The sequence below is a fragment of the Rhodococcus sp. NBC_00297 genome (assembly GCF_036173065.1).
Lineage (GTDB): Bacteria > Actinomycetota > Actinomycetes > Mycobacteriales > Mycobacteriaceae > Rhodococcoides.
Genome location: NZ_CP108041.1, coordinates 807,403 through 865,073 on the forward strand (window position 1 = coordinate 807,403; position 57,671 = coordinate 865,073).

Annotated in this window: 50 protein-coding genes and 1 pseudogene (2 of these 51 only partly in view); 31 read left to right on the plus strand and 20 right to left on the minus strand. The window is 69.9% G+C overall.

Going from position 1 to position 57,671, the window contains the following annotated elements:
- Positions 1-172, minus strand: partial view of a glycosyltransferase family 2 protein gene (locus OG947_RS03775; protein ID WP_222638217.1) — the 5' end (the start) only. It extends 779 nt beyond the left edge of the window; the window shows 172 of its 951 coding nt (coding positions 1-172); it begins with the start codon at positions 170-172; its stop codon lies beyond the left edge, outside the window.
- A gap of 71 nt (positions 173-243) precedes the next feature.
- Between OG947_RS03775 and OG947_RS03780 the strand changes: the two genes are divergently transcribed.
- From OG947_RS03780 to OG947_RS03815, 8 genes are read left to right on the plus strand one after another with little or no spacing between them, the layout of a single operon-like run.
- Positions 244-1,275, plus strand: coding sequence for a GDP-mannose 4,6-dehydratase (locus OG947_RS03780; protein WP_328813136.1), 1,032 nt, complete (start codon positions 244-246; stop codon positions 1,273-1,275).
- Positions 1,276-1,329: 54 nt separating this feature from the next.
- On the plus strand, positions 1,330-2,976 hold the full coding sequence (locus tag OG947_RS03785; RefSeq protein ID WP_328813137.1) for a carbamoyltransferase family protein: 1,647 nt from the start codon (positions 1,330-1,332) through the stop codon (positions 2,974-2,976).
- Entirely contained in the window at positions 2,973-4,502 is a 1,530-nt protein-coding gene (locus OG947_RS03790) for an HAD-IIIA family hydrolase (RefSeq protein ID WP_328813138.1), read from the plus strand. Before OG947_RS03785 ends, OG947_RS03790 begins: the two co-directional genes overlap by 4 nt.
- Before the next feature lie 32 nt (positions 4,503-4,534).
- Positions 4,535-5,575: a glycosyltransferase family 9 protein gene (locus OG947_RS03795; protein WP_328813139.1), complete on the plus strand. Its 1,041-nt coding sequence runs from the start codon at positions 4,535-4,537 to the stop codon at positions 5,573-5,575.
- Positions 5,572-6,135 carry a D-sedoheptulose-7-phosphate isomerase gene (locus tag OG947_RS03800; RefSeq protein WP_328813140.1) on the plus strand — a complete coding sequence of 188 codons (564 nt, stop codon included), beginning with the start codon at positions 5,572-5,574 and terminating at the stop codon, positions 6,133-6,135. The genes OG947_RS03795 and OG947_RS03800 overlap by 4 nt, the downstream gene beginning before the upstream one ends.
- On the plus strand, positions 6,132-7,526 hold the full coding sequence (locus OG947_RS03805; RefSeq protein ID WP_328813141.1) for a PfkB family carbohydrate kinase: 1,395 nt from the start codon (positions 6,132-6,134) through the stop codon (positions 7,524-7,526). The genes OG947_RS03800 and OG947_RS03805 overlap by 4 nt, the downstream gene beginning before the upstream one ends.
- Positions 7,527-7,560: 34 nt before the next feature.
- On the plus strand, positions 7,561-8,250 hold the full coding sequence (locus tag OG947_RS03810; RefSeq protein WP_222638222.1) for an SDR family oxidoreductase: 690 nt from the start codon (positions 7,561-7,563) through the stop codon (positions 8,248-8,250).
- 56 nt (positions 8,251-8,306) lie between these two features.
- A complete protein-coding gene (locus OG947_RS03815) occupies positions 8,307-9,179 on the plus strand; it encodes a glycosyltransferase family 9 protein (RefSeq protein ID WP_328813142.1) in 873 nt (290 codons plus the stop codon).
- Positions 9,180-9,191: 12 nt separating this feature from the next.
- On the opposite strand, the gene OG947_RS03820 is transcribed toward OG947_RS03815, so the two are convergent.
- Positions 9,192-10,010, minus strand: coding sequence for an SDR family NAD(P)-dependent oxidoreductase (locus tag OG947_RS03820; protein ID WP_328813143.1), 819 nt, complete (start codon positions 10,008-10,010; stop codon positions 9,192-9,194).
- Positions 10,011-10,038: 28 nt separating this feature from the next.
- Positions 10,039-11,004, minus strand: coding sequence for a polysaccharide pyruvyl transferase family protein (locus OG947_RS03825; RefSeq protein WP_328810110.1), 966 nt, complete (start codon positions 11,002-11,004; stop codon positions 10,039-10,041).
- A gap of 127 nt (positions 11,005-11,131) precedes the next feature.
- Between OG947_RS03825 and OG947_RS03830 the strand changes: the two genes are divergently transcribed.
- From OG947_RS03830 to OG947_RS03840, 3 genes are all read left to right on the plus strand, one after another.
- Positions 11,132-11,524 carry an STAS domain-containing protein gene (locus OG947_RS03830; RefSeq protein WP_051612937.1) on the plus strand — a complete coding sequence of 131 codons (393 nt, stop codon included), beginning with the start codon at positions 11,132-11,134 and terminating at the stop codon, positions 11,522-11,524.
- Positions 11,521-12,030, plus strand: coding sequence for an ATP-binding protein (locus tag OG947_RS03835; protein ID WP_204866650.1), 510 nt, complete (start codon positions 11,521-11,523; stop codon positions 12,028-12,030). Before OG947_RS03830 ends, OG947_RS03835 begins: the two co-directional genes overlap by 4 nt.
- A gap of 89 nt (positions 12,031-12,119) precedes the next feature.
- Positions 12,120-13,469 (plus strand): PP2C family protein-serine/threonine phosphatase, encoded by a 1,350-nt coding sequence (locus tag OG947_RS03840; RefSeq protein WP_308014295.1) that lies wholly within the window; start codon positions 12,120-12,122, stop codon positions 13,467-13,469.
- Here the strand turns inward: OG947_RS03840 and OG947_RS03845 are convergent.
- On the minus strand, positions 13,449-14,000 hold the full coding sequence (locus OG947_RS03845) for a CinA family protein (protein ID WP_081821031.1): 552 nt from the start codon (positions 13,998-14,000) through the stop codon (positions 13,449-13,451). The two genes, OG947_RS03840 and OG947_RS03845, sit on opposite strands and share 21 nt — an antisense overlap.
- Before the next feature lie 108 nt (positions 14,001-14,108).
- Between OG947_RS03845 and nadE the strand changes: the two genes are divergently transcribed.
- A complete protein-coding gene (gene nadE, locus OG947_RS03850; protein ID WP_027503969.1) occupies positions 14,109-14,933 on the plus strand; it encodes an ammonia-dependent NAD(+) synthetase in 825 nt (274 codons plus the stop codon).
- 342 nt (positions 14,934-15,275) lie between these two features.
- On the opposite strand, the gene OG947_RS03855 is transcribed toward nadE, so the two are convergent.
- A complete protein-coding gene (locus tag OG947_RS03855) occupies positions 15,276-16,250 on the minus strand; it encodes a ferritin-like domain-containing protein (RefSeq protein WP_328813144.1) in 975 nt (324 codons plus the stop codon).
- 154 nt (positions 16,251-16,404) lie between these two features.
- Between OG947_RS03855 and OG947_RS03860 the strand changes: the two genes are divergently transcribed.
- Entirely contained in the window at positions 16,405-16,659 is a 255-nt protein-coding gene (locus tag OG947_RS03860; protein ID WP_027503971.1) for a hypothetical protein, read from the plus strand.
- A gap of 130 nt (positions 16,660-16,789) precedes the next feature.
- On the opposite strand, the gene OG947_RS03865 is transcribed toward OG947_RS03860, so the two are convergent.
- Positions 16,790-17,257, minus strand: coding sequence for an NUDIX domain-containing protein (locus OG947_RS03865; protein WP_328813145.1), 468 nt, complete (start codon positions 17,255-17,257; stop codon positions 16,790-16,792).
- A 98-nt stretch (positions 17,258-17,355) separates the two neighbouring features.
- On the opposite strand from OG947_RS03865, the gene OG947_RS03870 reads away from it, so the two are divergent.
- On the plus strand, positions 17,356-19,014 hold the full coding sequence (locus OG947_RS03870) for a catalase (protein WP_328813146.1): 1,659 nt from the start codon (positions 17,356-17,358) through the stop codon (positions 19,012-19,014).
- Between the two features lie 254 nt (positions 19,015-19,268).
- On the opposite strand, the gene OG947_RS03875 is transcribed toward OG947_RS03870, so the two are convergent.
- The gene (locus tag OG947_RS03875) at positions 19,269-20,180 is read right to left on the minus strand and encodes a manganese catalase family protein (RefSeq protein ID WP_222627491.1); all 912 of its coding nucleotides are present in this window, start codon (positions 20,178-20,180) and stop codon (positions 19,269-19,271) included.
- A gap of 131 nt (positions 20,181-20,311) precedes the next feature.
- Between OG947_RS03875 and OG947_RS03880 the strand changes: the two genes are divergently transcribed.
- The 10 genes from OG947_RS03880 to OG947_RS03925 all read left to right on the plus strand — a co-directional run bounded on the left by OG947_RS03880 (position 20,312) and on the right by OG947_RS03925 (position 30,760).
- Positions 20,312-21,658, plus strand: a complete 1,347-nt coding sequence (locus tag OG947_RS03880; RefSeq protein ID WP_328813147.1) for an APC family permease — start codon at positions 20,312-20,314, stop codon at positions 21,656-21,658.
- A gap of 84 nt (positions 21,659-21,742) precedes the next feature.
- A complete protein-coding gene (locus OG947_RS03885; protein ID WP_027503975.1) occupies positions 21,743-22,000 on the plus strand; it encodes a hypothetical protein in 258 nt (85 codons plus the stop codon).
- Positions 21,997-23,256 (plus strand): cupin domain-containing protein, encoded by a 1,260-nt coding sequence (locus tag OG947_RS03890; RefSeq protein WP_328813148.1) that lies wholly within the window; start codon positions 21,997-21,999, stop codon positions 23,254-23,256. Before OG947_RS03885 ends, OG947_RS03890 begins: the two co-directional genes overlap by 4 nt.
- On the plus strand, positions 23,253-24,167 hold the full coding sequence (locus tag OG947_RS03895; RefSeq protein WP_328813149.1) for a sucrase ferredoxin: 915 nt from the start codon (positions 23,253-23,255) through the stop codon (positions 24,165-24,167). Before OG947_RS03890 ends, OG947_RS03895 begins: the two co-directional genes overlap by 4 nt.
- Positions 24,168-24,217: 50 nt before the next feature.
- Positions 24,218-24,799, plus strand: coding sequence for an isopentenyl-diphosphate Delta-isomerase (gene idi, locus OG947_RS03900; RefSeq protein WP_027503978.1), 582 nt, complete (start codon positions 24,218-24,220; stop codon positions 24,797-24,799).
- 59 nt (positions 24,800-24,858) lie between these two features.
- On the plus strand, positions 24,859-26,517 hold the full coding sequence (locus tag OG947_RS03905; RefSeq protein WP_328813963.1) for a phospholipase D family protein: 1,659 nt from the start codon (positions 24,859-24,861) through the stop codon (positions 26,515-26,517).
- A gap of 51 nt (positions 26,518-26,568) precedes the next feature.
- On the plus strand, positions 26,569-28,302 hold the full coding sequence (locus tag OG947_RS03910; RefSeq protein ID WP_328813150.1) for a RecQ family ATP-dependent DNA helicase: 1,734 nt from the start codon (positions 26,569-26,571) through the stop codon (positions 28,300-28,302).
- Between the two features lie 221 nt (positions 28,303-28,523).
- Positions 28,524-29,384, plus strand: a complete 861-nt coding sequence (locus OG947_RS03915) for a cyclopropane mycolic acid synthase family methyltransferase (RefSeq protein ID WP_027503980.1) — start codon at positions 28,524-28,526, stop codon at positions 29,382-29,384.
- Between the two features lie 42 nt (positions 29,385-29,426).
- Positions 29,427-30,254 carry an MBL fold metallo-hydrolase gene (locus tag OG947_RS03920; RefSeq protein ID WP_328810120.1) on the plus strand — a complete coding sequence of 276 codons (828 nt, stop codon included), beginning with the start codon at positions 29,427-29,429 and terminating at the stop codon, positions 30,252-30,254.
- Between the two features lie 86 nt (positions 30,255-30,340).
- Entirely contained in the window at positions 30,341-30,760 is a 420-nt protein-coding gene (locus OG947_RS03925) for a ChaB family protein (RefSeq protein WP_222638235.1), read from the plus strand.
- A 4-nt stretch (positions 30,761-30,764) separates the two neighbouring features.
- Here OG947_RS03925 and OG947_RS03930 read toward each other — a convergent pair whose 3' ends face one another.
- The 3 genes from OG947_RS03930 to OG947_RS03940 form a co-directional block, all read right to left on the minus strand.
- Positions 30,765-31,958 carry an acyl-CoA dehydrogenase family protein gene (locus tag OG947_RS03930; RefSeq protein WP_307109094.1) on the minus strand — a complete coding sequence of 398 codons (1,194 nt, stop codon included), beginning with the start codon at positions 31,956-31,958 and terminating at the stop codon, positions 30,765-30,767.
- Between the two features lie 10 nt (positions 31,959-31,968).
- Positions 31,969-34,083: a heavy metal translocating P-type ATPase gene (locus OG947_RS03935; protein ID WP_328813964.1), complete on the minus strand. Its 2,115-nt coding sequence runs from the start codon at positions 34,081-34,083 to the stop codon at positions 31,969-31,971.
- Between the two features lie 101 nt (positions 34,084-34,184).
- Positions 34,185-34,466, minus strand: coding sequence for a DUF1490 family protein (locus OG947_RS03940; RefSeq protein WP_056447595.1), 282 nt, complete (start codon positions 34,464-34,466; stop codon positions 34,185-34,187).
- Positions 34,467-34,676: 210 nt separating this feature from the next.
- On the opposite strand from OG947_RS03940, the gene OG947_RS03945 reads away from it, so the two are divergent.
- Genes OG947_RS03945 through OG947_RS03965 form a run of 5 tightly spaced genes read left to right on the plus strand, consistent with a single transcriptional unit; the run spans position 34,677 to position 40,852 of the window.
- Positions 34,677-35,462 carry an ABC transporter ATP-binding protein gene (locus OG947_RS03945; protein WP_328813151.1) on the plus strand — a complete coding sequence of 262 codons (786 nt, stop codon included), beginning with the start codon at positions 34,677-34,679 and terminating at the stop codon, positions 35,460-35,462.
- A complete protein-coding gene (locus tag OG947_RS03950; RefSeq protein WP_328813152.1) occupies positions 35,459-36,235 on the plus strand; it encodes an ABC transporter ATP-binding protein in 777 nt (258 codons plus the stop codon). The genes OG947_RS03945 and OG947_RS03950 overlap by 4 nt, the downstream gene beginning before the upstream one ends.
- A 35-nt stretch (positions 36,236-36,270) precedes the next feature.
- The gene (locus tag OG947_RS03955; protein ID WP_328813153.1) at positions 36,271-37,764 is read left to right on the plus strand and encodes an ABC transporter substrate-binding protein; all 1,494 of its coding nucleotides are present in this window, start codon (positions 36,271-36,273) and stop codon (positions 37,762-37,764) included.
- The gene (locus OG947_RS03960) at positions 37,761-39,539 is read left to right on the plus strand and encodes an ABC transporter permease subunit (protein ID WP_328813154.1); all 1,779 of its coding nucleotides are present in this window, start codon (positions 37,761-37,763) and stop codon (positions 39,537-39,539) included. The genes OG947_RS03955 and OG947_RS03960 overlap by 4 nt, the downstream gene beginning before the upstream one ends.
- Positions 39,540-39,598: 59 nt before the next feature.
- Positions 39,599-40,852 carry an MDR family MFS transporter gene (locus OG947_RS03965; RefSeq protein ID WP_328813155.1) on the plus strand — a complete coding sequence of 418 codons (1,254 nt, stop codon included), beginning with the start codon at positions 39,599-39,601 and terminating at the stop codon, positions 40,850-40,852.
- Here OG947_RS03965 and OG947_RS03970 read toward each other — a convergent pair.
- The 9 genes and pseudogenes from OG947_RS03970 to OG947_RS04010 all read right to left on the minus strand — a co-directional run bounded on the left by OG947_RS03970 (position 40,800) and on the right by OG947_RS04010 (position 51,230).
- Positions 40,800-41,429, minus strand: a complete 630-nt coding sequence (locus OG947_RS03970) for a hypothetical protein (protein WP_328813156.1) — start codon at positions 41,427-41,429, stop codon at positions 40,800-40,802. The two genes, OG947_RS03965 and OG947_RS03970, sit on opposite strands and share 53 nt — an antisense overlap.
- Before the next feature lie 556 nt (positions 41,430-41,985).
- Positions 41,986-43,470 carry a 4Fe-4S binding protein gene (locus OG947_RS03975; RefSeq protein ID WP_328813157.1) on the minus strand — a complete coding sequence of 495 codons (1,485 nt, stop codon included), beginning with the start codon at positions 43,468-43,470 and terminating at the stop codon, positions 41,986-41,988.
- A gap of 7 nt (positions 43,471-43,477) precedes the next feature.
- Positions 43,478-44,386, minus strand: coding sequence for an AurF N-oxygenase family protein (locus OG947_RS03980; protein ID WP_328813158.1), 909 nt, complete (start codon positions 44,384-44,386; stop codon positions 43,478-43,480).
- 109 nt (positions 44,387-44,495) lie between these two features.
- Positions 44,496-45,128 carry a TetR/AcrR family transcriptional regulator gene (locus OG947_RS03985; protein WP_056447278.1) on the minus strand — a complete coding sequence of 211 codons (633 nt, stop codon included), beginning with the start codon at positions 45,126-45,128 and terminating at the stop codon, positions 44,496-44,498.
- A gap of 68 nt (positions 45,129-45,196) precedes the next feature.
- Entirely contained in the window at positions 45,197-45,850 is a 654-nt protein-coding gene (locus tag OG947_RS03990) for a TetR/AcrR family transcriptional regulator (protein WP_222638239.1), read from the minus strand.
- Positions 45,847-47,321, minus strand: a pseudogene (locus OG947_RS03995) (MFS transporter). Before OG947_RS03995 ends, OG947_RS03990 begins: the two are co-directional and overlap by 4 nt.
- 104 nt (positions 47,322-47,425) lie before the next feature.
- The gene (locus tag OG947_RS04000) at positions 47,426-49,153 is read right to left on the minus strand and encodes a cholesterol oxidase substrate-binding domain-containing protein (protein ID WP_328813159.1); all 1,728 of its coding nucleotides are present in this window, start codon (positions 49,151-49,153) and stop codon (positions 47,426-47,428) included.
- A 152-nt stretch (positions 49,154-49,305) separates the two neighbouring features.
- Positions 49,306-49,875: a TetR/AcrR family transcriptional regulator gene (locus tag OG947_RS04005; RefSeq protein WP_037183905.1), complete on the minus strand. Its 570-nt coding sequence runs from the start codon at positions 49,873-49,875 to the stop codon at positions 49,306-49,308.
- Positions 49,854-51,230 (minus strand): ABC1 kinase family protein, encoded by a 1,377-nt coding sequence (locus OG947_RS04010; protein WP_027503994.1) that lies wholly within the window; start codon positions 51,228-51,230, stop codon positions 49,854-49,856. The genes OG947_RS04005 and OG947_RS04010 overlap by 22 nt, the downstream gene beginning before the upstream one ends.
- 200 nt (positions 51,231-51,430) lie before the next feature.
- Between OG947_RS04010 and car the strand changes: the two genes are divergently transcribed.
- A complete protein-coding gene (car, locus tag OG947_RS04015) occupies positions 51,431-54,982 on the plus strand; it encodes a carboxylic acid reductase (protein WP_328813160.1) in 3,552 nt (1,183 codons plus the stop codon).
- A gap of 7 nt (positions 54,983-54,989) precedes the next feature.
- On the opposite strand, the gene OG947_RS04020 is transcribed toward car, so the two are convergent.
- Complete coding sequence (locus tag OG947_RS04020; protein WP_328813161.1) at positions 54,990-56,345, minus strand: NADH:flavin oxidoreductase/NADH oxidase family protein; 1,356 nt, start codon at positions 56,343-56,345, stop codon at positions 54,990-54,992.
- A gap of 126 nt (positions 56,346-56,471) precedes the next feature.
- Between OG947_RS04020 and OG947_RS04025 the strand changes: the two genes are divergently transcribed.
- Positions 56,472-57,671: the 5' portion of a flavin-containing monooxygenase gene (locus OG947_RS04025; RefSeq protein WP_328813162.1), read on the plus strand. The gene runs 285 nt beyond the window's last position; 1,200 of the gene's 1,485 nt are visible here — the first part of the coding sequence; the start codon lies at positions 56,472-56,474; its stop codon lies off the right edge, out of view.

Sequence of the window (57,671 nt, forward strand, 5' to 3'; positions counted from 1 at the left end):
CGTCCGCGGTGCCGTCCGAGGAGGCGTTGTCCACGACGATCACCGGCGGTCGCGGCCGCAGCCGCGTCAGGTGGTGCAGCGTGGTGGCCAGTTCGTCCGCACGGTTGCGTGTCGCCACCACCACCGTGGTGCGCGACCTCTCCCCGGAACCGCTCGTCTCACTGCCCGACACGCGCCCGGTCTACCCGGAACGGGTCCGGACAAACGCGTTTGCCGGGTGCACTCACGGGTATCTGCCGCGCCATGTCCAAGGGAGCTGGATCGAATCGAACTGGCAGGTCGTCGAGAAGCGCGGTCGTGTTCGGCGGCGCGGGATTCGTGGGATCACATCTCTGCGAGGCTCTTCTCGCCGACGGCACCGCGGTGGTCTGTGTGGACAACCTCGTCACGGGGTCGCTCGACAACATCGAGCACCTCCACCGCGAGGCGCGGTTCCGTGTCGTCGAGCACGACATCACGGAACCGCTGCCCCGGTCGATCACCCGTGCCGACCCGGGACAGGTCTTCCATCTCGCGTCCGCGGCCTCCCCCGACGACTATCACCGGCTGCCTCTCGAGACGTTGCACGCGGGTGCCGTCGGAACCGAGCGGGCTCTCGAGCTCGCCCGCGAGCACCGTGCCCGGTTCCTGCTGGCGTCGACGAGTGAGGTGTACGGCGATCCGCTGGTCAGCCCGCAGTCCGAGTCGTACCACGGGAACGTCAACCCCACCGGTCCGCGCAGCGTCTACGACGAGGCGAAGCGCTACGCCGAGGCGCTCACCGCGGCCTACCGGCGCACGCACGGCGTCGACACGGCGATCGCCCGCATCTTCAACACGTACGGCCCGCGCATGCGCCGCGACGACGGGCGGATGATTCCGAACTTCGTGTGCCAGGCCCTGGAGGGCCGCTCGCTGACCGTCACCGGCTCCGGTCTGCAGACCCGGTCGGTCTGCCACGTGGACGACACCGTTGCCGGGCTGCTCGCACTAATCCGGTCGGCGCATCCCGGGCCCGTCAACATCGGCAACCCGGACGAACGGACGGTGCTCGAGATCGCGCGCGCCGTGGCCGAGGTCGTGGGGTGCGACCTCACCGTGGCACCGTGCCCGCCGGTCGAGGACGACCCCCAGCGCCGCTGCCCCGACATCACCGTCGCGCGCACTGCTCTCGGATGGAGCCCGACCGTCGACCTGGCGGACGGTCTCACCCGCACGGTCCGGTGGTTCGCCGACACCGCTCCGTCATCACGACCGAATCCGAACACGGTGTTTACCGGCGCGGCCGGCGGGTAGATCGGGCCTCACCGGCGCGGCCGGAGGATCGATCGGACGAAGAGGAGGTGAGTCATGCGCGTGCTGGGGATCAACGCGGTGTTCCACGATTCGGCCGCCGTGGTCATGGTCGACGGCCGCACGGTGGCCGCGGCGGAGGAGGAGCGCTTCTCCCGACGCAAGCACGGGAAGCGGCCGGTTCCGTTCTCCGCGTGGGAGCTTCCCGAGGCGGCGATTCGCTGGTGCCTCGATCACGCCGGCCTCGACGCGTCGGACATCGATGCCGTCGCGTACTCGTACGACCCCGCCCTGGTGGACCACGACGCCGTGCACGGAGATCGCCACGGTGGCCTCGATCCACGGTGGGAGGAGCTGCGTACGACCTATGCCGAGCGCGCTCCGCACTTCCTGTCCACCGTTCTCGGCGGGGCACCCGTGGGGTCGTTCCACCATGTGCGGCACCACGTCGCGCACGCCGCGTCGGCGGGGCTGCTGGCTCCGTTCGGCGGCTCCTGCGCGGTACTGGTGTCCGACGGCCGGGGCGAGAGCACCTCGATGCTGTCCGGCCGCTACATCGACTCCAAGCTCGAAGTGCATGCCACGCAGAGCCTTCCGCACTCCCTCGGACTGCTGTACGAGGACCTCACCGAACACCTGGGGTTCGCTCGCTCGAGTGACGAGTACAAGGTGATGGCACTGGCCTCGTACGGACGGCCCCGGCACCTCCCTCTGCTGCGTCGGTTCGTCCACGTCACCGACGACGGCGGCTTCCGCACCGAGTGGATCGACTGGGAGCAGCTGGTGCCCCGCCGTGCCCCCGACGCGCGGTTCGACGAGCGCGACGCGGACCTGGCCTGCAGTGTGCAGGCCGTCGTGGAGGAGGTGCTGCTCGCCCTGACCCGCGAACTCGCCGACAGGACCGGCGAACACCGGTTGGCCATGGCCGGCGGAACCGCACTCAACTGTGTGGCCAACACCCGTGTGCTCGCCGAGGGTCCGTTCGACGACATCTGGGTCCAGCCGGCCGCCGGTGACAGCGGAACCGCGTGGGGCGCAGCAGCGACGGTGGCCGCCGAGGCCGGTGACACCATCGCGCCCATGACGACGGCGGCTCTCGGTCGCCGATGGAGCGACGACGAGATCGCCGCCCAGCTCACCGTGGCCAAGGTGCCGTTCGAGCGGCCCGTCGACCTCGCCTCCGCCGCGGCGGAGGTGTTGGCGGACAACGGAATCGTCGCGTGGTTCCAGGGCCCGTCCGAATTCGGTCCCCGCGCGCTCGGCCACCGCTCGCTGCTGGCCCATCCCGGTCATGCCGGAAACGTCGAGCGCCTCAACGACGTGAAGGGGCGCGAGCAGTTCCGGCCCGTGGCACCCATGGTGCTCGCGCATCGCGCTCCCGAACTGTTCTCCCGCGGTCCGATTCCCAGCCCCTACATGCTGTTCGTGCACGACGTCGACCCGGCGTGGCGCGATCGGCTCCCGGCCGTGACCCACGTCGACGGCACCGCGCGCATCCAGACCGTGGAGGACGGTTCGGGGCCGACCGCGGCGATGCTGCGCGAGTTCGATCGCCGGACCGGCATCCCGGTCGTCGTCAACACGAGCCTCAACACCGCGGGCCGACCCATGGTGGACAGCCCGCACGACGCCCTCGAGCTGTTCGGATCCTCTCCCGTCGACGCGTTGGCCATCGGACCGTTCCTCGTCCGGCGAAGCCGATGAGCGCGCCGGCCCACAGCGAGCCGACGTGGTCCGTCGTGATCCCGACGATCGGTCGGCCCGGCCTGGCCACACTGCTGCGTGCGCTCGACTCGGGAACGGGTCCGACACCGGACGTCGTGGTGGTGGTCGACGACAGGCCGCGCAGTGCGACCGAGCCCTTCGACCTCCCCGCACTCGATCTCACCGTCCGACCGGTCCGCTGCGGTGGGCGTGGACCAGCCGCTGCACGCAACGTCGGCTGGCGCCACACGAGCAGCGAGTGGGTCGCGTTCCTCGACGACGACGTGACGGTCGCGTCGACGTGGCGGGACCACCTCGTGCGCGACCTGCGCGGACTGCCGTCGTCCGTGGGGGCGTCGCAGGCCGTGATCGACGTGCCACTGCCGACGGACCGTCGGCCCACCGACGACGAACGCCGCACCGCGGCGCTGTCCACGGCGCGGTGGATCACTGCCGACATGGCGTATCGACGCACGGCGTTGCGCACGGTGGACGGCTTCGACGAGCGGTTCCCACGGGCGTACCGCGAGGACTCGGACCTGGCGGTCCGCGTTCGCCGCGCCGGGTACGAGATCGTCACCGGCACCAGGATCACCACACACCCGCCCGCCGTGAGCGCGGACCCGTGGGCGAGTCTGCGCGCGCAACGTGGCAACGAGGACAACGCGCTGATGCGCCTGAAGTACGGCCGCGACTGGCGCTCCGAGATCGGTGAGGGTCCGGGCATGATGCCCCGCCACGTCGTCACGACGCTGACGGCCGCCGTCGCCGTGCGATCCGTGTCGAGGGGCCGGCGAAGGATCGCCGCCGCCGCCGCGTCGGCCTGGGCGACACTCACCGCGGAGTTCGCGGCGCGCCGCATCGCCGCGGGACCTCGCTCGTCACGGGAGTGCGTCTCGATGGCCGTCACGTCGGCGCTGATCCCGCCACTCGCCGTGGCGTACCGGGCACGCGGGGAGCTGCGTCATCGTCTCGTCCGGTCGGACGCGTCCACGGGTCCGGCGCGTGCCGTGCTGTTCGACCGCGACGACACCATCATCGTGGACGTCCCCTATCTGGCCGATCCCGACGCGGTGACACCCGTCGACGGGGCGCGCGAGGCCCTGGACCTGTTGCGCAACAACGGTATCAAGGTCGGCGTGGTGAGCAATCAGTCCGGCGTGGCCCGCGGTCTGGTGGCACCCGAGCAACTGGACGCGGTGAATGCACGCGTCGAGACGTTGCTGGGTCCGTTCGACACATGGCAGGTGTGTCCCCACGGCGAGGCCGACGGGTGCGGGTGCCGCAAGCCCCGCCCCGGCATGGTCGATGCCGCCGCACGGGAACTGGGCCTGTCCCCAGCCGACTGCGTCCTCATCGGGGACATCGGCGCGGACATCGGCGCAGCACAGGCTGCGGGTGCACGCGCGATCCTCGTGCCCACGCCCCGCACCCGTGCGGACGAGGTGGACCATGCTCGCCGTCACGCCGCGGTGGCGCCCACCGTGGCGGCCGCCGTGTCGGCCGTGATCGCAGGTGCCGTGTGAGTGGGCGACGTTCGGAAGGCAGACGGGTGCTCGTGGCTCGCCTGGACAGCATGGGCGACGTCCTGCTGACCGGCCCCGCGGTGCGTGCGATCGCGCGGGAGGACTCGGTGACCATGCTCGTGGGTCCCAGCGGGCGCGCTGCGGCGGAACTCCTTCCGGGCGTGCAGGAGGTGATCACGTTCACCGCACCGTGGATCGTTCTCGATCCGCCGGCCGTCGACCGCGCCGAGATGGATGCGCTGGTCTCGAGACTCGCCGACGGAGCGTTCGACCGGCTGCTCGTCTTCGGCTCGTTCCACCAGTCGCCGCTCCCGCTCGCGCTGCTCGGCCGACTCGCCGGGATCCCGTGGATCGGCGCGCACTGCGAGGACTACCCCGGCTCGTTGCTCGATCTGCGTCACCGAGCACCCGACGAGGACGTTCCGGAAGCGGAGCGTGCCATGTCCCTGGTGCGCGCGGCCGGGTACGAGTTCGGTGGCAGCGCCCTGTCGGTGCGGCGCCCACTGCCGGACACCTCGCACCTGACCGGTCCCGAGAGCTACGTCGTCGTGCATCCCGGCGCCGCCGTGGCGGCCCGTCGGCCGGGACCGGACCACAGCCGGGCCATCGTGTCCGCGCTCGTCGCGGAGGGTCATCGCGTGGTGGTGACGGGAGCCGCGGAGGAGGCCCGGCTCGCAGCCCACGTGGCCGACGAGGACGCGGCGAATCTGGCCGGACGCGTCGACCTCGCCGAACTCGCGGACGTCCTCGATCGCGCCGACGTCGTGGTCGCCCCCAACACCGGGCCGGCCCATCTCGCGGCGGCCGTCGGCACCCCGGTGGTCTCTCTCTTCGCGCCCGTGGTGTCGTCCGTCCGGTGGGCGCCCCACGGGGTGCCTCGCGTCGTTCTCGGCGATCAGACTGCGGCGTGCCGGGGTACGCGAGCGCGGCGCTGTCCGGTGCCGGGGCACCCCTGCCTGGACGGCATCGACCCTGGCGACGTGGTCGAGGCCGTGCATCGCTTCACCACCCGGCGCACAGCCGTTCCCGCACCAGATCCCACACCCATTCCCACACCCGGAGGCGGACGATGATCGAGGAACACTTCGCAGCCCTGCAGACCGCGGCCCGGCAGGCGTCGGGCGCGGCCCCGGTCCTGTCCCGGTGGGCGGCCCACCTCACCACCGTGTTCGACGGCGGTGGTCGGCTCCTCGCGTGCGGCAACGGCGGGAGCGCCGCGGAGGCGCAGCACCTCACGGGCGAACTCGTCGGCCGCTTCCGGCACGATCGACACCCGCTGTCCGCCATCGCCCTGCACGCCGACACCTCGGCCACCACCGCCATCGTCAACGACTACGGCGAGGAGGAGGTCTTCGCGCGCCAGGTCCGTGCCCACGGCCGCCCGCGGGACGTCCTCGTCGCGCTGTCCACCAGTGGCTCGAGCCGGAACGTGCTCGCAGCGGCGAAGGCTGCGCAGGAGATCGGCGTCACCGTGTGGGCTCTGACGGGCCCTCCTCCCAACGAACTCGCCGCCACGGCGGACGACGCGATCGCCGTCGAGGCACCCACCGTCGCGACGATCCAGGAGATCCACCTGGCACTGGTGCACGGGCTGTGTCTGGCGCTCGACACGGCACTGGGAGTGCGGACGTGAGTGCGGCGCCTGATCCCGGTCCGCTGGTGATCGTGGGCGACACGTTGCTCGACGTCGACGTCGAGGGTGTCGCGGAGCGGCTCAGCCCCGAGGCGCCCGTTCCCGTCGTCGACGTCGCCCGGAGCTGGTGTCGCCCGGGTGGTGCCGGGCTCGCCGCGCTGATCTCGGCCCGCCACGGCGTGCCCACGGTGCTCGTCACCGCGGTGGGAGTCGACGCCGGTGCGGACACCGTGCTGGACCTGCTGGAGCGCGACGTCGAGGTGGTGACGATGCCGCTCGACGGCACGACGGTGCGCAAGACCCGTGTGCAGGCGTCCGGACAGCCCCTGCTGCGCCTGGATTCCGGCGACGGGCGGGCGTCCCGCGCCGACGTGCCGACCCGGGTGTCCGACGCGATCGCCTCCGCGGGAGCCGTTCTCGTGTCCGATTACGGCCGCGGCGTGGCGGCCAACCCGTCACTACGGGCATGTCTCGACGCAGCGGCCGAGCGCGTTCCCGTGGTGTGGGACCCCCATCCTCGAGGGCCCGCGCCGGTGCGCGGCACCATGCTCGCGACCCCCAACCTGGACGAGGCTCGGCGAGTCACGGGCGCGCAGGACCAGGAGGCGGTGCTGGACCGGGTGGCCGCGGCTCTGCACGCCGCCGGTGTCGCCGTCACCACCGGTTCACGTGGCGCAGTCCTCGTGGAGGGCGACGATCGCACCGAGGTACCCATCGGCGCGGACGTCGGCGCCGCAGGGCGGGGCGCCGACACGTGCGGCGCCGGTGACCGGTTCGCGACCGCGGCCGCGGCCGCGCTGCTGGGCGGTGCCACCCTGCTCGCCGCCACCCGGGCGGCCGTCGACGCGGCGGCCCGCTTCGTCGTGTCCGGCGGCGCCGTCGGCTTCTCCCGATGCGAGGGCGAGATCCCCGCTGCCGCGCTCACGACCGTTCCCGAGGACGCCGAGACGACGATCGACCGCGTCCGACGTGCCGGCGGTCGGATCGTCGCGACCGGCGGGTGCTTCGACCTCCTGCACACCGGCCATGTCTCGTTGCTGCGTCAGGCCCGACTGATGGGCGACGCCCTGGTGGTGTGCCTGAACTCCGATGCCTCCGTCGCCCGCGCCAAGGGACCTACGAGACCGGTGGTCTCGCAACGAGATCGAGCGCGCGTGCTGCTCGAACTCGGCAGCGTCGACGCCGTGGTGGTGTTCGACGACGACACCCCCACCGCCGTCCTCGACCGCCTACGACCCGACGTCTGGGTCAAGGGATCCGACTACGCGGAGGCGACGTTGCCGGAGGCGGAGACCGTCCGTCGTCACGGCGGCGACATCGTGCTCGTCCCCGTGGTCGGCGGGTACTCGACCACTCGGCTCGTCGACGCCGCACGCGCACGCCCTGCCTGACCCGTCCACACGATCGACCACGGAAGGAACTCTCATGACCCCCACTCTCGGAACCGTTCTCGTCACCGGTGGTGCATCCGGCCTCGGCGCCGCCGTCGTCGACGCCGTCCTCGACGCCGGTGGCACACCGCTGGTCATCGACCGCGTCGCACCGGAATCGGGTGTCGAGCACGTGGTCGCCGACCTCGCCGACTCGGCGGCCGCGGAAGCCGCCACCCTGGAGCTCGTCTCCCGCGCCGGCCGTCTCGACGGGGTGTTCACCGCCGCCGGCGTCGATTCGTGCGGTCCCCTGGGCTCGGTGTCCACGAAGGACTGGGAACGGGTGGTGCACGTCAATCTGCTCGGCACCGTCGCCGTCGTGCGCGCCGCCCTCCCCGCGCTGACCGAGTCGCACGGACGCGTCGTCACGTGCGCGTCCACGCTCGGCATCAAGGCCGTGGGTGACGCCACCGCCTACTGCGCCTCCAAGTTCGGCGTCGTGGGCTTCACCCGAGCCCTCGCCGCCGAGACCGCCGGCGAGATCGGCGTGACGCTGCTGATCCCCGGCGGGATGCACACCGCATTCTTCGACGGCCGCACCGAGCAGTACAAGCCGCCGGCCGACGCCAAGTTGAACCGGCCGGAGGACACCGCCGCGTCGGTGATCTTCGCTCTCTCACAGCCGGCGGGCTGCGAGATTCGCGAGCTGGTGGTCACCTGCTCCACCGAATCGTCCTGGCCCTGAACCTCTCCCGCATCCTCGTCCTGCGCGCGCTCGGTCTCGGCGATCTGCTCACCGCGGTGCCGGCGCTCCGAGCCGTGCGCGCGCAGTACCCGGACGCGCACCTCGCCCTGGCGATGCCGGACCGGTATGCCGACCTCGTCGCTCTGGCGCACGGCGCGGACGGTACCGCGTGCGTGGACGAGGTGATCGACACCCGCGGCCTCACGGGACCGCCTCCGGGTCCGACCCCGGACCTCGCGATCAACCTCCACGGGCGAGGACCGCAGAGTATCGACGTGTGCGTCGCCACCGGCGCACCGTCGATCCTGACCCACGCCCACCCCGATCGGGGACTCGCGGGCCCACCGTGGATGCAGGAGCTCCACGAGGTCGACCGATGGTGCCGCCTGACGGAGTACGGCGGCGCGTCGGCGGACCGGCGGGATCGACTGATCGCTCGGCCCGCCGACGTGCCCGTGACGCGGTCCGTGGTCGTGCACCCCGGCGCGGCGTCGCTCTCACGCCGATGGCCTCCCGACCGGTTCGCCCGCGTGGCAGCACGACTCGACCGACAGGGCCACCTGGTGGTGCTCACCGGAGTGGCCGAGGAGAGGGGTCTCTGTCGGGCGATCGCGGACCAGGCGGGACTGGGCGCGGACGCGGTCCTGGCCGGAGAGCTGGACCTCGTGCACCTGGCAGCGCTGGTGTGCGATGCCGACCTGGTGGTGTGCGGAGACACCGGTGTGGCGCATCTCGCGAGCGCCTACCGGACGCCGTCCGTCGTACTGTTCGGTCCCACCCCGCCGCGCTGGTGGGGGCCGCCGTCGGACGGGCCGCACACGGTGCTGTGGAGCGGACGCACCGGCGATCCGCACGCGGACACGGCGGATCCCGGCCTGCTCGACATCTCGGTGTCCGACGTGCTCACCGCCGTGCGCGACCGACTCTGACGGCTCGAAGCATCACCGGCGCAGGGCTTCTCGCGGCTTGGCCAGTACCTTGTGGCCGGTCGCCTTGACCACGTCGGGCAGGACCGCGTCGACCGCGGCCATCGCCTTCGACATCACCGACGCCGCCACCACCCTGCGCGAGCCGGCCTGCATGGCGTCGTATCCCGCACGCGCGACGTCCGCCGGGTCGTCCTTCCTCGACCGGCCCATGGCGGTGTCGTCCATGCACGCGCGGTGGAAGAAGTTGGTCTCGACGGGTCCGGGCATCAGCGACGTGACGGTCACGGGTGACTCACTGAGTTCGCCCTGGATCCCCTCCGCGAACGACTGCAGGAACGACTTGGACGCGTTGTAGACGGCCTGGTACGGGCCGGGCATGGTCGAGGCCACCGACGAGGTGATGAGCACACGGCCCTCACCGGCGCGAATCATGCCGTCCAGCACCACCTTCGCGAGATGCACCGTCGAACGGACGTTCAGGTCGACGACGGCGAGACTGTCGTCGAGCGGCACCTCGGTGAACGCGCCGCCGCGACCGATACCGGCGTTGAGAGCCGCGGCCACGAGGGGGCGGCCCTGCGCCCGCAGCGCGTCGGCGACGCGCGCCACACCGTCCGGCGTCGCCAGGTCCGCGGTCACGGGGGTCACCGACACGCCGGTCGCGCTCAGTTCGGTCGCGACCACGTCGAGGCCGTCGGATTCCGCCACGACGACGAGGTCGTGACCGTCGCGCGCGAAGAGTCGGGCCAGCTCGCGCCCGATGCCGCTGGAGGCACCGGTCACGAGCGCCAGAGGTCGGGTGTCGCCGGGGGTGGACGAGGTATCGGTCATGTCGGTCGACTACCCACCGACCACGCGACTATGCGAGTGCCCGCACGACATCGACGAGCAGATCCGCCACCACCGGGCGCACCCGCGCAGCCGCCTGCGCCGCCTCCGTGCGACCGGAGTCGGACAGACACCACGCCGTCCATCGGGACAGCGACGCTGCGTCCACGTCGTCGGCGGCGAGCACCGCCGGCCACCCCCACGCCGTGGCCTGCGCGGTCACCTTCGCTCCCCCGGCCACCGGGTCGATCGCGAGAGCGGGAATGCCGTCGGACAGCGCGAGCACCAGTCCGTGCAGGCGCATCGTGACGACGACGTCGAGGCGGCGCACCACCGACTCGACCGCAGCCGACGTCGACGGTGATCGCCACGACCGCGGATCGAGCCGGGTGTCGAGATCCAGCACCGCCAGATCGTGCCGGGAGGCGAGCCAGTCGTCGAGAACGGCAGCGACCGCCCCGTGTCGGCGACGCGTCCCGTACTCGCGCTGACCGGACGTCGTGAACACCCCGACGACGGGCACGGCTCCGGGTGCCGCCGCGGCAGCCAGGTCCGGAACGGGTGGGGCGTGGCACCTCGCCCCACCCGACTCGCCGGCCGGGACGTCGATGTCTCGGGGAAAGACCTCGTCGAACCCCGTGTACGCCGCACCGGCGACGTCGACGACGCTGACTCCCACCGCGTAACGGCGGCAGTGCGCGAATCTGCGGTGCAGCGCCTCGATCTCGCTCCCGCTCACCGGCCCGCACACCCACAGCAGATGGGTGTACTCGCTCGGGTCGACGTCGGCGAGAGGGACGTCACGGCCGGCTCGGGAGCCGAGCGGGGCGCGGCTCATGACCGTGCTCCAGGCGATGTCCACCCGGTGCCCGGCCGCGGCCACCGCGTCCGCGACAGCCCACATGGCCTTCTGGTCCCCGGCCGTGCACTCGCCGTTCTCGACACTCGACCAGCCCACGACGAGAACGCGTCGGCCGCCCGTACCGATGCTGCTCATCGGGGCTCGATACCCTGGAAAAACCCCGTCAAACTCCCCACCCGGCGCTCGGAGCCGGTGTGGCATCGGTCGGACTCGGCTGCTTGAATGGCCTTTCTGGACCGAACACCGAAAGGCAGGACATCCGATGTCGATCGCCGAGAACACCACGGACGCATTCCGTGTCGACACCGAATGGCACGACGACGCAGCGATCCTGACAGTCGTGGGCGAACTCGATCTGGCCACCGCGCCGATTCTTCAGGATGCGGTGGACGCCGTACGGACCACGGCGTCGAGTGCGCTGATCATCGATCTGACGGGTGTCGATTTTCTCGCGTCGGCCGGTATGACCGTGCTGGTGACCTCGCATCAGGCGGTGGGCGACGACGTCGCCTTCGCCGTCGTCGCCCGCGGTGCGGCCACCGCTCGCCCCCTGCAGTTGGTCGGTCTCGACGAGACGTTCCCCGTGCTCGACACCCGCGAGGCGGCGCTCGCGGCCGTCACCACGTCCGGTTCGCCCGTCGACGACCTCGCATGAGCAGCGCTCCCGGTGTGAGGACCGGGCACGCGTGGGGTACTCCTCCCCTCGTGATCGACGACGCGACGACTGAGCACCACCAGCCCCCCACCCAGTTGTCCCTCACCGATCTCGACGCCGAACCGCAGCGCATCACCGACGCTCGTGTCCGCTTCGGTGCGTGGTTGACGCACACGCCGTTCGACACGGCGCGGACGTACGACATCGTGCTCGCCGTCTACGAGGCGATGGCCAACGTCGTCGAGCACGCCTATGCCGCCACCACCGGTCGACGCGTCTTCGACCTCCAGGCCACCTACGACTCCGCTCGGCTCGAGGTCGCCGTCCGTGATCACGGGACGTGGTCCGACTCGTCGCCGGGGCCCCTCCGTGGCCGCGGTCTGCCGCTGATCGAGACCCTGTCGGACGACGTCACGCTGTCGTCCGCCGACTCGGGCACCACCGTGACCATGGCATGGGACGTGGCACCGACATCCGGCATCGACACCGACGATCAGGTCTCGTAGACTCGTACGCGATTGCTGAGGCTCCCCGTGAGTCTCTCCTCCTCCAGCCCCGGGGAGAGCATTACCGCTCTCGTCTCACCGGAGGCTTCGTGACTGCACTCTCGTCCCACGCGTTCGACTCCCCGCGCCGTGCCACGTCGAGAACGGCGATCGATTCCCTCGATCTCGGTCCCGACCTCGCGCAGGCCGCCGAGGCGGCACGCCTGGCCGCGTTGGCCCGGTACGACGTCGAGCACACCGCCGCCGACGGCGCCTTCGACCGCATCGCCCGCCTCGCGGCCCGCTGGTTCGACGCGCCGTACGCGTCCGTGTCCATCATCGATGCCGACCTGGTGCGGTTCACCGCCACCTACGGCGACGGGCTCCCGGACCACACCGAACGTCACGACGCCCTGTGCACGATGGCGATGACGCACGACGGGCCTTTCGTCGCGTCGGACACCCTGGCGAACCCGGCCACCGCCGGTAGTGCCTTCGTCCGCGGCGATCTCGGCATCCGCTTCTACGCCGGCGCCCCCATCGTGACTGCCGACGGCTTCCGGCTCGGCACGGTCAACGTCTACGACGTGGTGCCGCGCACGGTGTCCGACGATCGCGCGGACATCCTGATGGAACTGGCCGACATAGCGATGGACGAGTTCGAGTTGCGACTGTCGGCCGCGACCACCGTGCGCGCCGAGCGGGAACTCCGCACGCGCGCCGAGGCGGACTCCGCGATCATCGGTGACTACGCCGCCGTGCTGCAGCGCACGCTGCTCCCACCCTCCCTTCCCACCATCGAGGGTCTGACGCTCGCGTCGCACTACCACGCCTCGTCACCGCTGCAGGTCGGCGGCGACTTCTACGACGTCTTCGCGCTGGGCAAGGACCGGTGGGCGTTCTTCCTCGGCGACGTCCAGGGCCACGGCGCCGGCGCCGCGGCCGTCACCTCGCTGGTCCGCTACACCCTGCGGGCCGCGGCGCTGCACCACGACGATCCGACGGAGGGGCTCGCCGAGCTCAATCGACTGTTGTTGATGGACACCTCGCATCAGCGTTTCTGCACCGTGCTGTTCGGTGTGATCACCCCGGATCCTCGCGGCGGTTTCCGCGTCACACTGGCGACGGGCGGGCACCCGCCCGCCCTGCTCCTCGATCCCGCTCGCGGCGAGGTGCACGAGATCCGTTCCAGTACAGGCATGTTCGTCGGCGCTCTGCCGAACGCGACCTTCAGTGCGTGCAGTTTCCGGTTGCAGGAGGGGCAGACACTGCTGCTCTACACGGACGGCATCACCGAGGCACGTCCCGACGGGCGCACCATGTTCGGCGAGGACGGTCTCGCGCAGTTCACGCAGGCCCGCCTCGGACTGTCCACGACGAAGATGGTCGAGGATCTGGTCGCCCTCATCCCCGACCTCTCTCCGATCGACGACATCGCCCTACTCGCGCTGGGCGCCTGACCGGGCGTGGTCGCGCAGCAGGCGTAGCGCGCGTTCGATGGTCGCGGCCAGGACGTCCTTCGGGTCGCCCTCGAAGACCACGCGCTCCGCGCTGGTCGTCCCGTGGTCGGCGATGCCGAACCAGACCGTTCCGGGTTCCACGTCCTCGTTCGTCTCCGGTCCCGCCTCACCGGTGACGGCCACGGCGAGATCCGCGCCGAGCGCCGACGCCGCTCCGCTCGCCATGGCCGTGGCGGCCTCCTCGCTCACCACGGGGCCGCGGGGTACCTGCAACAGCGAGTACTTCACCTCACTGGCGTAGGCGACGATCGACCCGCGGAACCACGTTCCGGACGACGACGCGCGGCCCAGATTGGCAGCGATGTTCCCGGCGGTGAGCGACTCGGCGGTGGCGATACGGAGGTCGCGTTCGAGTGCGAGTTCCGCGATCTCCGAACAGAGCTCGGCGAGATCCTCGTCGGTGTCGACGCGCTGCTCCGGTTCGGCCGCCTCGCCCTCGATGAGTTCCTCGGTCTCGACGTGGTGAGACATGTGTCTTCCGTTTCCTCTCTCAGTGCTGCACGGACCGGTAGTCCTTCCCGCTCCGTCCGGTGACAAACATCCCCGGCACGCGCGGAGGATCGGCGCTAGCGTTGAGTCATGCCAAGCCTTCGCGACACCATTCGAACCGAACTCGAGGTCCGTCCGACCATCGATCCCGCGGCGGAGATCGACACGCGGGTGGGCTTTCTCGCCGACTACGCCGTCGCCACCCGAACTGCCGGCTTCGTACTCGGCATCAGTGGCGGACAGGACAGCACACTCGTGGGACGCCTGTGCCAGCTCGCCGCGGAACGCGTTCGCGCCGGCGGCGGCGACGCGACGTTCATGGCCGTACGACTCCCCTACGGTGAGCAGGCGGACGAGGCCGACGCGGCGATCGCGCTCGATTTCATCCGCCCCGACACCACGGTGACGGTGGACATCAAGCCGTCCGCGGACGGCGCAGGCGTGGCAGCTGCCACGGCCCTCGGAGTCGATCGACTGCGCGACTTCGTTCGCGGCAACATCAAGGCACGCGAGCGGATGGTCGCCCAGTACGCGCTCGCGGGCGAGCGGAACCTGCTCGTCGTCGGTACCGATCACGCTGCCGAGGCCGTGACGGGGTTCTTCACCAAGTACGGCGACGGCGGTGTGGACCTCACGCCGCTGACCGGCCTGACCAAGCGCCAGGGTGCGGCCCTGCTGCGCGAACTCGGTGCCCCGGAGAGCACGTGGAAGAAGGTACCCACGGCCGACCTCGAGGACGACCGGCCGGCGCTGCCCGACGAGGAGGCACTGGGTGTGACGTACGCCCAGATCGACGCCTACCTCGAAGGCGAGGACGTGCCCGACGAGGCCGCCGCCACCATCGAGAACTGGTTCGTCAAGACCCGGCACAAGCGCACCACTCCGGTCACCCCCAGTGAGACGTGGTGGCGCTGACCGTCTCGGTCGGTCGGTGTGATCCTGCTCCGAACGGGTAATCCCCCTCACAGCGCTCGAGAAGTGAGGCGTCGACGCATTCCGGTGTTTCGACAGGAGATGAACAGATGGACATCGACACGGTGGTCTGGACCGAGACCGGTCCGCGGCAGGAATGGTGGGAGGCCGTGATGGCACGGTGCGGAGCGGAGACTGCACGACCGGTTCCCCTCGACTCGGCACCCTCCCGCCGAGAACGACCGGACCATGCCGACACCCCGACCAGGCGTGCGGGCTGACCGGACCGACGAACGACGAAGCCCCCGAGGATCGATGATCCTCGGGGGCTTCCGTATGAGTGGATCAGGAGATGCCGACGATGTCCTTCGCCAGCGCTGCCAGACGAGTCTGCGCGGCGGAGACCACCGAGTGGCGGTTCTTGTTGCGCTCCTCGTAGGCGACCACGGTGCGCAGATCTGCCGGATCGGTCAGTTCCTTGATCTCGGCGACTGCTGCGGCGACGTTCAGACCGTCGTAGTCGGCGATGGGAAGTTCGTGCTCCTCGAGCGTCCCGCCGGCCGCACGGGTGCGGTGGATCGCGTCGGCGACACCGGTCGCGCCGCCGTCACGAGTGACCTCCTCGGCCGTCTCGAGTGCCGCGTCGCGGCTCGCGGTGACAGTGTCGACGGCCAGTTCGGTCGCGCGCTGGCCGCGGCCGATGAGGGTGGACACCTTCGCGGGAACGTCCTTCGCCGTGCCGACGACGCGGTCGACACCTCGCGACGACCAGGTGACCGGCGTGTTGATGAGACGCACGGCAGCACCGGTGGCGGCCTGGATCGGCGTGCGACGCAGTGCGGCCGGTCCACCGAGGGCATCCTCGGCGAGGACGGTGGTGAGCCACTCGACGGTCGCCGTGTGGGCGGTCACGAGATCGTCTGCGAGCGACACGACGCTCGGCGCGGACGCGGTCGTGGCGAGAGCCTTGACGTAACGGGCGCGGTCGAGCAGCTGGTGCTCCAGCGCGAGATCGCCGAGAAGGGCCTCGTCGAACGGCTGCGCCTGCTCGCCGATGGCCTTGAGCAGCGCGGTGAGGCGCCCGACGACGGGTGCGACGACGCCGGGGAAGCCGCCGAGTTCGCGAATGGCGGCATCGATGCGAGCAGCGCGATCGCGTCCGTTCGACGCGTTCTGCAGCAGTTCCTCGCGGACAGCTTCCGTCCGAGCCTGTGCGACGCGGGTCTCGGCCACCTGAACCTCGGTGTTGGTGAGCGCGAGCAGAGCGCGAAGCTGGGCGACGAGCGTCGCCCGTTCGGTGTGTGCGGTGGTGCTGACCATGTGATGTGCCCCCTGTGATGGAAGTTGAGTCTCGGTGCAAGAGCAGCCGGAACGACCGCTCCGTGTCATTCGGTGACAGATCGTGGTTACCCGCCGGTACAACGGGGAAAACGCAGTGTGACGAGGCACATTCCCCGCGATCGAAGGAGTTCTCATGGCCGACGAACTGGACGAGACGATGCTCGACTCCGTGCAGGAGAAGATCGACGAGGCCAAGCAGGCGGCGGGAGACATCCCCGAGCGGCGTGAGGGCGGGCCGGATCAGGACGATCTCCACGATTCCTCCGACGGTGCCGCCGAACAGACCGGCGACGCGGCGGAGGCGACACTCGACGAGTTCCGCAACGCCGACGGTGACCGTGACGAGGGCATGACCGAGGGCGGCGGCGGAGGTCAGGGCGCCGCCTGAGTGGGCTGAGCGATCCGTCTCATCACGTCGGCGACCAGTCCGCTCCGCGATGCGTCGACGGTCTGTGTGCAGAGATCCGCGTTCACCGCGGATCTCTGCACACAGGTTCTCCGCCCGCGCGACGTGCGCCTCAGAGCTGCTTGAGGTGGCGGTCGAGGGCGTCGAGTAGCGGAACCTGCCCGCTCAGCAGCCGACGCCGCGCGGACTTCCGGTCACACCACTCCACGCGGTCGACCTCGGGAAACACCAGCCGTCGCCCCGACCTGGGTGGCCACTCCATCTCCACACTGTTGCTCACGGCGGTCGAGGGGTCGAGTTCGCCGCGCACGGCGAACGCACGAACCGACTTGGCTCTGGACTGCGCGACCGTGCCGAGATCGATCCAGTCCCCGTCGGGCACCGGGGACCCGAGTTCCTCCGCGAACTCTCTGGCCGCCGTTGTGCGCGCATCCTCGGTGTCGGCGTCGTACTCGCCCTTCGGTATGGACCAGGCGCCGGCGTCCTTGCGCGCCCAGAAGGGTCCGCCGGGATGAGCCAGCAGCACCTCCAGCTCGCCCCCACCCCCGCGGAACAGCAGCACACCGGCACTCGTCCTCATTCCGGGATTCTGTCCGATCACGTTTTCTCGCGATCGTGTCGGGTACGCGGTCCGCTGCACGAAGCCTCCGTTCCACAGAGCAGTCAAGGAGCCGACACATGACAGACGTCGCGTCGCAAGGGTCGACACCGGCAGACGACCGGGACATCCTCACCAATCGTCAAGGGCATCCCGTCTACGACAACCAGAACCAGCGCACCGTGGGCTCACGCGGTCCGGCCACCCTCGAGAACTACCAGTTCCTCGAGAAGGTCAGCCATTTCGATCGCGAGCGCATCCCGGAGCGCGTCGTCCACGCCCGCGGAGCCGTCGCCTACGGCTATTTCGAGGCCACCGGGAAGTGGGGCGACGAACCCATCGAGCGGTACACCCGCGCGAAGCTGTTCGCCGAGGCCGGCAAGCGCACGGACCTCGCCGTCAGGTTCTCGACGGTGATCGGCGGGCGCGATTCGTCCGAGGCCGCGCGTGACCCCCGCGGCTTCGCGATCAAGTTCTACACCGAGGACGGCAACTGGGACCTCGTCGGGAACAACCTGGGCGTCTTCTTCATCCGTGACGCCATCAAGTTCCCCGACGTCATCCACTCGCTCAAGCCGGATCCGGTGACGTTCCGGCAGGAGCCCGCGCGCATCTTCGACTTCATGTCGCAGACGCCCGAGGCGACCCACATGCTCGTGAACCTGTTCTCCCCCCGCGGGATTCCGGCCAATTACCGGACGCAGCAGGGTTTCGGAGTGAACACCTACAAGTGGGTCGACGCCGAGGGCGAGACTCACCTGGTGAAGTACCACTGGATCCCGAAGGCGGGAGTCGCGTCGCTCACCGAGGCGGACGCCGCCGCGATCCAGGCGAACGATCTGGGCCATGCGAGCAAGGATCTGTACGAGCACATCGAGCGCGGCGACTTCCCCGAATGGGAACTGCGCGTGCAGGTGATGAGCGACGACGAGCATCCCGAGCTGAACTTCGACCCGCTCGACGACACGAAGGTGTGGCCGGAGAACGAGTTCCCGCCGAAGGTGGTGGGCCGCATGGTGCTGGACCGCAACGTCTCGAACCACTTTGCCGAGAACGAGCAGATCTCGTTCGGCACCGGTGTGCTCGTCGACGGCCTGGACTTCTCCGACGACAAGATGCTGGTCGGCCGGACCTTCTCGTACTCGGACACCCAGCGCTACCGCGTGGGGCCGAACTACCTGCAGCTGCCCGTCAACCAGGCGAAGAACGCGCGGGTGTCCACGAACCAGCAGGGCGGCCAGATGCAGTACTCGGTGGACAACACCGGCAGCAATCCGCACGTGAACTACGAGCCCTCCATCACGGGCGGTCTCCGTGAGGCCGAGTACCCGACGCACGACGAGCAGGGTCCGGAGATCCACGGCCGCCTCACCCGCAAGCGGATCGATCGCACCAACGACTACGAGCAGGCCGGTCAGCGGTACCAGCTGATGGACCAGTGGGAGAAGGACGACCTCGTGGCGAATCTCGTCGCGAACATCTCGGAGGCGACGCGCGAGGTGCAGGAGCGGATGGTCTGGCACTTCTTCATGGCCGACGACGAACTCGGCGCCCGCGTGGGAGAGGGGCTGGGCATGTCGGCCGACGACGTCCGCGGACTCGAACCGCTCGCATCGCAGACCCTGTCGGAGGAGGAGGACCGGCGGCGCGCGAATCTCGGGAAGAACGGCCCCCGCGATGTCGCCGACCTGCAGATGACGCACTGCGTCCCGAACGAACGCGCGACGACTGCCGGATGACGTCGTCATGACGCAGGTGTGGACAGCGTCACTCCGCGGGGTTATCGTCGGAGACGCAAGCCGAACAGGTCGTAGGACGAACTCGAGGCAGGTGGTGCGTATCAACACGGTGACGACGAGACACGTGTTCATTCCGACGCGAGGACGATCACGCGGAGCCTGTTCTCCGGATCGACTCGCACCATCCACATCAACCTGACAGAACCCCGGCGCCGTTATCGGCGCCGGGGTTCTTCGTCGTTCGGGTCGGCCGATCAGCCGGCGTTGGGGTCCAACGTCTCCTTGATCTTGCCCATGACGCCCTTCTCCGTGCCGAGAGCCGCGTTCGACGGTTCGCCGAGTCCGCCGTCGTAGGTGGCGTAGAGCTTCGGGTCCGGCGGCGGTCCACTCTGCTTGTTGCCCAGCGGCTGCGGATCGGCGAGGAACCTGTTCTCGTGGCGGCCGTCGGGTGCGGTGCCGTGCGCCCACCGGCCCTTGTCGGACTCGGTGCCGTCCGACAGATGCCACAGCGTGCTCGCGTGCTCGTCGTACTCCTCGTCGAACAGGTCGTTCGGCGCCACCACACCCTCCAGACCGTCCGCCTGCAGCTCCTCGATGGCCGCGAGCCACATGTTCTGGTGATACGTGTCGCGGGCGAGGTTGAACTTGAGCATGTTCTTGACACCGGGATCGTCGGTCATGTGCCACAGGCGTGCGGTCTGCACGCGGCCCTGCGCCTCCGCCGCGACGTTGGCGCGGAAGTCCGCCAGCAGGTTGCCGCTGGCGACGATGAAGCGCCCGTTCCACGGGACACCGTTGCTGTCGGCGAGGGTGGGTCCGCCACCGGACACGATGGCCTGCTGCGGATCCATCCCGCCCAGCACCGCGGCGACGACGGGATCGGCGGCAGCGTTCTTGGTGGACTCGGTGGCCGGTGCGCCCTCGAGGAGCCGCGCGACCATGGTCGCGATCATCTCCACGTGACCGATCTCCTCGGTCGCGATGTCCATGATGAGGTCCTTGTACTTGCCTTTCATGCGACAGTTCCATCCCTGGAACAGGTACTGCATCGTGACGGTCATCTCGCCGTACGCGCCGCCGATCAACTCTTGCAGCTTGCGGGCGTAGACGGGATCCGGCTTCTCCGGCTTCACGTCGAACTGGAGGTGGTCGGTATGACGGAACATGAAGGCTCCTGACAGTGCTCGGGGTCGTGCTCTTGTCGCGCCCCGGCTACCCGGAGGCGGACCCGACAAACGACCCGGATCGCCGGGTCGTGCGCGTGGGTAACGGCCCCGCGAACGGGTAACCCGGTGCGATGAGCACTGACCTGAACGACCCTGCGGCACCGAGCGACTCCCCCGGTCTGCGTCGCGCCGTCACCGGCAAACTCCTGTTCGTCTTCATCCTGGGTGATGTTCTCGGAGCGGGCATCTACGCACTCGTGGGCGAGATCGCCGGCGAGGTCGGCGGTGCCGTGTGGGTGCCGCTGCTGGTGGCACTCGCGATGGCCATGCTCACCGCGGCCTCGTACGCCGAGCTGGTGACCAAGTACCCGCGTGCAGGTGGTGCCGCCGTGTTCGCCGAGCGAGCCTTCGGACGGCCGGTGGTCTCGTTCCTCGTCGGGTTCTCGATGCTGGCGGCGGGTGTGACGAGCGCGGCCGGGCTGTCCGTCGCCTTCGCCGGTGACTATCTGGGCGCCTTCCTCGACGTCCCGACGGTTCCTGCCGCGCTGGTGTTCCTCGCCGTCGTCGCTCTCCTGAACGCGCGTGGCATCAAGGAGTCGATGCGGGCGAACGTGGTCATGACCGTCGTCGAGGTCAGCGGACTCGTCCTCGTCGTCGTCCTCGCCTGCATCGTGCTCGGTCGCGGCGACGGCGATCTCGGCCGCACCCTCGAGTTCACCGATGCCGTGAACCCTGCCGTGGCGGTCCTCGCGGCGGCGCTGCTCGCCTTCTACTCGTTCGTGGGGTTCGAGACCTCGGCCAACATGGCGGAGGAGGTCCGGGACGTGCACCGCGTCTACCCTCGCGCGCTCTTCCTCTCGCTGGCGACGGCCGGTGCGGTCTACGTCGCGGTCGGACTCGCGGTGAGCGCGGTGGTGCCCGCGAGCGACCTCGCGGACACCTCGGCGCCCCTGCTCGCCGTCGTCTCGGCGGCCGACGTCGGTGTCCCCGACAGGCTCTTCGGACTCGTGGCGTTGATCGCCGTGGCCAACGGCGCCCTGCTGACCATGATCATGGCCAGCCGACTCACCTACGGGATGGCCGGACAGCGACTACTGCCCGCCGTCGCGGGCCGGGTGTTGCCACGTCGGCAGACTCCCTGGGTGGCCATCGTCGCGACCACGGTGGTGGCGATGATTCTCGCGGCCACCGGGACCGTCGCAGCGCTCGCGGAGACCGTCGTCCTGCTGCTCCTGATCGTGTTCGTCAGCACCAACCTCGCCGTGCTGGTGCTGCGCAAGGACCAGGTGGACCACCCGCACTTCCGCACCCCGGTGATCCTTCCGGTGCTCGCTCTGATCAGCTGCGGCGTGCTCGCGACGCAGCAGACCGCGCAGACGTGGCTGCGTGCCGGCGTGCTGCTCCTGGTCGGCGGCGTGCTCTACGCGGCGATGCGGTGGACACGGAGTTTGAGAAGTCCCGAAATCGTCAACACGTGACCTGTCTCCTGTAGAACGGGGACGTTCGATGTGTGTCCGACGCCGGAATTCCGGCGTCCGGTCGTGACGACTGAAAGGTAGACGATGGCTATCAACGACGACGACATCACCACTTCCGGAGCAGCGGGCGGCGAAGGCCCCGCCGACGGCGGCTCCAACCCGAACGGTCACGACGGCGGCGCCGACGGCACCGCGTCCAGCACGGAGGGCCCCGCCGACGGCGGCTCGAACCCGGGTGGACACGACGGCGGCGCGGACGGCTCCGCGGCCAGCGGCGAGGGCCCGGCCGACGGCGGCTCGAACCCCGACGGCCACGACGGCGGTGCGGACGGTACGGCTTGAGCCGACCGACCGATGACGAGCGCGGACCGGGAGACCGGTCCGCGCTGCGTCGTCTTCTGAGCATCGATCCCCGCGCCTTCGCCGAGGACCACTGGGGACGCGCGCCGCTCCTGACGCGTGCGGCCGACCTTCCCGCTCCGTTCACCGATCTGCTGTCGACGGACGCCGTCGACGAGCTGGTGTCCGAACGCGGCGTGCGCACACCCTTCGCCCGGATGGCCAGGAACGGCGCGCTGACCGACCGCGGGCAGTTCACCGATTCGGGTGGCTTCGGGGCCGAGGTGACCGATCAGCTCGACTCCGCCGGAATCCTGGCGGCCTTCGCGGACGGCCACACCCTGGTCCTGCAGGGACTCCATCGACTGTGGCCTCCCCTCATCCACTTCACCGGCGACCTGGTTGCCGATCTCGGCCACCCGGTGCAGGTCAACTCGTACATCACCCCCGCGTCGTCGCGCGGATTCGATCCCCACTACGACGTGCACGACGTCTTCGTCCTCCAGATCGCCGGCGAGAAGCGGTGGATCCTGCACCCCCCGGTGCACGAGCACCCGCTGTCGAACCAGCCGTGGTCGGACCGCAGGGACGCCGTCGCCGCCATGGCGCGCACGGACCCTACCCTCGACGTCGTTCTGCGCGAGGGTGATTCGCTGTACGTTCCGAGGGGCTGGATCCATTCCGCCGAGGCCCTGGGTGACACCTCGATCCATCTGACCGTCGGAATGTCGGCCTTCACCCGGTACGACCTCCTGCATCACGTGCTGGGGACCCTCGCGGACGACGCGAGCTTCCGGGCCCCGCTGCCCGTGGGGCTCGATCTGACCGATCCGGACGCCGTCGTACCGCACGTGCGCGCGCTGATCGCAGATCTGACCGCGACCCTCGCCGACACCGACGGCCGCGACGGTCGAGCGCGGACGGCGGCAGAGCGTGTCGGCCGTCGCTTCGTCGAGGTCACGCGGCCGGCCCCGGTGCGTCCTCTCGAGACCGTGCGCACGATGGCCGGCCTGTCCGCGGCCACCGTGGTGACGTGGCGATCCGGGCTCGCCGCGCGGGTGACGCAGTCGCCCGAGTCGGTCGCCGTGACGACGCGGACCAAGACGATCACGCTGCCCTCGATCGCGGCGGACGCCGTTCGGCAGCTGCACAGCGGGAAAGACTGCGCGGTCGGCGACCTCACGGGTCTCGACGATCAGGACGCGATCGTCGTGGTGCGTCGCCTGCTCCGCGAGGGTCTCGTCGTAGCCCGATCGTGACGACGCCGGTGTGCACCAGCGCGGCGTGGCGCCCGTGCAGCGACAATGCTCGTGATCGGGGAGACACGTTGGCGGGAAGCGGTTCTCGCGGAGAACGATGGTTCCTCGTCGAGGTCGCGGGAAGTTGGGGCCCGTCGGCGTTCCTCGATTCCCCGTCCGTCCTCGATCCCGTACTGGGTGGAGCGCTGGTGCGCCGCATCGAGAGTGCCGGGTTCCGCCCCCTCGCCGTCCGGGAGCCCGGCCGTCGCCGAGGCCGCGGCCGGTGGCGGTGGGCGTCGGTGGACGCACGGCCGGGGCACGAGAGCGTGCACCGGGGCGAGGTGTCCGACGCGGCCGAACTGCTCGACGTCCCGCTCGACGGATCGTCGGGTACCGCGTCGACGGAGACCATCGTGGCCGTGTGCACCCACGGCAGGCACGACCGCTGTTGCGCCGTCCGCGGTCGCACGATCCTCGCCCCGGCCGTGTCGGCGTACCCCGGCGAGGTGTGGGAGTGCTCGCACCTCGGTGGCGACCGGTTCGCCGGCACGATGATCGTCCTGCCGCACGGTCTCTACTACGGCAACGTCGACGACGCGGACGTCGTCCGCATCCTGCGCCGCCACCACGACGGACTCGTCACCCCGGAGTTCCTGCGCGGCCGCAGTGCGCTCTCGGGGGCCGTGCAGGTGGCCCAGCACGCCGCACGAACCGTCCTGCAGGACTTCGCCATCGACACCCTGCATCCCCTGTCGGAGGCTCCCGGCCCGGACGGTCGGCGACACGTCCTCCTCGACCACCACGGGGACACCGTCGAGGTGGTCCTCCAGGAGTCTCGGTCGGCGCCGATCCTCACCACGTGCCACGCCCGCGTCGCCGGGCCGGTGCGCACCCACGAGGTGGTGTCCGTCCGCCCGTCTCGGCCCCGCTGAGCGACCACTACTCTGGACCGGAGGCCGGTCGTACATCCGGAAGGACACGTGTGGAACTCGTAGTACTGCTCGATGAGGACGGCCGTGCCATCGGCACCCACGACAAGGCCACTGTGCATCACGACGCCACACCGCTGCACCTGGCGTTCTCGAGCTACGTGATCAACCGCGAGCGCGAGGTCCTGGTGACACAGCGGGCGCACGACAAGCGCACCTGGCCCGGAATCTGGACCAACACGTGCTGCGGACACCCCGCGCCGGGTGAACGTCTCGACTCCGCGGTTCTGCGGCGCCTCGATCACGAACTGGGTATCGGTGCGGACAGCGCGGCTCCGGTGCTCCCGTCGTTCCGGTACCGCGCCGTGATGGACAACGGCGTGGTCGAGTACGAGATCTGCCCGGTGTTCCTCGTCCTGCACGACGACAGGACGGTCGATCCGCGACCGGACGAGGTGGCCGACTACCGCTGGGAACCGTGGAACGAGTTCGTCGCGACCGTGTTGGCGGGCGAGAGCGATCTGTCGCCGTGGTGTCAGGACCAGGTCCGTCAGCTGCACGCCCTGGGTTCCGACCCTCTGGCGTGGCCCACCGGCGGCACCGAGTCCCTCCCACCCGCGGCACGCGTCGCGTGACGCACGGGTCGGGACGACGCGCGGTCGAGACGGGTGCACCACCGCGCGGCAACGTGCTGATGACGGCGGTCGACCGCATCTCGAACGCCCTGGGTCGGTCGTCGATCTTCGCCGACATCGACTTCGACGACGAGGCGCATCCCTGGTTTCTGTCCGCGGAGGAGCGCGCCAACCCGGACACTCGCATCCGCGCCTGGACGGAGGGCAACCGTTGCGTCGCTCTCGTGCACGGCGACACCTACTTCCGCGTGCTGAACGAGCACCTGGCCGACGCGAAACCGGACGATCTGGTGTTGTTCACCGATTGGCGCGGCGACCCGGAGCAGGTGCTCACCGACCGCGGTCCGACGGTCGAGGACGCGCTGACCGGTGCCGCGACGCGCGGTGTCGTCGTCCGAGGTCTGCTGTGGCGTTCGCACGCGGAGGGCCTCGGATACACCGGCGGCAAGAACAGTGCCCTCGCGACCGCCCTCGAGGACGCGGGCGGTGAGTGCGTTCTCGATCAGCGCGTTCTGACGTTCGGGTCCCATCATCAGAAGCTCGTGGTGATGCGCTCCGCGTCGTGTCCCGACGGCAACGTCGCCTTCGTGGGCGGGATCGATCTGGCCCGGTCGCGACGGGACGATGCGCACCATCACGGCGATGCCCTGAGCCGACCGTTTCCACCGGAGTACGGGGAGACCCCCGCCTGGCACGACCTGCAACTCGAGATGCGCGGTCCGGCCGTGCGCGACGTCGAGGACACCTTCCGGGAGCGCTGGGAGGATCCGGCGGCACTGTCGCGGCTGCCGTGGCACGTGGTGAGCGACGTCGTCCGCCGGCACCGGCGCGAGCCGTCCGAGCTGCCCACTGCCCTCCCCGACCCGGAGGCGACGGGAACGTGCTCGGTGCAGTTGCTCCGCACCTACCCGCGTCGCCGACCGTCCTACCCGTTCGCGCAGGACGGCGAGCGCAGCGCGGCCCGTGCGTACGCCAAAGCCCTCGGTCGCGCCGAGCGCCTGATCTACATCGAGGACCAGTACCTGTGGTCCGTGGACGTCGCGCGGGTCTTCGCGCGTGCGCTGCGGCGCTCGCCCCGGCTCCGCATGATCATCGTGGTACCCCGGCACCTCGACGACGACAGTGCGATGACCATCCCGCCGTCGCTCCTGGGTCACGCCGCCGCGTTGGATCTACTACGCGACGCGGGCGCCGACCGGGTGCTCGTCCTCGACGTGGAAAACGACGACAGTGTGCCGGTCTACGTGCACTCCAAGGTCTGCATCGTCGACGACGTGTGGGCGGCCGTCGGTAGCGACAACTTCAATCGCCGCTCCTGGACGCACGATTCGGAACTCACGGCGGCCGTGGTCGACGAGGAGCGGGATGCGCGCGAGCCCGTCGATCCCGGTGGCCTAGGTGACGGTGCGCGGGTGTTCGCCCGAGATCTCCGACTCGAGCTCCTCGCCGAACACCTGTCCCGTGGGAGCGGCGCGGACGCCGACGTCGCCGACCTCCTCGACCCGGACGACTGCTTCGACGCGGTCGCCGAGCAGGTCAGCGAGCTCGACGCGTGGCACGACGGGGGCCGCGACGGTGATCGCCCGCGGGGACGGTTGCGCATGCATGCCATCGAGGTGCCGCCGCTGTGGAAGCAGCGGGTGTTCTCGCTCCTCTACCGGCTGGTGGTCGACCCCGACGGCCGACCACTGCGGCTGCGGTTGACGCGCCGCTTCTGACGGTGCGGCCGCGCAGGATTCGCACGCCCACTCGCGGGTACCTGGGCGTTCGTGAGCCCCGACACCGTCCCACCGCCCGACATCGATGCGGCCGCGCGGGCGCTCGGTCATGCCGAACTGCATCCGAGACAACGTGACTCGATCGATGCCGTCGTGTCCGGACGAGACGTGCTGGCACTGCTGGCGAGCGGTTTCGGCAAGTCGGCCATCTATCAGGTCGCCGCGTCGCTGCTCGACGGGCCGACCGTCGTCCTGAGCCCGCTCATCGCGTTGCAACGCGATCAGGTGGACGGTCTGCGTCGTCGGTCGACACACGTGCGGGCGGTCGCGGTGCACTCCGAGCAGAGCGACACCGAGAACGAGCGTTCGTGGGAGTCCCTCGCTCGCGGTGAGGCGACCATCGTCTACCTGACGCCGGAATCAGCCTCGCGGGACGAGGTGCAGGATCGGCTGCGCGCACTCGGCGTCGCGTGCGTCGCCGTCGACGAGGCCCACTGCATCGCCGCCTGGGGCCACGATTTCCGTCCGGCCTACCTTCGTCTCGGTCACGTGGCCGAGGCGATCGGACGCCCGCCGATCATCGCCGTCACCGCGACGGCTCCCCCGCCGATCCGTGACGAGATCACGACGCGCCTCGGCATGCTCGATCCGTTGACGGTGGTCGGCTCCTTCGACCGGCCGGAGATCCGGCTGTCCGTCGTCCGGCACCACGACGCGGACGTGGCACTCCGGGCGGCCGTGGACGATGTCGTCCAGCGCTCGGAGTCGGGCGGGCAGGCCGGAGGCCGGTCGGAGTCCGGCGGGCAGGCCGGAGGCCGGTCGGAGTCCGGCGGGCAGGCCGGAGGCCGGTCGGAATCAAACGGGCAGGCCGGAACCGGTCTCGTGTACACCGCCACTCGCGCGCAGGCGGAGGAGTTCGCGGCTCTGCTGGCGGAGCGCGGCCTCCGAGCGCTCGCGTATCACGCCGGTCTCGCGCGGTCCGCGCGCGACGAGGCGCACGAGGCGTTCGCGGCCGGGACGGTCGACGTCGTCGCGGCCACGTCGGCGTTCGGGATGGGCATCGACAAGCCCGATGTCCGGTTCGTCGTCCACACTGCACCGCCCGATTCGCTGGAGCGGTACTACCAGGAGTTCGGCCGCGCTGGTCGCGACGGTGCGGACGCCGCTGCCGTCCTGCACTTTCGCGCCGAGGACCTGGGGCTGCCGTCGTTCTTCGCCACCCGCCGACCGCGCCGAGATGCGCTCGAGGCGGTGCAGGGGGCGCTGCGGTCAGCCACGGAACCGATGTCGACCGAGTCGCTCACGGGGTTGCCCGGCCTGTCACCGCGCGCTGTGGAGACCGCCCTGGAGCTGCTCGATCACGTCGACGCCGTGCACCACACGGACGCCGGGTGGGTGCCCGGCAGCCTCTCGACGACCGAGGCCGTCGAGCGTGCACTGGAGGCGGCTCGCCGGCAGGAGACGGCGGCGCGATCGCGGGTGGAGATGGTGCGGACCTACGCCGAGACACGGCGATGCCGACGACAGGTGCTCCTCGAGTACCTCGGCGAGGTGACGGAGCAACTCTGTGGTCGGTGCGACACCTGCGAGTCCGGCACCGCGGCCGAGTCCGACGTCAACGGCGGTGACACGAGCTACCAGCCCGGCGACACGCTGCATCACCGCGACTGGGGCGCGGGGAACGTGGTGTCGGCCGAGGCGGACCGCGTCACCGTGCACTTTCCCGAACACGGTTACCGCACCCTGGCGACCACGATCCTGGAGGAGCGCGACATCGCCGAGTGACAGCCTCGAAACGGACCTTCGACGACCTGCGGGAGCCGAGAACCGGGACCGACCACGACGGACGCGCGAGACTCGGACCGCAGGTTCGTTTAGCGCGTCGACCTGGCGGTTCCGAGCGCGGATCGACTGGCAAGACCGTAGATTCGCGCATGACAGACATCCCCGGGGGAGGGTGTGCCGTCGCTCCTTCCTGCCCGTCGAGTGTGAGGTTGCTAGACCACATGACAGACCTGAAGCCCTTCTTCAAGAACGTTCAGTCGCACTACGACCTGTCCGACGATTTCTTCGCGCTCTTCCTCGACCCCACGTGGACGTACAGCTGTGCGTACTTCGAGCGCGAGGACATGACGCTCGAGGAGGCACAGCTCGCGAAGATCGATCTGGCCCTGGACAAGTTGGGCCTCGAGTCGGGCATGCGCCTGCTCGACGTCGGCTGCGGATGGGGAACCGCGATGATCCGCGCCCGCGAGCGGTTCGATGTGGACGTGGTCGGCCTGACGCTCAGCGAGCACCAGTTCGGACGCGTCCAGTCCCGTCTGGACGACCTCACGGGCGACCGCAAGGCCGAGGTACGCCTGCAGGGCTGGGAGGAGTTCGACGAGCCGGTCGATCGAATCGTCAGCATCGGCGCCTTCGAGCACTTCCGTCGCGCGCGCCACGTCCCGTTCTTCGAGAAGGCGCACTCGCTGCTCCCCTCCGACGGAGTCATGTTGCTGCACACCATCGTCGGCTACGGACTGGACGATCTGGCGGAGAAGGGTGTCGCCGTCGACAAGCGCGACGCCGTCTTCATGCGCTTCATCCTCCGGGAGATCTTCCCCGGCGGGGAGCTCGAGCGCCCGGGCACCATCCAGGAACGCGCGACGTCCGTCGGGTTCTCGGTCGACCGGGTGCACTCGTTGCAGCAGCACTACGCCCGCACGCTGGAGATCTGGACGGAGAACCTCGAGGCCCGCAAGGACGAGGCCATCGCGATCGCCGGCGACGAGGTCTACGAGCGCTACATCAAGTACCTCGGCGGATGTGCGAAGCAGTTCCGCCGCGGAACCATCGACATCATGCAGTTCACGCTGTCCAAGTAGAACCACGCCGTTTGGAACCATGTCGGCGGGGAAGCCGCCGGCATGGTCTCCCACGGCAGCTACACGTTCGTCGGTAACGCGACCGGGTTGGTGAGCTACGGCGACATCACGCTGCTCACCGATCCCAACTTCCTGCACGCCGGCGAGCGTGCCTATCTCGGTCACGGTCTGTTCTCCACACGCCGTCTCGATCCGGCCGTCTCGATCGACGAGTTGCCACCGCTGTCCGCGATCGTGTTGTCGCACATGCACGGAGACCACTGGGACCGGCGCGCACAGAGCGGGCTCGACCGGTCGCTGCCGGTGTTCACCACGGGTCACGCTGCCTCGAAACTGACCCGTCGCGGCTTCGAGGCGGCGACCGGACTGTCGACGTGGGAATCACGACGCCTGCGAGTCGGAGAGCAGGTCGTGACGATCACGGCGATGCCCGGTCGGCACGGCCCCGTCTGGGCACAGCGTCTGCGGGTGCTTCCGCCGGTGATGGGCACGATGCTCGAGTTCGGATCCGCGGAGTCCGACACCGTCGACCTGCGCGTGTACGTCTCCGGCGACACCCTGATGGTCGACGAGCTCCGGGAGATCCCCACGCGCTATCCGGACATCGACACCGGTGTCGTGCACCTCGGTGGCACCACCCTGCCGTTCGGGCAGAACCCGCGCTGGGGAGCGATGGTGACGATGGACGGCCGCCAGGGCACCGACGCCGTGCAGCTCGTCGACCCGGCGCAGGTACTGCCCGTGCATGTCGACGACTACGGTGTCTTCGCCTCTCCCCTGTCCGACTTCTCCCGCGAGATGCGCGCGCGAGGTCTCGGTGACCGCATCACCTACGTCGGGCGCGGCGAGACGGTGCCGCTGAGACGGTGACGTCGGCAGGGTTTTCGCGCCTCGGGACGCGGGTAGGCCACCTGGACACGAGACCCGACGTCAGGACCAGAGAGAAGGAGGCAGTCGTGCCCACCACGAACGACGACGGCAAGCCCATCGAGTCGGAGCTGCCCTCCACCCTGCAGAAATCGGACGAGAAGGCGCAGCGCACCTTCGCGAAGACACTCGACTCCGCGGAGGAGGAATACGACGACGAGCAGCGGGCGCACCGAGTCGCCTACTCCTCGCTGAAGCACAGCTACGAGAAGGTGGGCGACCACTGGGAGCCGAAGGACGAGAAAGGCCCCTCCGACGAGCGCGCCGAGAGCGGCGGCCCGAATCCGAAGGGCCGCAGCGCGGGCGGCGTCGACGCGAACGCGTCGAAGAAGCATCTCGAGGAGGTCGCTCGCGACCTCGACGTTCACGGCCGCTCGACGATGACCAAGGACGAGTTGGTCGACGCCATCGACAAGGAGAACAGGAAGCAGACCGCGAAGAAGAGGTGACAGGTCAGCGGAACGCCTGTTGCCCCGTCAGCGCCTTACCGATGGACAGCATGTGCATCTCGCTGGTCCCCTCGTACGTGAGCACGGACTCCAGGTTGTTGGCGTGCCGCAGAGGTGAGTACTCCAGAGTGATGCCGCTACCGCCCAGGATCGTGCGGCACTCGCGGGCTATGGCGATGGCCTCGCGGACGTTGTTGAGCTTGCCCAGACTCACCTGATCCGGCGTGATCTCACCGCGGTCCTTGATCCTGCCGAGGTGGACGGCGAGAAGGAACCCCTTGCCGAGCTCGAGTGTCATGTCGGCCAGCTTCTGTTGCGTCAGCTGGAAACTCGCGAGCGGCCGGTCGAACACCTCGCGAGAATTCGCGTACGCGATGGCGGTCTCGAGGCTGTCCCGCGCTGCGCCGAGAGCGCCGAACACGATGCCGAACCGCGCCTCGTTGAGGCAGGAGAGCGGAGCTCCGAGGCTGGTGGCACCGGGCAGCATCGCCGACGACGGGAGCCGGATGTCGTCGAGGACGAGTTCCGCTGTCACCGAGGCGCGCAGCGACAGCTTCTTACCGATGGCGTGCGCGGCGAATCCCGGTGCGTCCGTGGGCACGACGAACCCACGGAAGCCCTCGTCGGTCCGCGCCCACACCGTCGCCACGTCGGCCAGGGTGCCGTTGGTGATCCACATCTTGGAGCCGGAGAGGATCCAGTCGTCGCCGTCCCGTCGCGCACGGGTGCGCATCCCGGACGGGTTGGAACCGAAGTCGGCCTCGGTCAGTCCGAAACATCCGATGGCCTCCCCGGTGGCGAGACGCGGGAGCCATTCCTGCTTCTGCTCCTCCGACCCGTACCGGTGGATCGAGAACATGGACAGCGAGCCCTGCACGGAGACGAAACTCCGGAACCCGCTGTCACCCGCCTCGAGTTCCATGCACGCGAGGCCGTAGCTCACCGCGTTGGTCCCGGCGCAGCCGTACCCCTCGAGGTGCATGCCCATCAGACCCATGCCGCCGAACTCGCGAGCGATCTCCCGCGGCAGCGTGCCGGCCTCGAACCAGTCCCCCACCTCGGGCTTGAGCCGCTTGTCGACGAACGCGCGGACCGTGGCCGCGATGTCCCGCTCGTCCTCGTCGAGCAGGGAGTCGGCGGCGAAGAGATCGAGTGGTCCGACGGGTGCTGCGGTGGTGCGCGGTGCGGTGGTCGTCATCCTGTCGAACCTACCCGGATCCGGGCCTGTACTCGATGAGTCTCGCGCTGTTTCCGACGACGATGACGGACGACGCGTTGTGCAGGATCGCCGCGAGTACCGGTGACAGCGCTCCGCCGGCACTCACGGCCAGCCCGATCGCGTTGACCGCGATCGACATGGCGTAGTTCTGGCGGATGACGGCCACCGAGCGCCGCCCCAGCGCGCGCACGTCGAGCAGTCGTGCCAGATCGTCCCCGGCGAGAGCGACGTCCGCGGTCTCCACCGCCACGTCGGTCCCGGCGGCGCCCATCGCGATGCCGATGTCCGCGGCCGCGAGCGCCGGCGCGTCGTTGGTGCCGTCGCCGACGACCGCGACGATGTGGCCCTCGGCCTGCAGGGCGCGGACGACGTCGAGCTTGTCCTCGGGCATGACCTCGGCGCGCCACTCGTCGATACCGAGCTCGGCCGCGACGGCGGCGGCCGTGGCCGGGTTGTCCCCGGTGAGCATCACGATGCGGTGCACACCGTCGGCCCGCAACGCGCGCAGTACCTCGGCGGCGTTGTGGCGGATCTCGTCGCGCAGACTGACCAGCCCGACCAACACGCCGTCGACCGCGAGGAGCAGAGGCGTCTCGGCACGGTGCTGCAGACGGGACACCCAGTCGGACGCCTCCTCGGAGACCTCGACATTCTCTCTGCGCAGCAGCGACGCACTGCCCAGCAGCAGCGTCCGCCCGTCCGAGACGGTCCGCATGCCCAACCCGACGAGCACCTCGCACTCCTCGTGCGGTGGAATCTCGATGCGACGTTCCTCGGTACTGCGAATCACGGCTTCCGCCAACGGATGCCGAGAGTGGATCTCGGAGCTGGCCGCATAGGCGAGCACCTGCTCCGGCTCCCACGCGTCGTGGAACGCGATCACGTTGGTCACCACCGGGCGCCCGACAGTCAGCGTTCCCGTCTTGTCGAAGACGACGGCGTCGACACGGCCTGCCTGTTCGAGGTGGGACCCGCCCTTGATGAGGATTCCGCGCCGGGCACCGTTGCCGATGGCAGCGCTGATGGCGGTGGGGGTGGACAGACCGACCGCGCACGGGCACGCGACGAGCAGCATGGTCATGGCCCGGCGGACGTCACGGGTGACGAGCAGCGTGGCGGCCGAGAGCAGGAACGACGCGGGCACGAAGCGACGGGAGAAGTTGTCGCCCACCGTCTGGATGGGCGCGCGATCCTCCTGCGCCTCTTCGACCCGGGCGATGATGCGGCCGATCGCCGTGTCGCGACCCACGGCCGACGCGCGGACGACGACGCGGCCGCGCAACACGACGGATCCGGCCGACAGCCGGGTCCCCACGGTCACAGTGACCGGCAGCGTCTCGCCGGTGATGGCGGACTGGTCGACGACGGCGTCGCCCTCGATCACGATGCCGTCGACCGGGACTCCGACGTGGTCGTGCACCACGACCTCGTCGCCGACCTCGAGCGAGTCGATGTCCACGGAGACCTCGGCACCGTCACCGGTCCGGATCCACGCGGTGTCGTGGGTGCCGCTGAGCAGATCCGAGATGGCACGCCTGGTGCGGCGCAGCGTCAACTCCTGGAGGTACTCGCCGATGTTCAGCAGCCACAGCACGGTGAGGGCGACGACGTTCTCACGCAGGACGAGGCTCGCGACCGTCGCCGCGGACACCAGGGCGTCCGTTCCGGCCGCGCGGCCTCCCGTGAGGGACCGCACGGCGCCCTTCAGGAAGGGATAACCGGTGAAGACGGTGACCCCGGTGGCGACGAGCCGACTGGTGGGGCCCAGCACGGGAGGTCGGCGCAGCGCGTACCGGCGCAGGCCCAGCAGGACCAGGGCCGCTCCGCCCACCGTCATGCGCAGCAGCTCGCCGGTACCGACGTCTGCCGACCGTGGTGTGCGCACCGCGGCCTGGCCCGGCGTGAGCGCGGTCGCCGCCGGTACGGCCGTCAGCGCGGCCAGCACCGACGCGGCGTCGGTACGGGAGCGGGAGTACCAGACGACGACGGACGCCGTCCGAGGGAACGCGTGCACGGCGCGGACACCGGGAACGGCGTCGAGAAAGTCCTCGACCGCGACCGCGCGGACGTCACTGCCGGCGATCCAGTCGAGTCGGACGCGCATCCTGCCGGCGCCGTGGGACAGGACCTCGGGTGCTGCGGGTGTCGGCGTCTCGGCGGGATCGGTGTCCGTGCGAGCGGCGACCGCGGTGCTCACGTCGGCGCTCAGTGGTCGTGGCCGTGACCGACGTCGGACGCCGCCGGGGGCCGCACCTCCTCACCCATGCGATCCTTCGCCTCGGCGACCACGTCGGAGACCGCGAGACGGGCGGACTCAGCCTTGACCTCCGCCTTGCGCACCCCCCGCAGGCTCACCTCGGTGACCCGGACGGCAGCCTCGCGCAGCGGTGCACGCTCGACGACCTTCTTCACACCGTTGTAGGCCGCGACGCCCACGACCCCGGTCACGACGGTGGACGCCGCCTTGGCGATGACGGGAAACATCATGGTGGGACTCCCTCTGCACCGCGCTGCGAGCAGCTGCGGATCGGTGACGGTGGATCGCCTGCGAGGACGACGTGCAGCGATCATAGCGTTACCGACAACCGTTGTCGGATCGGACGGGCGACGTCGGCCGGTTTGCCCCCATCGTCACGAACCCCTACTGTCTCGACGACAACGATTATCAGTATCGACAGAAGGCGGAGGAACACCACCGTGCTCGAGGTCGAGGACCTGACCGTCCGGGTCGGCGTCACCACGCTCGTGACCGGCATCACGTTCGATGTCGTTGCGGGACAACGTGTCGCACTGGTCGGCGCGTCCGGCTCCGGGAAATCCGTGATCGCGTCCGCCGTCGTCGGCGTCACTCCTCCCGACCTGGTCGTCGCCGGTCACGTGCGCATCGGTGGTCACGACGTGGCGGGCACGCCCGTCCCCCGCCGCCCCCGTGACGCCCGGGCGGCGATGGTCTTCCAGGACGCGTCGTCCGCACTCGCCCCCTTCCGCACCGTCGGACGGCAGCTCGATCTCGCACTGCGCCATCGCGGCGAGGCGAGTCGGCGACGTGCCGACCGAGAGGAACTGTTGCGGGGCATGGCTTTCACCGATCCCGAGCGCATCGCGGCAGCGCGTCCGGCCCAGCTCTCCGGCGGGCAGCGTCAGCGTGTCTGCATCGCGATGGCTCTGGCCTCGAACGCCCCGGTGATCGTGGCCGACGAGCCCACCACGGCACTCGACGTGGTCAGCCAGAGCACCGTCGTCGCGACTCTCGGCGCCGCGACCGACGGCGATCGAGGACCCGCCCTGCTGTTCGTCACGCACGATCTGGCCGTCGCCGCCGCTCTCTGCGACCGAATCGTGGTCGCCGACCGGGGAACGATCATCGAGACAGGCACCCTCACAGACATTCTCGCAGCACCGCGCCATCCCGTCACGGCGAGGCTCGTCTCGCGCGCACGGTCCGCCGACGCGGCGCTGCACTCCGCCCCGGTCGCATCGTGACGTCGGGATCTCCCGGTCTGCACGGCCGCGCACTGACGCGCCGGTACGACGGACACACGCTCGCGGTCGACGACGTCACCGTCTCCGTCGCGCCCTCGGAGCGAATCGCACTCGTCGGCGCCTCCGGCTCGGGCAAGTCGACCCTGCTCCGAATGCTGCTGGCGATGGAGACACCCGACTCCGGCGAGGTGACACTCGACGGCGCCGCGATCCGGCCGGGAACGGCCCGCTCGACCCGCTGGTTCCGCCGCGAGGTGCAGTACGTTCCGCAGGATCCCGGTTCCTCACTGGACCCGCGTCGCACCGTGCTCGACTCGGTCGCCGCACCGCTGCGGTGGCTGCGGTGCGAGGGCGATCACCGCGCTCGCGCCCTCGCGGCTCTGGACTCGGTGGAGGTGGCCGCGTCGATGGTCGGCGCCCGCACCGGTGAGCTCTCTGGCGGCCAGAGACAACGGGTGGCCATCGCTCGCGCCCTCGCGTGCCGACCCCGCTACCTCGTCGCCGACGAACCGGTCAGTGGACTCGACCTGCCCCTGCGAGATCTCGTCCTGGACGTCCTCGAGACCGTGTGCGACCGCAACGGCACCGCGTCGCTGCTGGTGACGCACGATCTCACCGTCGCCGCCCGCACGAGTGACCGTCTTCTGGTCATGGCCGACGGCGTGATCGTCGAGAGTGGCTGCACCACCACGGTTCTCGGGTCCCCGCAGCACACCCACACCCGCGCCCTGGTCGATGCGGTACCGCGTCTTCCCGTCCGCGCGCACCTGTAGTTCGTTCCGTCCGACCTTCCCTCGAAAGAATGCCCATGATGCGGTCCCCCCGCCGAATGCTGCCCCTCTCCGCCGTTCTCACCGTGTCGGTGCTCGCGCTGTCCGGCTGTTTCGCGGCATCACCGTCCGCCGACGACGGGAGCGGCCGAGTGCGCGTGGCGATGCTGCAGCCGCCGCGCTCCGGGCTGACCCCGCTGAGCGACGACGCCTTCAAGTTGTCCCGATGGTCGACGGCCGAGACCCTCGTCGTACTGGACGATCTCGGCGAGGCACAGCCTGCCCTCGCCACCGCATGGACTCGCGTGGACGACACGACCTGGAGCATCGACCTGCGGCCCGACGTCCGGTTCCACGACGGGACGCCGCTCGACGCCGCCGCGGTGGTCACCGCACTCACCGCGGCCACCACCGCCTCGCCGAAGCCCCGCATTCTCGACGGTGTCGACATGACCGTCGAGGCGGACGGCACGGACACCGTCACGGTGCGCACCGCGTCGGTGGATCCGCTGGTACCGCAACGACTGTCGAGCCCACAGCTGGCCGTCCTCTCGCCGGGCGCGTACGCGGGCGGTGGTCCCGTCGATCCCGTCGGACACGGCACCGGTGCGTTCGTGCTCACCGCCGTCGACGGCACGTCCACGGCGACACTCGATCGCAACGACGACTACTGGGGTGGTCCGGCGAAGGCCTCGGGCATCGACGTGAGTTTCGTCCCCGACGGCACGGCCAGGGCCGCGGCGCTGCGGAACGGTACCGCCGACATCGTCGAGGCGGTGCCGGTGTCGCAGGCGGCGCTGGTCGATCCGGCTCTCGTGCACGAGGTGCCCATGCCGCGCACCAACACCCTCTACCTGAACAACAGGACGGGCGCCTTCGCCGACCCGTCGATGCGCGCCGCAGCGCGGGAGGCCGTCGACGCCGATCGACTCGTCGACCAGGTCTACGAGGACCGCGCCGACGTGGCCAGCGGACTGCTGGGACCCGCCCTGCCGTGGACGGCGGACCGGCCCGCACGCACGACCGCCCCGGCCGGCGATCCCGCGGGGCGACGGATCACCCTGGGCACCTTCACCGATCGCGCGGAACTGCCCGAGGTCGCGGTGTTGTTGCAGCAGGAGCTCGAGGCCCGCGGTTTCGTGGTGGAGCAGGTGGTCCGGGAGTACCAGTTCATCGAGGCCGATGCTCTCGCCGGCGCGTTCGACGCGTTCGTCCTGTCGCGGGCGACCGTGCTCGACTCGGGTGACCCCGTCGCCTACATGTACTCCGACTTCGCCTGCGCCGGTTCCTTCACCATCGCGCAGTTCTGCGACCCCGCCGTCGACGCCGCTCTGTCCACCGCCTCGGCGACCGAGCCGGGAGCAGCGCGCCGAGCCGCCGTCCTCGAGGCGGAGCGGCTGATACTCGAGCGCGATGCGGTGGTGCCGATGCTGCACGAGCGCGTCGTGCAGGGTGAGGCCGCGGCGGTGTCGGGTGCAGCGCGCGATCCGCGGGAACGGATGTTGGTCACCACCGAGACCACGGTCGGATGACGTCCGGCCGCGTCCTGGTCTCCGCCTCTCGCCTGCTGTCCGTCGCGGGCGTGATCGTGGTGGTCGCACTGCTGCCGTGGCTGTCGGGCCGCGACCCGGCGTTGTCGATCCTGCGTGCGCGCTCCGCGGACCAGGAGCCGACACCCGCCGCACTCGCCGCGATCCGCGCCGATCTGGGACTCGATGCGGGTCCGATCACACTGCTGCGCAGGTGGTTCGGCGGAGTTCTGCGGGGCGATCTCGGCACGTCGTGGAACACCGGCAGGCCCGTCCTTCCCGGCGCCCTCGACGCGCTCGCCGTCTCGACGACCCTGATGGGGTTCGCCCTCGCGGTGGCCTGTGCGGTGGCGACGGTGATCGTGGCTCCGGCACTGCGCGCCGGGCTACGGGGGCGTCCCACCCGCTCGTCGGGTGTCGGCGCCTCGGTTCTCACCTCGGTGCCGGAGTTCCTGCTGGCGTCCGTCGCGGTGATCGTCGGCAGCGTGTGGCTGTCGCTCCCGTCCTACGGCTGGACCGGCCCGACCTCGGCGATCCTCCCGGCTCTCGCACTCGGTCTCCCGGCCGGCGGGCTGCTCGGCCGTCTGCTCGCCGATGCCGTGTCGGTGTCGTTCACCGAGGCATGGGTGACCACGTGGACGGTCGCCGACGTGGACCGCGGCACGCTCGCCCGTGCGGTGCTGCGTCGCGCGGCCTCGTCGCTCACGTCCCAGATCGCCCTCGTGATGGTGGGTCTGCTCGGTGGAGCTGTCGCGGTCGAACGCGTCTTCGCCATCCCCGGGATCGGACGATCGATGCTCGGACACGCTCAGTCGCAGGACCTTCCGGCGCTGCAGGCCGACATCCTGCTGCTCATGGGGGTCAGCGTGTTCATCGGTGTGGCCGCGCAGGCCGCCCGCCGGGCACTGCTCGGCCGGTCGGTGCACGATCACGCCGTCCCGGTACCCACCGCACGAGTCGCCGTGGGTCGGTTCCCGCTCGTCGTGCCCGCCGTCGCCGCGAGTGCGTTGGGCACCATGGTGCTCGTCGGCCTGCCCCGCGACCCGTTCGCCACCACGCGAGGCAAGTTCCTGCCACCGTCCCTCGCGCATCCCTTCGGCACCGACGCGTCGGGACGCGACGTGCTCGCCCGCGTCGCTCACGGTGCGGCGCACACCGTCACCGTGTCCGCGACGGTCGCACTGGGATGTGTGCTGGTGGGTCTGATTCTCGGTTCGGCGGCATCGGTGTTCACCGGTCCGATCGAGGTGACCAACGCCGCGCCACCGGTCATCGCCGGCGTGATCGTCGCCTCCGTCGTGGGCCCCGGCGCCGCGGTTGCAGCCGTGGCTGTCCTGCTGGTCTCGTGGGCACCCCTGGCCGCGCACACTGCAGCGCTGTCGGCCGAGGTCGCGGCCAGGCCGTACGTCGCCGTCCTGCCCACCCTCGGCGCGGGTCGACTGCGCGTGCTGTTCGGGTCGGTGCTGCCGGCGGTCGGTCCCGCCGTTCTGCGTCACGGGGTGGTGCGGCTGCCGGGTATCGCCCTGGCACTCGCCGCCCTGGGCTTCCTGGGACTCGGACCGCAACCACCCAGTCCCGACTGGGGTCTCGTGCTGGCCGACGGGGTGTCCACGGTGGAGCGGGCGCCCTGGGTGGCCCTCGCGCCCCTGGTGAGCCTCGTGCTGCTGTCGGTCACGGCGGTCTCGCTGTCGAGTGCCGTCCGGTCCCGCCGTGGGCGTCGGTCAACCGACGGTCCCGCCGCGCAGGCCGACCGTCCCACCCCGGTCTCCGCGTGCTGAGGGCGTCTCGCCGCGGTCGAGTGCTCCCCTGGCACGACCTCCGTGCGGCCACGCCCACCGTGAGACTGCTCGTCCTCACGCAGATGGCCTTCAACATCGGCTTCTTCATGGTGCTGCCGTACCTGTCCGTGCACCTGACGTCCGACCTCGGTCTCGGCGCCGCGCTGGTCGGTGTCGTGCTCGGAGTCCGCACGTTCTCGCAGCAGGGACTCTTCGTCGTCGGCGGAACGCTGGCGGACCGCCTCGGCGTCAAACCGGTGGTGCTGACGGGCTGCGTCCTGCGCGTCCTCGGATTCGTGGGACTGGCTCTGGCCCAGAGCCTTCCGGCCGTCCTCGCAGCCACGGCGCTCACCGGCGTGGCCGCGGCGCTGTTCTCGCCGGCCGTCGAGAGCGCGGTGGCGCTGGAAGCGGGCGAGGGTGAACGCGCGGGTGGCCAGTCCCGCCTGGACGCGTTCGCGTTGTTCACCGTGTTCGGCCAGATCGGCGCGTTCACCGGTCCGCTGCTGGGCTCCGCGCTGCTCGCGGTGGACTTCCGACTGACCTGCCTCGTCGCGGCCGGGGTCTTCGTCGTCATCACGCTCGCGCACGTGGTGCTGCTGCCAGCTCGACGCGCCGAGTCGACCACGGACACCTGGCTCGACGACTGGCGGGAGATCGCCCGCAACCGTCTGTTCCTCGTCTTCGCCGCCGCGATGAGCGCGCAGCTCGTCGCGTACAACCAGCTCTATCTCCTGCTGCCGCTGCGGGTCGAGCAGGTGTGGGGATCGCAGGCACCACTGGGATGGTTCTTCGCCGCGGCGTCGGCACTCGTCGTCGCCGGGCAGATGAGCGTGACCCGAGCACTGCGCCGGTTCCCGCTGGTACGTGTGCTCCCACTGGGTTTCGCCGTCATGGCGACCGCGTTCGCCGCGGCGGCCGTGGCCGCACTGCTCGGCACCGAGGGTGCCGCAGGGCTCGTGGGGCCCGCCGCGTTCGTCGTGCTGCTGACGGTAGGTCAGATGATCGCCATGCCGTTCGCGCGCGACCTGGTCCCGCGGATGGCGCGGGAGCGCAGCACGGGCTCGTACTACGGTCTGCTGGCCTCGCTGGGCGGGATCGGGGTGCTCGTGGGGTCGGTCGCGCTCGGCGCGTTCATCGACGCGATGCCGGACACGCCTGCAGGCGAGGCGGTTCCGTGGGCCGCCGCGGCGGTCCTGCCGCTCGCGGCGGCAGTGACGTTGCGCTCGGTGGCTCGCCGACTGGTACCGGTGACCCCGGCGATCACGCCGCCAGAACTAGATCGCGGCCCGTCAGCACCTCCGTCTCGCGAGTGATGCGTGCCCACACGTCCTCGGTCACGTCGTCCATGATCGAGAACCGGTCCCACCACATCATGCGGGTCCGGTAGCGCTCGTCAGGGTACGCGGCCGGGGCGATGTTCTCGGCCACGCGGCCGCCGCCGGACTCCCACCGTCGCAGCACGTGATCGGCCGCCGTGGCCATGACGTACCGGGCGCCCGTGAAGACCATCGTGGGCAGCGCCGTACGGGACAGCAGTGCGGAGAGCGCACCGGGATGCTCGGCGTCCGCGGAGACGAACGCGGTCTTCATCTCCACGACACCGGCGGGCAGTCGACCGTGGATGAGTTCCGCGACGTCGGGCCGAGCGGCGTTGCCCTCCCACTCCACCAGAGCGTGCGACTGGTCCGCGCTGAGGTAGGGGCCCTGGCCGCGGACGCCGGCGACGACCTGCCCCGCACGGTCCACGGCCGCGTAGAACACAGCGGTGTCCGCACCGTCGGCGACGCGCTCGACGTCGAGCGCGACGCTCACTCCGTGGCGCTCGTAGGACCGCGTGGCGCAGGCGAGGTACTCGTCCCAGAGCCCACGATCGGCGGACGGGGAACTCATCACCAGAACGGTCCCACTATCACGATCTGCAAGGCGCGTGCTCCCTTGTGTGATCAGGCGGGTGGGGGCGAGCAGAGTCGTCGACATCGGACACCTCTCGGACAGAGTTGTCGGATCGCCGTCCGGCGCCCCGACCAACAGACCACGGACTCGCCGGACGACGAATCCACACACTTATTGTCCCGCTTCCCGAGCAAAAAGTGGATTCCGCCCCGAAATCGGTGACGTGCGACGGATGTGCCCTTTTCGAGGCCCGAGAACGAACCGCAGGTCATTGACCCGTTACGACAACCTATATCCGAGTTACCCGTTCGTATTCCGGGTCGCTTTGGTGACTCCTCGTAGAACTGCACCGACGAAGCAGACTGAATTTCGTGAAAAGCCACGAACGGCGGGTCGGCGATTCGTGGCGAATTCGCGCTCCACGACGGCCACTCGGGCGCTCTCACAGCGCCACACCGACACCTCGGAACGCAGTCAGCCCCGGACCACACCTCCCGAGAGGTACGGTCCGGGGCTGCTGGAGACCCGGGAGTGGAGCGCGGGAACGGCTCGCCTATCGGCCGGCGCGGCCGAACAATGGTCGTCTGCCGGCCGTCTCGCGACGCGACGACGTGGCTGCGGAGAGGGAGTCCGCGAGCATCAGCTCGACGGTGCGCTCGGCATCGAGCTTGTTGTCGCCGATACCCCCCGTGGCGCCACGCTTGGCCCATCCCACGACGTAGGCCCCGGCCACCGGGCGGTCCTCGGAGTCCACGACGCGACCCTCGACGTTGCGCACGGTTCCGCGGTCCGCGTCGAAGGGAAGTCCGGGCAGGGCGGACCCGCGATACCCGGTCGCCTGCAGCACCAGATCGGCGGGAATCGAGCTCGCGATCCCCGCGTCGGACGTGCCGGATCCGCGGACGTCGAGCGCTCCCGGGCGTACCGCCACCGGTGCGCGCCCGAACGAGAAGACGATGCGCGGCGCGCCGTCACCCGTCTCGGCCTCGTCGGCGCGCGGTGCGGTGGCGAGCGGTGCAGCGGACGCGGACAGCGGCAGCGCCGCCAGGACCGAGGAGAGATCGTCGTCGCCCGCGACCAGAACGGGCACCGATGTGCGATCGACGAGCGCCTGGCACTCGGACCGGGTGAAGGCGGCGACCTCGGGGCCGCGTCGACCGAGCACGGTGACCTCCCGCACCGCACTGTCCCGTAGCGCCGCGAGCGCGTGGGCCGAGATGTCCGTGCCCACGAGGTCCTCGACGGGAGCTGTCAGAATCCGCGCCGCGTCGAGCGCCACGTTCCCGTTGCCGATCACGACGACGCGCGTCACGCCGCGCAGATCCACGGCGTCGGCGGGGACGTCGGGGTGACCGGTGTACCAGCCGACGAGGGTGCGGGCACTCATCGGGACGACCTCGGACTCGAGGGGAAGCTGCCTGTCCTGATCGGCACCCACCGCGTAGACCACCGCGTCGAAGGTCCGCGAGAGTTCCTCCACCGTGACGTCGACCCCGACCTCGACGCCGAGGCGCATCGTCACGCGCGAGTGCACGAACAGCGACCGAAAGTGTTCACCGATGCGCCGGGTACTCGTATGATCCGGTGCCACACCGTATCTCGCGAGACCACCCGGCACGGGCAGCTTGTCGAAGAAGGTCACCGCGGCATCGGTCTGCCGCAGGAGCGCCGTCGCGGTGTAGCAGGCGGCCGGCCCGGTTCCCACCACGGCGACCCGCTTCAGCGACACGGAACCGATGTCCGCGGGCGGGAACGTCGGTGCGCCCCATACATGATCGACCGGCCGGTCCCGGTAGTAGTCGGCGTTCAGTTCCGCGTAGATCGCCTGCGACGGCGACAGCCGCGACACCCGCGTGATCGCGTCCACCGGGCACGCGTCCGCGCAGGCGCCGCAATCGATGCAGGACCGCGGATCGATGTACAGCAGGTCGGTCTTGCCGAAGTCCGGCTCGTCCGGCGTCGGGTGGATGCAGTTGACCGGACAGACCGACAGACACGATGCGTCGTTGCAACAGTTCTGGGTGATCGCGAAGGCCATGGGAGCGTCAGACCATGTGGATGGTGCGGTAGACGGCCGCAGCGGGCTTGGTCAGCAGTCCACAGTCGCTGAGGAACGCCATCAGGTGCTGGCTGCTCGTGCGCATCATGACGTGGTGGTGCGTGTTGTTCTTCGCCTCGCGCACGGCGCGGTCCCGGTCGAGACCGGCCGCGGCGTAGACGTCCTTGTTCACCATGTTGGACACGATGACTCGGGCGGCGATGGCGATGAGCAGGGCCGCGGACTTACGGCGGGCGGTGGAGATTCCCGCCATGTTCTCGCGCATCTGCTGACGCGCGAACGTCATGTGCCGCGACTCCTCGACGACGTGGATCTTGCTGGTGGTGCGTACCAACGGGAGCACGTTCTCGCCGCGCATCCAGTCGCGCTGCATGACGTCGAGCACCTCCTCGGCGACGAGGATGCCGCCGTAGGCGGCCTCGGACACGGCGAGGGTCTTGAAGCCACGACCGAGCTCGATGCTGAGCCGGCGCGGGACATACGCCTTGATGCCCATGGTGCGGCACGCCTTGGCGAACATCAGGGAGTGGCGGCACTCGTCGGCGATCTCGGTGAGCGCGAACTGGAAGTCCGAGGACGACGAGTCGCCGCAGTACTGATCACGCAGGACCATCTGCTGCAGGATCATCTCGAACCAGATGCCGGTGCTCATGATCGAGCAGACCTCGTGGCGGGTGAGGGTGACGCGCTGTTCGGGCGTCATCTCCTTCCACAGATCAGTGCCGTAGAGGGTGCTCCACTCAGGATTGAGGCCGAACTGCTCCGGGTCGAGGGGAGCCTCCCAGTCGACCTCCTGCATGGGGTCGTACGAGAGCGCTGCGACGGAATCGAGCAGCCGAGCAGACACGTCCTCGGCGTCCGAGACGGTGAGTTCCGGGTCGAGTGTGCTGGTCATGGCGTCGTCCTTCCGTGGGCGGGTACATCTCCGTGACTAACTGTGACAGAGGTTATCAGGTACTCGCCGTCACGGGAAGACGTCGCCGGGTCGGGACGGTCCCGAATCGTCAGGAGATCTGCGGCATCTCCAGGTCCGTGTGCGCCACTGCCCGAGCGGTGTCGGGGTCCGTTCCGAGCATCACCAGCAGCCGCTCCGCTGCGTCGTCGATCCGGCGATCGTCGACGGAGCCCGGGTCCTCCAGCCATCGGTGTACCAGGGCGAACAGCACACCCGCCGTCATCGCCGTCGCGAGAGACAGGTCCTCGATCTCGAGTCGTCCGGCGTCCACCGCCGCCGCGAGATCCCGGCGGGCCCGCGGCCCGAGACCACCGGGCGCGTCGAGCAACGCGAACCCCGACCGGTCGACGATCTCCGCGGCCTGACGATGCGAGACGGCGGCACGACCGGTCCGCCTGACGGCGTCGCAGAAGATCTGCACCGGATCGTCCGAGCGCGGCGAGACTCCGTCGAGCGTCTCCCCCATCTGCTCGAGAACCTGCTCCACGGCGGCGGCGAAGAGTGCGGGCTTGTCCTCGAAGTGGTTGTAGAAGCTCCCGAACCCGACGTCGGCGGCGGCCGTGATGTCGGCGATGCTCGCGGTGGAGGAACGCCCGTCGGCGATCATCTCGCGCGCGGCGTCCACGAGAGCCTGGCGCGTGCGCGCCTTCCGTCGCTCGAGCCTGTTCCCGGCAGTCTGCATCCGGAAAGTCTAGGTCGACGGGTGCCCGGTCGTCGGCGCGGCGAGCCCGCTGACGACGCGTCGCGACGTCAGCGGGAGACAGGAGCGGACCAGATCCCCACGATGGCGTCGACGAGGTCGATGCCGCACGCGGTCCAGTACGCCGTCGGATCGGCGCCCGACGCGGCGAACTCCGCCTCTCGTTCGGCCATCACGTGCGTCAGCAGAGTGCGCGCCATGGCCCCTCTGGCCGAGCGGACGTCGGCAGGAATCGGGGGCAGACACGAGATGACACCGGCCACCGTCTCTCGCAGCGTCGCCGAGGACAGTGCCTCGTCCACCAGGATCGGCCGCAGCACCGGGTCCGTCATGACCTGGGAGGCGAAGCGCGCGTACCAGGTGGGGGCGCCGAGCTCGGCGAAGTACTGCGTCGACGGCAGGACCAGTGCCGACACCCACGCTCGCAGGTCGGCACCCTCTCCGATCGCCGCGACGTGGCCGGAGCGGATCCGTTCGACGTCGCCCGTCCGGCGGACGACGATCGCGCGGACGAGATCCTCCTTGCTGCCGAAGTGGTAACCGACCACGGCGCTGTTGCTCTGCCCCGCCGCGTCGCCGACCTGACGGTTCGACACCGACACGACACCGTTCTCCGCGTACAGCCGCTCAGCGGCACCCAGAATCGCCTCGCGCGTCGCCTCGGAGCGCGCGGACGGGGCTCGCGTCGACCGGGCCTGGCTCATTCCACCGTCTCGGTGGCCCGGTCGGTGACGGCACCTCCGACGACCTCCGACGCCTCGTTCTCGCCGTCCTGGTGACGCGGAAGGAAGGAGGCGAGTACGACCGAGAGGATCGCCGCGCCGGCGGCGATGGCCATGGTGATCCGGAAGGCGGCCTCGGACGGCACCGCGGTGGATCCGAACGACACGGTCATCGACGCGAGAACGACCCCCGCGACCGCACTGGCGAACGACGTTCCGAGGGACCGCATCAGCGTGTTGAAGCTGTTGGCCGCCGCTGTCTCGGAGGCGGGCACCGCCGACATGATCAGGGCGGGCATCGCTCCGTACGCCAGTCCGATGCCCGCACCGATGACGAGCGAGACCACGATCAGCTGCCACACCGCGCCCATCATCACGATGCCCAGCAGGTAGCCGACGGCAACCGTCGCCGCGCCGGCCATGAGCGTGATCTTCGGTCCGCGCGTGGTGGTGATGCGCGAGGACACCGGCGCGACGGCCATCATGATCAGTCCGGACGGCGCCATCACCAGGCCCGCGACGAGGATCGACTGTCCCAGACCGACACCGGTCGCGGCGGGCAACTGAAGGATCTGCGGCAGAACGAGACTGAGTGCGAACATCGCGAAACCGAGCATGATCGACGCGGCGTTGGTGAACAGCACCTGCCGCCGCAGCGAGACCCGCAGGTCCACCAGTGGCTGGGGAGTGCGCAGTTCCCACACGATCCACGCCGCGAACGCGAGGACGGACACCAGCAGCAGGCCGAGGATCGACGCGCTGCTCCACCCCCAGTCGGAACCCTTCGAGATCCCGAGCAGCAGGGTCACCAGGGCGACCGACAGCGTGAGCGCTCCACCGATGTCGAACGTGCCGCCGGTGCGCACCGTCGACTCGGGAACGACGACGACCACGGCGACCGCCACCAGTGCGCCGAGCGCAGCCGCCGTCCAGAACAGGAAGTGCCAGTCCGCGTACTCGGCGATGATCGCCGCGGCCGGAAGACCCAGGGCGCCGCCCACTCCGAGCGACGCACTCATCAGCGCGATCGAACCGGGAAGCTTGTGGCGAGGCAACACGTCCCGCATCACGCTGATGCCGAGGGGAATCACACCGGCGGCGAGACCCTGCAGTGCCCGCCCCACGACGAGGGGCACGAGGCTGTTCGCGAGGCACCGACCACCGATCCGGCGACGAGCAGCGCCAGGCTGACCAGCAGCATGCGCCGCTTGCCCACCATGTCGCCGAGTCGGCCGGTCACGGGAACGGCGACCGCACCCGCCAGCAGGGTGGCCGTGATGGCCCACGCGGTGTTCGCGGCCGAGGCGTTCACCAGAGCGGGGAGCTGGGGAACCAGCGGGATGATCAGCGTCTGCATCAAGGCGACCGTGATGCCGGCGAAGGCCAGTACCGCGACGATGCGTCCGGTTCCGGTCTCCTCCGTCTCGGCCGTGGCAGCGATGGGTGAGGACATGGGTCGCGTCTCTTCTCAGCTAGTTTGAAACAGCTGTTTTAAACTAGGCACCGATCCTTACCCACGTCAACGTTCTCGCCGCTCCTGTGGCCCGCATCACCACGTCACCGGACGAATCGGTCGAGGAAGGCATTGCCGAACACGCGGTGCGGGTCCAGTCGGTCGACGGTGCCGACGACGGAGTCCCAGTCCCGCTCGCCCGAGTACCCGTCGCGGAACGAGTCGGGGATGGTGGCCGTGAGCGCCTGCACGTCTCGGTAGGGGCGGTCCTCGTCGAACGCCCACCCCTTGGACCACTCCGGCCGGAACACCGCATCGGCACCGTCGAAACGTTCTCGCATCCACTGCTCCATCTCGCGATAGAACGCGAACATCCCTGGCGTTCCCGGAATGCCCAGCACGTTGAGCCACACCGCCGTGTCCCACTCGGGACGATCGGGTACCGGACGCATGGCCGAGATCGTCGGCGGGCCGGCCGAGTCGACGAGGACGTCCGAGCCCTGGTCGAGACCACAGCACCGGATCTCGACTGGGCCGTTGATCGGGAACTGCCCCAGGGACGCGTAGTGCTCGGTGCGCTCTCGGAACCAGCGGGTGAAGTCGTGCAGGACCGCAGCCACGTTCGCGCGAGCCGTGATCACCGCACCGCCGCCCTCCGTCAGGAGCAGTGTGCTCGGACGGATGTAGAACTGCGTGTTCTTCGGCGCTCCCCAGATGTCCGACGACCCCGTGGCCGCGAGCCCCGCCACCGTCGTCGCGAGGAACACCTGACCCAACGCGGGCGTCAGTTCCGTCCGCCCGGACACGACAGCACCGATCGCGTCGGACACCGCTTCCGGGAGGGTGTCGGAGAACGTGTAGTTGTACGGTCCGTCGACCTCGCGGGAGGACGGCGGTCGGACGGGAGTCGGCGTCCACACCTTGAGCCACGGAGTGTCGGTGAACGGGTACCAGATCGCCTCCGCGCGGCCGGACCGGTCCAGGAAATCGACGTACGTACGCCCCGGTGCCCCCGGCGCTCCGAACAACTCCGCCCAGCCGATATCGGTGATGCTCTCGCATCGCAGAGGAGTCGCCGGATGCGCCTGCATCGTCACCTCGGTGACGAACGCTCGGCCGAGATGGACCGCGAGATCCGGCGCGTCGGCCTCCGACCGGGCGACGGTCCGCAGTGCGTACCCGGTCCCGTTCCACGCGACCACCGTCATCGAGGTCACCAGATTACTCAAGGATCCCGACGACGAACCGATCGGAACCTTTTCTCCCACTGCGCGTACCACGGCGCCGTGCGCCCCGACAGCCAGAGCGCCCGCGATGGACAGAACCCCCGGCGCGGGCACACTCGACCATCCGAGACCGTGGTCCTCCAGCGCCTGGAGGACGTCGGACAGAGTCGCGCCGGCACCGGCGGTGACGGTGGACGACGCGGTGTCCACGGTGACACCGGTCAGCGCGGTCATGGTGTCCACGAGCACGACCCGGTCCAGGTTCTCGCCGTTCTCGATGGTGAACGGGGTCCACCCGTGCATCGCGCCGCGCGGCCGCAGCCGGTGACCGGAGGCGTGAGCCCAGTTCGCGAGCGTCACCACGTCGTCGGCGGATCGCGGCGAACACGTCCACACCGCGTCGACCACGATCTCCTTCGACCAATTCTGGTACCGCTGCCGGAACAGCGGGATTCCCGGCGGGAAGTCGGGTGGAACCGGCCCGGAACCGTCGGTCCCCGCCGGAACGGCGTTCACGAGAGCAGGTCGAAGCACTCCCGCGAGCGTGGCGGCCACGGCCGAGGCGGCGGATGCGGACAGGAAGGATCGACGGTCGAACGATGGCATGAGTCCCCGATGCGCGAGATGCGGATGATGTGAGCCCCACGCCTCGTGAGCGCACTGCTGGGCAGTCCGGATCTGCTTGTCCCCCCGGAGGGTTTACACCTTTGACATACCCGTAAAGATTGTCAAGTCCGGGAGGGTCTCGGCCGGGTGGGTCACGCGCCGGGCAGGTCGAGGACCGGCACGAGGCGGCGGCGCAGATAGCCCCGGAGCGCGTCGTCGGAGCGGGTCGCCTCGCTGTCGAACTGCACCACGGACAGGAACATGCGGATGCAGAGGTCGGCGACTTCGTCGAGGTCGCCGCCGGCCTCGGCGGGCGCTCCCACCAGAGGCGTGAGGAAGGACCGGGTCAGGCTCAGCGCGTCGATCCCGAAGGCGGATCCGTCGTAGATCACCGTTCCACGGCCGGGATGCACCAGCGGCGCCAACGCCGGCGACGACCGGAACGCCGCACGCGCGGCGACCATGGCCTCGACGACGAACTCGGACACCGACTCCCGCTCGCCGACCGCGGACACGACGGACCCGATGACACGCGAACTCACGTCCTGCAACGCGTCCGACACCAGGGCGTCGCGGGTACCGAAGTGCGCGTACACCGTCGGGCGGGAGACACCGGCCTCGTCGGCCACGGAACTGATGGTCACGCCGTCGAAACCACCGAGCTCGAGGCGTCGCACCGCCGCCGCGAGGATGCGTTCCCTCACGCGGGCGGGGGCTGCCATGCGGCGATGTCCACACCCATGGCGGTGCTCGGCGGTTCGTCGTACAACCACTCGCGCGCGATCCGCCCCCAGTTCGCGGTGGCACGAAGTTGCCCGAGGATGCCGAACGTCAGGAAGTCCGCGCGACGGGAGAAGACGTGCTCGGGCGGCAACCACTGCTTGGTCATGGTGCCGAAACTGCCCGATCGCGGGTCGACGGCGAGGACGAAACACGCCCCCGCCATCTCTGGCGTCACGGTGACCGACCCGTCGTTCAGACTGAGTTCCGCTGCTGCGCAGACGTAGTCGAGACAATCGCTCGCCGTCACGGCGGCGCCGGGGTCGAGAATCCCCCGCGCGGACATGGCGATGAGCAGATCGTCTCCGCGCCCCTCGATCGCCGCTCGCAGGCACTCTCTCTCGAAACGGACGTCCGCCGGACTCATCCGCAGGTACAGACCGAAGTCGACGAAGGTGACGCGCCCGTCCCGAGCCAGCAGGACATTGCCCGGATGGGGGTCACCGCAGAACTCGCCGAGCGTGTGCAGAGACCCGATGTAGAAGCGGAACACCGTCTCACCCACCCGGTCTCGCACCTCCGCCGACATCGCACGGATCTCGTCGAACGGCACCGCGTCGACGAACTCGGTCGTCAGGACCGCCGCGCCGCACCGCTCCGGCACGGTGTCCGGGATGAAGAAGTGCGGGTGCTCCCGATACAGTGCCGCGACGCGGCGCTGCGTCCGCTCCTCCGCCGGGTAGTCGAGTTCCGCCTCGAGGTTTCGGCGCAACTCGTCGACGACGGCACGGGAGGACAGCATCGGGATCGACGCCGGCAACAGCTTGACGTAGAACGACAGATTCTTCAGGTCGGCCCGCACCGCGTCGTCGATACCGGGGTACTTCACCTTGACGGCCACCTCCCGGCCGTCGTGCAAGCGGGCACGATGCACCTGACCGATCGACGCGGCGGCGAACGGGCTCTCGTCGAACTCGGCGTAGAGCGACTCGATCGACTCGCCCAGATCCGCCTCGATCACAGTGCGCACGTCGTCGAACGAGACGGTGGGCGCGCGGCTCTGCAACTCGGCGAGCTTGCGGTGGAACTCGTCGCGGTGCTCGTCGGGGACGAACGACAGGTCCAGCATCGACAGCATCTGGCCCAGCTTCATCGCCGCTCCGCGGAGACCGCCCAGGACGGTCACCAGCCGCTCGGCCGAGCGGACCGCCTCCTTCGCCGTGAGGGCGGCACGCAGTTCCTCGGTGCGACCCGCCATGCGTACTCGCATGGTGGCGTTGCGCGCCGTGCGACCCGCGACGAGGCGACCCACCTCGGCGCCCCGGGCCACCCTGGACGTCGGCATCTTCTCCGGCACTTCCCCAGTATCCCGCACCGCGCCTGCGCTCGATCGATCGCGGCACCGCGGACCCGGAAGTTTCTGGCGCACCGGACATCTCGGGCACGCTATGTCGCACATCACGTTTCCGGAGGTCCGCGAGGGCTTACTCTTACTTCGAGTAACGATATAACGCGCGACGGGGACCGCGCGACGTCGATCAGAGGGGGAAACACAGCATGACCAGCACCATCACATCAGGAGACACACGGACCGACGCTGTCGCCGCCCGCGCGGCACACCTGTTCGACACCGACGCCGAGGTGCGCGCCGCGGCCGCCGATCCCGCGGTGTCGGCACAGGTGGCGGACCTGACGCCCGATCTGCACGCCATGGTCGAGGTGGTCATGGACCGCTACGCAGACCGGCCCGCGCTGGGTCGCCGGGCGTACGACGTCGAGCCCGCGGACGACGGTCGCCGGGTGCGTCGGCTCCAGCAGCGCATGGACACCATCACCTATGGATCGCTGTGGTCCGATGCCCTCGATCTCGCGACCGCACTCGGCGACGTCGCCACTCCGGACACCTTCGTCGCGACCCTGGGATTCGCCGGTGCCGACTACGTCGTCGCCGAACTGGCGACGGTCCGGACCGGTGCCGTTGCCGTTCCCCTCCAGTCCGGCGCCGCTCCCGGACGCCTCGCCGACATCGCCGCCGAGGTCGAGCCTGTCGCACTCGTCGTCGACAACGAACAGTTGTCCACCGCCACGGCTGTGGCCGCCGCGTGCCCGAGCATCCGCCGCATCGTCGTCCTCGACCACGACGACCGTGTGAACGACGACGAGGACCGTCTCGCCGAGGCTCGACGATCCGCACCGGGCACGGTGCTCGCGATCGAGACACTGCGGGAGGCGATCGCACGCGGTCGCACTCTCCCCCGGCTCGCCGGCCCCGAGGCCGTCGATCCCGACCGGATCGCCACGTTGATCTACACCTCCGGCAGTACCGGGACCCCGAAGGGCGCCATCCACACCCAGCGCATCGTCTCGCGCCTGTGGTCGACGTCCCACTGGTACGACCAGAGCGCGGAGTCCGACGAGGCCGGGCGACCCGGTGCGATCACGCTGGACTACCTGCCCATGAGCCATCTCGCCGGGCGCGCGGTGGTGTTCACGACCCTGGCAGCCGGCGGCATCGTGTACTTCGCGAGTTCGAGCGATCTGTCCACGCTTCTCGACGACTACGCACTCGCCCGGCCGACCGTGGCCATGCTGGTTCCCCGCGTGTGCGATCTACTGCGTCAGACAGCCCTCGGACGCATCGAGACCCGGGCGCACCGCACCGGCGAGAGCGCGGACGCCGTCCGCGCCGAGGTCCTCGAGGACATGCGATCCACCACTCTCGGTGGCCGCATCCTCTCCGCAGTGGTGGGTACCGCGCCGACCTCCCCCGAGGTCATCGACTTCGTCTCCGAACTCCTGGACACGACGGTGCAGAACAATTACGGCTCCACCGAGGCCGGCATGGTGTTGTTCGACGGCGTCGTCCAGCGGCCGCCGGTGCTCGAGTACCGCCTCGACGACGTTCCGGAGCTCGGGTACGCGGTGACCGACCGCCCCTACCCGCGCGGTGAGCTTCTCCTCAAGACCGATTCCCTCGTGCCCGGCTACTACAAGCGGCCGGACGTGACGGCCGAGATGTTCAGTGCGGACGGCTTCTACCGCACCGGGGACGTGGTCGCGGAGACGGAGCCGGACCATCTCGTGTACGTCGATCGCCGCAAGAACGTGCTGAAACTGGCGCAGGGCGAGTTCGTCGCCCTCTCGCGCCTGGAGTCGATCTACGCGTCCGCCGACGCCGTCGACCAGATCCATCTGCACGGCAGCGGCGAGCGGTCCTACCTCCTCGCCGTGGTCGTGCCCGCCGACGGAGCCGACACCGCCACCGTGCTCGACTCCCTGCAGGCCCTCGCGCGCGAGGAGCAGCTCGAGTCCTACGAGGTTCCGCGCGACATCGTCCTGGCCGCGGAGCCCTTCACGCAGGAGAACGGTCTGCTCTCGGGAGCGAACAAGCAGCTGCGTCCCGCTCTGACGGCGCGCTACGGCGAGGCGCTCGAGGACAGGTACCGCGAGATCGACGAGGGCCAGACGGCGAAGATGAGCGAACTACGCCGCCGCGGCGCCGACGCACCCGTCCTGGAGACCGTCGGCGAGGCCGCCGCGGCGTTGCTGGGATGCGCCGGCACGGAGGTCTCACCCGATGCGCACTTCACCGACCTCGGCGGTGACTCGTTGTCCGCGTTGACGTTCGCCACCCTGCTGCAGGACATCTTCGAGGTGGACGTCCCCGTCACGGTCGTCATCGCGCCGTCGTCCGACCTCGCGGCGATCGCGACCCACATCGAGCGGCGACGCGGCGACGCGGATGCCACGGGAGCCGCGACCTTCGCCTCGGTGCACGGAGCGCACGCGACGCAGGCCCGTGCCGATCAGCTGACGCTGAGCGCCGTCCTCGGCGACGAGTTCCTCTCGTCCGCGGCTGACGTGGGACCGGTGCGCACCGACACCCGGACCGTGTTGCTCACGGGCGCCAACGGATACCTCGGGCGCTTCCTGTGCCTGGAGTGGCTCGAACGCCAGGCCGCGGTCGGCGGCACCGTCGTGTGCCTCGTGCGCGGACGCACCGCGGCGGACGCTCGTGCCCGTCTCGACACCGCGTTCGACACCGGCGACCCGGCCCTGTGGTCGCGGTGGACGACGCTGGCCGACACCGCGCTCGAGGTCGTCGTCGGCGACGTGGGCGAGGCGAACCTGGGCGTGAGCGACGAGGAGTACGCGTCGCTGGCCGAGCGGGTCGACCGCATCGTGCATCCCGCGGCGCTCGTCAATCACGCGCTGCCGTACGAGCAGTTGTTCGGCCCCAACGTGATCGGCACCGCCGAGATCGCCCGGCTCGCCCTGACGCATCACCTCAAGCCGGTGACCTACCTGTCCACCGTGGCCGTCGCGGCGGAAGTCGAGGCCTTCTCCGAGGACGGCGACATCCGCGAGATCAGTCCGGTCCGCGCCCTCGACGAGTCGTACGCCAACGGATACGGCACCTCCAAGTGGGCGGGTGAAGTGGTGCTGCGCAACGCCTCCGACGCCTTCGGACTCCCCGTGACCGTCTTCCGTTCGGACATGATCCTGGCGCACCCCCGGTGGACCGGTCAGCTCAACGTCCCGGACATCTTCACCCGCACGGTGCTGTCGCTGATCGCCACCGGAATCGCCCCGGAGACGTTCTACCGGCAGGACACGGGCGCACCCGTCGACGATGCAGGGCGGCCGCGCGCACACTACGACGGACTCCCCGCCGATTTCACCGCAGCGGCGATCACCGAGCTCGGTGGCAGCGCGACGTCGGGACACCGGACTTTCGACGTGCTCAATCCGCACGACGACGGCATCTCTCTCGACACCGTCGTCGACTGGATCATCCAGTCCGGCAGAACGATTCGGCGCATCGCCGACTACGACACGTGGTTCGCCGAGTTCTCCGACGCGCTCGAGTCCCTGCCGTCGGCGCAGCGGTCCGCCTCGGTGCTACCGCTGCGGCACGCCTACGCGCGGCCGGACCTGCCGACCGCCGGGTCACCCCTGCCGGCCGAGGTGTTCCGTGCCGCGGTCCGCGACACGTCGACACCGGGGTCGGCACTGGCGGACATCGACGACATCCCGCACCTGTCGCGCGATCTCGTCGCGAAGTACGTGCGTGATCTCGAGGCGCTGGGGTTGATCCCGACGCTCTGACAGCCGATCAGCGTCCGGTGCGTGACCGAACGAGCCGGACGGCGGGATCGAGGATCCGATGGCGTGCGAGCGCGAACACCGTCCCCACGGGGGAGCTCGCACCGCCACCGGATCCTCGCCGCGCCGCGGTGAAAGCGTCGATCCCGTTGCGCTGCAACGACGACAGCATCGTCTTCGCCACGGGCCGAGCCGGATCCGGATCCTTGCCGGCTCCCATCAGATGCAACTGATCGGTGTGCCACTGCAGATCGAGCAGTCCCCCCAGCGACCGGACCGAGCGGTGGGTCGCGAAGCGGGCCGGCACCGGAACGGAGATGGACGGGCTGGGCAGTACGCTGACGGTGCCGTCGAGAACGTCCCGTGCCGCTCCGGGCAGGACGGCGGTCGGGCGGCCGAGTCCCACCATCTGACACGCACCGGACCGCACCGCGTCCGACATTCCGTCGCGCGTGCGGAACCCACCGGTCACGGCGAGCGGGATGTGGGGAGCGAGGTCGCGCACCGTGACGGCGTAGTCGAGGAAGTACGCCTCGCGCGACGCCGTACTGGCCGACACCGCGGTGCCCATCATCGCGGGCGACTCGTAGCTGCCGCCGCTGATCTCGAGGAGATCGACCGGCAGATCACCGATCATCGAGACCACCTCACGGGACTCGTCCTCGCTGAAACCGCCGCGCTGGAAGTCGGCCGAGTTGAGTTTGATGCCGACGGCGAAGCCCGGGGAGACGGCGGCCCGTACTCGTCGCACCACCTCGAGCAGGAAACGCGCGCGGCCCTCGATGTCGCCGCCCCACTCGTCGGTCCGCAGGTTCGTCAGGGGCGAGAGGAACTGGCTGACGAGATAACCGTGGGCGGCGTGGATCTGCACTCCGTCGAACCCCGCCTCCTCGGCCACCGCGGCCGTCGTCGCGAACCGCGACAGGATGTCCTCGATCTCCGCGCCGCTGGCCGCGCGGGGCGCCGGGATCCCGGGGATGTCCAGGCCCACCGCGGACGGCGCCAGGGTGCCGCCGACCGTCGTCACCGGGTTGCCCTGACGGCCGGGGTGGTTGATCTGCATCCAGATCGGACTGCCACCGTCCTGCGCCGTCTTCGCCCAGCGGGAGAGGGCGTCCAGGTCGCGTCCGTCCGCGACCGCGACGTTGCCGGGCTCGCCCAGATGCCGGTGGTCGACCATGACGTTCCCGGTGACGAGGAGCCCGTAGCCACCATCGCCCCAGCGGCGGTAGAGACGCGACAGTCTCTCGTCCGGGGCGTTGTCACGGGTACCCAGCGCTTCGCTGAGCGCGGACTTCATGATCCGGTTCGGCAGGACCTGTCCGTTGGGCAACGTCAGCGGTGCGGACAGCGACACGTCAGGCATGGAACCCCTCGTCGGGTGAATGGGTGGGTGGATCCGTTCCCCGGAGTACACCAGATGTGGTGTGATGATAGCTGTCATCACTTGCCGCGGTGTCCGTGAACGGGCGCCCCACCACTCGGGAGCGCGATGCGCAGCGTCACGGTCGTCATCATCGGCAGCGGGTTCGGTGGGCAGTGCGCCGCCATCGAACTGCTGCGTCGCGGCATCGACGACATCGTCGTCCTGGAACGACGCGAGTTCGCCGGCGGAACCTGGCGGCAGAACTCCTACCCCGGAGCGGCCGTCGACGTGCAGAGCCCGCTCTACTCGATCGCGTCCGAGCCGTACGACTGGTCGCAGATGTTCGCGGTGCAGAGCGAGCTCGAGGACTACACCCGCCACGTCGTGGACAAGCACGGTCTCGACGATCTCACCGTGCTCGGCGCCGAGGTGCAGCGCATCGAGTGGGTCGACGACTCCTGGCACGTCACGACCACAGCGGGTGACTATCGTGCGCAGTTCGTGGTCAACGCGACCGGGCCGCTCAGCACCCCTGTCGTTCCGCCCTTCCCGGGTCGCGAGAGTTTCGCGGGCGCCCAGTTCCACACCAACGCGTGGGACCACGACGTCCCCCTCGCCGGCGCGCGTGTCGCCATCGTCGGCAGTGGTGCGAGCGCGGCGCAGATCATCCCGGCCGTTCAGCCCGAGGTGGGCGAGCTCCACGTCTTCCAGCGGTCCCCGCACTGGGTGATGCCCCGACCCGATCGGAAGTTTCGACCCTGGGAACGCCGTGCCCTGCGGGTGGGCTTCGTGCGTCGAGCACTGCGCGCGGCCATCTACTGGAAGCTCGAGGCCCGGATCATCGGCTTCAAGTACTCGAAGGTCGGCCTCTGGCTGTTCGCCGAGCGTCACGCACGGAACCTGCTCCGCGACCAGGTGGCGGACCCCGATCTCCGGGCCAGGCTGACACCGGACTACACGATCGGGTGCAAGCGGATCATCCTGTCCAACACGCTGTATCCCGCCATCAGCTCGGCGAACACGACGCTCCACGACCGTGACGACGGCATCGCCGAAGTCACCCCCACCGGCATCACCACCGCGACGGGGCGCGAGATCCCCCTCGACGTGATCGTGTGGTCCACCGGATACGACGCCACCGACGGCGTCATCTCCTACCCGGTCATCGGCCGGAACGGCACCGCGCTCCGCGACGTGTGGTCCGACTACCCGAGGGCCTATCTGGGCACGACCGTCCCCGACTTCCCGAACCTGTTCATCGTCACCGGACCGAACACCGGGATCGGCCACACGAGCGCCATCTTCGTCATCGAGGCCCAGATGCGG

Excerpts from the sequence above, each read along its gene's own strand:
- OG947_RS04020 (WP_328813161.1), bottom strand. The coding sequence starts at position 56,345 with ATGCCTGACGTGTCGCTGTCCGCACCGCTGACGTTGCCCAACGGACAG.
- OG947_RS03780 (WP_328813136.1), top strand. The coding sequence starts at position 244 with ATGTCCAAGGGAGCTGGATCGAATCGAACTGGCAGGTCGTCGAGAAGC.
- OG947_RS03990 (WP_222638239.1), bottom strand. The coding sequence starts at position 45,850 with ATGAGCCAGGCCCGGTCGACGCGAGCCCCGTCCGCGCGCTCCGAGGCG.
- OG947_RS03920 (WP_328810120.1), top strand. The coding sequence starts at position 29,427 with ATGGTCTCCCACGGCAGCTACACGTTCGTCGGTAACGCGACCGGGTTG.
- OG947_RS03870 (WP_328813146.1), top strand. The coding sequence starts at position 17,356 with ATGACAGACGTCGCGTCGCAAGGGTCGACACCGGCAGACGACCGGGAC.
- OG947_RS03955 (WP_328813153.1), top strand. The coding sequence starts at position 36,271 with ATGATGCGGTCCCCCCGCCGAATGCTGCCCCTCTCCGCCGTTCTCACC.
- OG947_RS03785 (WP_328813137.1), top strand. The coding sequence starts at position 1,330 with ATGCGCGTGCTGGGGATCAACGCGGTGTTCCACGATTCGGCCGCCGTG.
- OG947_RS03885 (WP_027503975.1), top strand. The coding sequence starts at position 21,743 with ATGGCTATCAACGACGACGACATCACCACTTCCGGAGCAGCGGGCGGC.
- OG947_RS03825 (WP_328810110.1), bottom strand. The coding sequence starts at position 11,004 with ATGAGCAGCATCGGTACGGGCGGCCGACGCGTTCTCGTCGTGGGCTGG.
- OG947_RS03930 (WP_307109094.1), bottom strand. The coding sequence starts at position 31,958 with ATGACGACCACCGCACCGCGCACCACCGCAGCACCCGTCGGACCACTC.
- OG947_RS03935 (WP_328813964.1), bottom strand. The coding sequence starts at position 34,083 with ATGCGCGTCCGACTCGACTGGATCGCCGGCAGTGACGTCCGCGCGGTC.
- OG947_RS03855 (WP_328813144.1), bottom strand. The coding sequence starts at position 16,250 with ATGGTCAGCACCACCGCACACACCGAACGGGCGACGCTCGTCGCCCAG.
- OG947_RS03985 (WP_056447278.1), bottom strand. The coding sequence starts at position 45,128 with ATGCAGACTGCCGGGAACAGGCTCGAGCGACGGAAGGCGCGCACGCGC.
- OG947_RS03790 (WP_328813138.1), top strand. The coding sequence starts at position 2,973 with ATGAGCGCGCCGGCCCACAGCGAGCCGACGTGGTCCGTCGTGATCCCG.
- OG947_RS03905 (WP_328813963.1), top strand. The coding sequence starts at position 24,859 with ATGACGGCGGTCGACCGCATCTCGAACGCCCTGGGTCGGTCGTCGATC.
- OG947_RS03875 (WP_222627491.1), bottom strand. The coding sequence starts at position 20,180 with ATGTTCCGTCATACCGACCACCTCCAGTTCGACGTGAAGCCGGAGAAG.
- OG947_RS03835 (WP_204866650.1), top strand. The coding sequence starts at position 11,521 with ATGAGCAGCGCTCCCGGTGTGAGGACCGGGCACGCGTGGGGTACTCCT.
- OG947_RS03865 (WP_328813145.1), bottom strand. The coding sequence starts at position 17,257 with ATGAGGACGAGTGCCGGTGTGCTGCTGTTCCGCGGGGGTGGGGGCGAG.
- OG947_RS03960 (WP_328813154.1), top strand. The coding sequence starts at position 37,761 with ATGACGTCCGGCCGCGTCCTGGTCTCCGCCTCTCGCCTGCTGTCCGTC.
- OG947_RS04005 (WP_037183905.1), bottom strand. The coding sequence starts at position 49,875 with ATGGCAGCCCCCGCCCGCGTGAGGGAACGCATCCTCGCGGCGGCGGTG.
- OG947_RS03810 (WP_222638222.1), top strand. The coding sequence starts at position 7,561 with ATGACCCCCACTCTCGGAACCGTTCTCGTCACCGGTGGTGCATCCGGC.
- nadE (WP_027503969.1), top strand. The coding sequence starts at position 14,109 with ATGCCAAGCCTTCGCGACACCATTCGAACCGAACTCGAGGTCCGTCCG.
- car (WP_328813160.1), top strand. The coding sequence starts at position 51,431 with ATGACCAGCACCATCACATCAGGAGACACACGGACCGACGCTGTCGCC.
- OG947_RS03860 (WP_027503971.1), top strand. The coding sequence starts at position 16,405 with ATGGCCGACGAACTGGACGAGACGATGCTCGACTCCGTGCAGGAGAAG.
- OG947_RS03970 (WP_328813156.1), bottom strand. The coding sequence starts at position 41,429 with ATGAGTTCCCCGTCCGCCGATCGTGGGCTCTGGGACGAGTACCTCGCC.
- OG947_RS03800 (WP_328813140.1), top strand. The coding sequence starts at position 5,572 with ATGATCGAGGAACACTTCGCAGCCCTGCAGACCGCGGCCCGGCAGGCG.
- OG947_RS03975 (WP_328813157.1), bottom strand. The coding sequence starts at position 43,470 with ATGGCCTTCGCGATCACCCAGAACTGTTGCAACGACGCATCGTGTCTG.
- OG947_RS03880 (WP_328813147.1), top strand. The coding sequence starts at position 20,312 with ATGAGCACTGACCTGAACGACCCTGCGGCACCGAGCGACTCCCCCGGT.
- OG947_RS03915 (WP_027503980.1), top strand. The coding sequence starts at position 28,524 with ATGACAGACCTGAAGCCCTTCTTCAAGAACGTTCAGTCGCACTACGAC.
- OG947_RS03830 (WP_051612937.1), top strand. The coding sequence starts at position 11,132 with ATGTCGATCGCCGAGAACACCACGGACGCATTCCGTGTCGACACCGAA.
- OG947_RS03845 (WP_081821031.1), bottom strand. The coding sequence starts at position 14,000 with ATGTCTCACCACGTCGAGACCGAGGAACTCATCGAGGGCGAGGCGGCC.
- OG947_RS03820 (WP_328813143.1), bottom strand. The coding sequence starts at position 10,010 with ATGACCGATACCTCGTCCACCCCCGGCGACACCCGACCTCTGGCGCTC.
- OG947_RS03940 (WP_056447595.1), bottom strand. The coding sequence starts at position 34,466 with ATGATGTTTCCCGTCATCGCCAAGGCGGCGTCCACCGTCGTGACCGGG.
- OG947_RS03980 (WP_328813158.1), bottom strand. The coding sequence starts at position 44,386 with ATGACCAGCACACTCGACCCGGAACTCACCGTCTCGGACGCCGAGGAC.
- OG947_RS04000 (WP_328813159.1), bottom strand. The coding sequence starts at position 49,153 with ATGCCATCGTTCGACCGTCGATCCTTCCTGTCCGCATCCGCCGCCTCG.